The following is a 56,188-nucleotide window of genomic DNA, read 5'->3' as shown; positions in this document are numbered from 1 at the left end:
CGCCGGGATGACGGTGGTGGTCGTGGCGGCAGCGCGCGCGACGACGCAGGGGACAGAAGAGCCGTGGTCCTGAGCCTTGACGGTGTTCACGCTGAATCTAAGCCCGACCTGAATCCTTCCATATCCGCAACGGCTTGGCGGAATGGCTTAAATTCCGGATGGCAGTTGCCGGGCAGGCTGTGTATAAGGCGCGCGCTGCGGCGGGGACAAGCGCGCGGCCGTTCACGAGGGAGTAGATTGCCATGACCGAGCGCTGGAGCCCGGAGAGCTGGCGTTCCAAGCCGGTGCAGCAGGTGCCTGATTATCCCGACCACAAGGCGCTGGCCGAGGTCGAGGCGCAGCTCGCGACCTTTCCGCCGCTGGTGTTCGCCGGCGAGGCCCGCAACCTGAAGAAGTCGCTGGCGCGGGTGGCGGCCGGCGAGGCCTTCCTGCTGCAGGGCGGCGATTGCGCCGAGAGCTTTGCTGAGCACGGCGCCAACAACATCCGCGACTTCTTCCGCGTGCTGCTGCAGATGGCGGTGGTCATGACCTATGCCGGCGCGGTACCGGTGGTGAAGGTCGGCCGCATCGCCGGCCAGTTCGCCAAGCCGCGCTCGTCGCCGACCGAGAAGATCAACGGCGTCGAGCTGCCGAGCTATCGCGGCGACATCGTCAACGACACCGCCTTCACGCCGGAGGCGCGCATCCCCAATCCGCAGCGCCAGCTCGACGCCTACCGGCAGTCGGCGGCGACCCTGAACCTGCTGCGTGCGTTCGCCACCGGCGGCTTCGCCAATCTCGGCAGCGTGCATCAATGGATGCTCGGCTTCGTCAAGGATAGCCCGCAGTCGCGCCGCTACAAGGAGCTGGCCGACCGCATCTCCGAGGCGCTCAACTTCATGCGCGCCTGCGGCCTCGACCTCGAGAGCCATCCGGAGCTGCGCGCCACCGATTTCTACACCAGCCACGAGGCGCTGCTGCTCGGCTACGAGCAGGCCTTCACCCGCGTCGACTCGACGACGGGCGACTGGTACGCGACCTCGGGCCATTTCATCTGGATCGGCGACCGCACCCGCCAGCTCGATCACGGCCATGTCGAATATTTCCGCGGCATCAAGAACCCGATCGGCCTGAAATGCGGCCCGTCGCTGAAGCCGGACGAGCTGATCAAGCTGATCGACATCCTCAATCCCGACAACGAGCCGGGCCGGCTGACGCTGATCAACCGCTTCGGCGCCGACAAGCTCGGCGATCACCTGCCGGGACTGATCCGCGCGGTGCAGCGGGAAGGGCGCAAGGTGGTGTGGTCGTGCGATCCGATGCACGGCAACACCATCACCTCGACCTCGGGCTACAAGACGCGGCCGTTCGACCGCATCATCGCCGAGGTCAGGGCGTTCTTCGCGGTGCATGCCGCCGAGGGCACCCATGCCGGCGGCATCCATCTGGAGATGACCGGCAAGGACGTCACCGAATGCATCGGCGGCGCGCGCGCGATCACCGATGAGGATCTCAACGACCGCTATCACACGGTGTGCGATCCGCGTCTCAACGCCGAGCAGTCGATCGACATGGCGTTCCTGATCGCCGAGCTCCTCAAGCAGCAGCGTGGCGGCAAGTCCACTCCGATGCCGGCCGTCGCGGGCTTCTGATGCTGCGTCTGTGGCGCGCGACGGTCAACTCGCGCAACGGCCTCGCCTTTGCGCTCCGCTCCGAGCAGGCGGTGCGCGAGGAGATCATTGCGCTGCTGCTGGCGCTGCCGCTCGCCTACGTCATCGGCGCCACGCCGATGCGCCGCGTCGAGCTGGTCTGCGCCGTGATGCTGGTGCTGGTCGTCGAGCTGCTCAACACCGCGATCGAGAAGCTCGCCGACCGCGTGACCACCGAGCACGATCCGAAGATCGGGCAGGTCAAGGATCTCGGCTCGGCGGCCGTGGGCGTCGCGCTCGTGATGGCCGGCGGCTTCTGGCTGTTCGCACTCGCCGAGCGGCTCGGATTGTTATGAGTGTCCTGAGCGATGGCCGCTGACAGCTTCAAGATCACGCTGGCCCAGCTCAACCCGATCGTCGGCGACATCGCCGGCAATGCCGCGAAGGCGCGCCAGGCGCGGGCCAAGGCCGCGGCCGACGGCGCCGATCTGGTCGTGCTGCCGGAGCTGTTCATTGCCGGCTATCCGCCTGGCGATCTCGTGCTGCAGCCGGACTTTCAGGCCACCTGCCGCGCCGCGATCGAGGCGCTGGCGCGCGAGACGGCGGATGGCGGGCCGGCGGTGCTGATCGGCACGCCCTGGGGCGAGGACGGCAAGCTCTATAACGCTTGCGCGCTGCTCGACGCCGGGCGCATCGCCGCCACGCGCTTCAAGATCAATCTGCCGGATGACGACGCGTTCGATCAGAAGCACCTGTTCGCGCGCGGCCGCGCCGCGGGACCCTTGAGCGTGCGCGGTTGGCGGATCGGCGTGGCGATTGGCGAGGATATCGGCGCCGAAGAGGTCGCCGGCTACGAGAACGTGGTCGAGACGCTTGCGGAAACCGGTGCCGAGCTGATCGTTGTGCCGAGCGGCTCCCGCTTTGCACGCGGAAAAGGCGATGTCAGGCTGTCGCTCGCGGTTGCACGGGTCATCGAGAGCGACCTGCCGCTCGTCTATCTGAACCAGATCGGCGGCCACGACGATCTCGTGTTCGACGGTGCGTCCTTCGCGCTCAATGCCGACATGTCGCTCGCCGCGCAATGGCCGGCCTTCGCCGAGCAGATCACCACCTTGTCCATCGCGCGGGGCGATGACCGCTGGCGCGGCGGACCGGTCGCATCCTTGCCCGAGGGCGACGAGGCCGACTACGCGGCCCGCGTGCTCGGCCTGCGCGACCGCGTCGCCAAGAACGGCTTCACGGGTGTCGTGCTCGGTCTGACCGCTGATCTCGCGGCCATGCTGTCATTGGCGATCGCCGTCGATGCGCTGGGGCCGGCGAAGGTGCGCGGCGTGGTGCTGTCCGGATCGGACACTCAGCTTGCGGACGAGGTGATCGCGGCCGCGGCGCGGCTCGGAATCGTCGCCCAGGTGGTGCCGATCGCGGCTGCCGTCGCAGGCTTCGAAAGCGTTCTCCCAGGAAAGCTTTCAAGCGGCGCCCACCGCGACCTGCTGGCGCGCGTACGCGCGGCGTTGCTGAGTGCGTTGGCGAGCCTGTCCGGCGCGCTCGCCCTTCTTCCGAACGGCTCTGACGACGACATCCCGCCGGCGCAGGTGATTCGCCTCGCGGCGCTGCGCAACCACTGGCGGCCGGTCGGCGCGCTGGGGGCGTCAGGCGAGGTGATCCCGTCCGACATCATCGACCGGGGTTCGATCGATGCGTTCGATGGATAGGCGGATGCGAGACGGCTCAGCGCGGCGGGATGAAGGTCGGTCCGACCGTGCGGATCTGCTTGTCGGCGCCGGTCGTGGTGTCAGCGGTGGTGGTCGGCGGCGCCGCCTCAGCTGCGGGCGCAGCGCCCTTCTTGGCGCCCGCCGGCGGCTTGCCGGTCTGGCGCTGCTGCATCCGCTTGGCGCTCTCCTCGGTGACGATGATGTCGCCCTGTTCGGCGGCCGCGGCCCTGTCGTCGATCGACTTCAGCGCGTCGGCCCAGGTCTGGCCCGGCGCCTTGCACGAGCAGCTCGGGTTGAACTCGGTGCGATACTTAAAGGCGTTGGCGAGCGCGCTGTATTGCTGGCCGTTGATCGACACCGCCTGGTTCATGTCCTCGCCGGGATTGCGATAGGTGAACAGCGTCGCCTCGGCCGCCGGGCACTGCGCCTTGCAGGCGCGCTCGTCGTCGGCGAATCGTCCGGGAACGGTCGCGAACGAGATCGGGAAATAGGCGCCGTCGCAGCTGCGCACGCAGACCGTGCGATAGGTGCCCTGGGGCGCGGCGAGATCCGCGCTCGGCGGCGGCAGCGACGCTGCAGGGTTGTTGTCACCGCCACCGAACAGGTTGGTCAGGAAGTTGCCGCCGCCACCACCGCGGTTGGCATATTGCTGGTACTGCGGGCCGCAATTGTTCTGGCCGAGCGCCGCGAGCACCGACCGGCGCTGATTGTCTCGCTCGCCGCCGAACCCGCCGCCGCGCAGCCGCTCCAGATTGCTGGTGATCTGGTCCAGATTCGAGCGCATCTGCTGAATCTGGTTGTTCACCGGTTGGCATTCCGCCGCGCGGCCGTTGAAGATCGAGAAGAAACCGGGGCTGTCGCAGCCCATCCGCTTGGCCTGCGTATTGACGCGATCGAGCTCGCCCTGCTGCTTGGCGGCGGCGTCCTGATAGCGCCGGATCTGGTCCTCGCGCGCCGGATCCCCGCCGCCGGCGCCGCGATCGATCGAGGCGAGCTGGGCTTCGAGGCGCGGGCAGATCGGGTTCACGCCGGCCTGCGGCTGACCGGGGGCCATCTGCGCATAGGAATCGGAGCTGGATTGCGCCAGCGCGTGCGAGCCGGTCAGGGTCAGTCCGAGCAACGCAGTGTAGGCCAGCAGGCGCGGAGACAAGGAAGCGATCAAGATGCGGTATTCCGGTCCATGGGTGCTGCCGCGGAGCTAGCACAGAATTCGGAAAAATCGCGGCAGCGGCGGGCATCCCATAGCCGCTTTGTTCGGCAGCGTCACGTCGTTTCCGGGGCAGGGGGGTGGCGGAACCGCCGCCCGTGGCGCGGGTCAGCGCTGGCAGGTGATCGCGACGAACTCGCTGCAGGCGCCGTGGGTGCAGTTTGCACCGGCTTTCGGCACCGATCCGGTGATCTCTTCGGGGTCGACCCGACGGTAGGAGGAGGCCTGAGCAAAATCCCGTGATTGGCAGTAGGACCGCGCGGCGGAGGCGCCGCACTTGTCGCCTTTGGCGAGGCATTGGTCGACGCCGTAGCCATCGGATTCGTTGGCGATGATGAAGATGCGGCTCTCCGCTGATGCGATGATCGGAGCGGCGAGGAGGAGACAGCAGGCGAGCAGGCCCGAGAAGAATCGCATGGTGCACCGGTGGATGGTGGAGACAACCCACGGTTAGGTCAAAAAGGTTAAGAATGATTAACCATGAGGCAGCGTGGCAGCGTTTGGGTAGCGAAAACGGCCATTTTGCGGCTCTTGACGGCAACACCCTGCTGGATCATGGTGAACCCCATGAACGGTTTCCTCGCCATCGGCTGTATTTGCCGCGAGATTACGAGCTAGCGATTCGCTGGCTGAGGCCGTCTTTTCTCAACAGAGATGATCAGGACGCCCGGCCGGCAGGTCGCGAGCGCGATTTTTTGCCGTGGCTGCCCGCCTGCGGGCCGTCATCCGGCGTAGGAACCCGTTGCGCTTCGCCGTGAAGACAGGCGAAGCGGAGGCACTGGCATTTCGGGGACGGACCCATGGACTTGCGATTGTACGACACCGCCGCGCGGGAGAAGCGCCCCTTCGTGCCGCTCGATCGCAACAATGTCCGCATGTATGTCTGCGGACCGACGGTCTACGACTTCGCCCATATCGGCAATGCGCGGCCGGTGATCGTGTTCGACGTGCTGTTCCGGCTGCTGCGCCACGTCTACGGCGCGGACCACGTCACCTATGTCCGCAACATCACGGACGTCGACGACAAGATCAACGCACGCGCCGCGCGAGACTTTCCGGGCCTGCCGCTGAACGAGGCGATTCGCCGGGTCACCGAGGTGACGGCCAACCAGTTCCACAGCGACGCTGCGGCACTCGGCAGCCTGCCGCCGACCTTCGAGCCGCGCGCCACCGATTTCGTGTTGCCGCGTCCCGACGGCAAGGCGGACATGGTGACCCTGATCCGGCAGCTGATCGCGCGCGGCCATGCCTATGAGGCCGGCGGCGAGGTGCTGTTCGATACCCAGTCGATGCCGGACTATGGCGCACTGTCGGGCCGCAGGCTCGACGAGCAGCTCGCCGGCGCGCGCGTGGCCGTCGATGCCCACAAGAAGAACCCGGCCGACTTCGTGCTCTGGAAGCAATCGTCGGCGGACGAGCCGGGCTGGGACAGCCCGTGGGGACGCGGCCGTCCCGGCTGGCACATCGAATGCTCGGCGATGAGCGCCGCCTATCTCGGTGATGTCTTCGACATCCATGGCGGCGGGCTCGACCTGATCTTCCCGCATCATGAGAACGAGATCGCGCAGTCGCGCTGCGCCCACGGCACGTCCGTGATGGCGAACTACTGGCTGCACAACGAATTCGTTCAGGTCGAAGGTGCGAAGATGTCGAAGAGCCTCGGCAACTTCGTCACCATCCGCGACCTGTTGGCCGATTGGCCCGGCGAGGTGCTGCGGCTCAACATGCTCAAGATGCATTATCGCTCGCCGGCCGACTGGACGCTGAAGGGGCTCGAGGAGAGCGCCAAGACGCTCGACGACTGGTACCGCGTCGCCGCGGATGCGCCCGGCGAGCAGCCGGAGCCGGCGGTCGTTGCCGCGCTGCTCGACGACATCAACACGCCCTTGATGATCGCCGAACTGCATGCGTCGCGTGGACGAGCGGCAGCGGGGGGCGACGCCGAGCGCTCGGCTTTCGCCGGCTCGCTCCGCTACGTCGGCTTCCTGGCCGAAACCGCGGCGCAATGGGAAGCGCGCAAGCAGCAGGCCAAGGGGGTCGACGCCGCCAAGGTTGAGGGCTTGATCGCCGAGCGCACGGCCGCGCGCGCCCGCAAGGATTTCAAGGAATCCGACCGTCTCCGCGATGAGCTCGCGGCCATGGGCGTGGTGCTGAAGGACGGCAAGGGCGCCGACGGCCAGCCGGTCACGACCTGGGAGATCGCGCGATGAGCAAGCCCGACACGCCATTCCCCAAGCACTGGCTCTACTACATCGGACTGAAGCTGGTGCTGATCGCTGGGGCCGTCGCGCTGGTCACGAAGCTCTACGGCATGTGGTGAGGACATGGGGCAATCTCTTCCAAAGGCTGCGTTGCGGCCGTTCCTTCCCGTCGATACGCCGCTGCTGGCCGCGATCTTCGTCGCCAGCATCGAGCAACTGACCGGTGACGATTACAGCGAGGACCAGCAGGAGGCCTGGGCGGCGGCTGCCGAGGACGAGGCGAGCTTCGGCAAGAAGCTCGGCTCGGCGCTGACCCTGATTGCGACCCTGCAGGGCTCGCCGGTCGGCTTCGCGTCCCTGAAGGGCAACGACCACATCGACATGCTCTATGTGCATCCGAGCGTGGCGGGGCAGGGCGTCGGCGCGCTGCTGTGCGACGCGCTGGAAAAGCTCGCCGGCGCCCGAGGCACGACGGGATTGTCGGTCGATGCCAGCGACACCGCGGTCGATTTCTTCCGCAAGCGCGGCTACGTCGCGCAGCAGCGCAACAGCGTCTCGATGAACGGCGAGTGGCTCGCCAACACCACGATGAAGAAGGCGCTTAGCGCCGGAGCGCAGGCATGAGCAGAGAGCGACTTTATCTGTTCGACACCACGCTGCGCGACGGCGCGCAGACCAACGGCGTCGACTTCACGCTGACCGACAAGCAGGTCATCGCGCGCATGCTCGACGATCTCGGCATCGACTACGTCGAGGGCGGCTATCCCGGCGCCAATCCGCTCGATACCGAGTTCTTCGCCGAGCGGCCCAAGCTCGGCCATGCCCGCTTCACCGCCTTCGGCATGACGCGGCGGGCGGGCCGCTCGGTGTCTAACGATCCGGGCGTTGCAGCGCTGCTGGATTCGAAAGCGGATGCAATCTGCTTCGTCGCCAAATCGTCGGCCTATCAGGTGCGCGTGGCGCTCGAGACCACCAAAGACGAGAACCTCGCCTCGATCCGCGACAGCGTCACGGCGGCGAAGGCGGCGGGCCGCGAGGTGATGCTCGATTGCGAGCACTTCTTCGACGGCTACAAGGAGAACGCCGAATTCGCGCTCGCCTGCGCCCGCACCGCCTACGAGTCCGGGGCGCGCTGGGTCGTCTTGTGCGACACCAATGGCGGCACCATGCCGCACGAGATCGAGACCATCGTAAGCGAGGTGGTCAAGCATGTGCCCGGCGATCATCTCGGCATCCACGCGCATAACGACACCGAGCAGGCGGTGGCGAACTCGCTGGCGGCCGTGCGGGCCGGCGTGCGCCAGATCCAGGGCACCTTGAATGGCCTCGGCGAGCGCTGCGGCAATGCCAATCTGTGCTCGCTGATCCCGACCCTGAAGCTGAAGACGGAGTTCTCCGACAGTTTCGAGATCGGCGTCTCCGACCAGCAGCTCGCCGGGCTGATGAAGGTGTCACGCACGCTCGACGACATGCTCAACCGCGCGCCGAACCGGCACGCGCCCTATGTGGGCGAGAGCGCCTTCGTCACCAAGACCGGCATTCACGCCTCCGCCGTGCTCAAGGACCCGCAGACCTACGAGCACGTCTTGCCCGAGCGCATCGGCAACCACCGCAAGGTGCTGGTCTCGGACCAGGCCGGCCGGTCCAACGTGATTGCGGCGCTGGAGCGCGGCGGCATCCCGTTCAGCAAGAGCGACCCGAAGCTGACACGCCTCGTCGAGGAGCTGAAGGAGCGCGAGGCCATGGGCTATGCCTATGAGTCCGCCAACGCTTCGTTCGAGCTGTTGGCCCGGCGTACGCTCGGCTCGGTGCCGGAGTATTTCCGGGTCGAGCAGTTCGACGTCAATGTCGAGCAGCGCTACAACGCGCTCGGCGAGCGGGTCACTGTGGCGCTGGCCGTGGTCAAGGTCGACGTCGCGGGCGAGCGGCTGATCTCGGCGGCGGAAGGTAACGGCCCGGTCAACGCGCTCGACGTCGCGCTGCGCAAGGATCTCGGCAAGTACCAGGGCTTCATCGAGGGCCTCAAGCTGATCGACTACCGCGTCCGTATCCTCAACGGCGGCACCGAGGCGGTCACGCGCGTCCTGATCGAGAGCGAGGACGAGAAGGGCGAACGCTGGACCACGGTCGGCGTCTCGCCCAACATCATCGACGCCTCGTTCCAGGCGCTGATGGATTCGGTGTTCTACAAACTGGTGAAGTCGGGCGCGCCGGGGTGAGCGAAGGGGCCGTCATTGCGAGCGAAGCGAAGCAATCCAGAGTCCCGCACGCCACCCTGGATTGCTTCGTCGCTTCGCTCCTCGCAATGACGGAGGTGAGAGCGGGGGACGAAGCATGATCGACCACATCTCCGTCGGTGTCAGCGATCTCGCCCGCAGCGTGCGCTTCTATGAGCTGGCGCTGGCGCCGCTCGGCATGACCCGGCTGATTGAACGGCCCGCCAATGTCGGCTTCGGCAAAACCTATCCGGAGTTCTGGATCAACCTGCGTGCCGGCATGGCCCGCGTTTCGGCCGATACCGGCTCGCATCTTTGCTTCCGCGCGAAGACCACGTCCGAGGTCGACGCATTCCACGCGGCGGCAGTGGAGGCGGGAGGCATGTCGGACGGTGCGCCGGGGCTGCGGCCGCATGATCGTGTGCGCTATTATGCGGCCTTCGTGCTCGACCCGGACGGCAACCGGATCGAGGCCGTCACGTTTCCGCCGGAGTAGGGCTCAGAGGCGCTTGGCGATTTCCGGAGCCATCTCGGTCTCTTCCTTCGCGACCTTGGCGGCGGCCTCGCGCAGGCGCGGCAGGATGTCCTCGGCGCGGTCGGCCTTGAGGAGTTCGATCTGGAAGCCCGGGCGGATGAACTCGGTCTCGCGCATGTGGGCGAGAAGGGAAAAGAGCGGCTCCCAGAAGCCGTCGATATTGGCCATCAGCACCGGCTTGGCATGGCGGCCGAGCTGCTTCCAGGTCAACTGCTCGACCAACTCTTCCAGCGTGCCGATGCCGCCGGGCAGCGCCACGAATGCGTCTGAGTGCTCGAACATCAGCCGCTTGCGCTCGTGCATGTCGGGCGTGACGATGAGGTCCTTCAGCGGCATCATCACTTCCTTCTTCACCAGGAAGTCGGGAATGATGCCGGTGACGTCGCCGCCATGCTCGAGCACGGCCTTGGCGACCGCGCCCATCATGCCGATGGAGCCGCCGCCATAGACGAGCCTCACGCCGTTGTCGGCGAGCGCCTTGCCGAGGGTTTTCGCCGATTCGATGAAGCTGGGATTGGTGCCGGGGCCGGAGCCGCAATAGACACAGACGGTGCGGATTTCAGTCATGGGATGGGTGTGACACTGCCACTGAAAGGCGTCAAGACGAGGGCGGGTGGGCGGTTCGCGGAGTTCTACGGGGCAATTCGATCGATCTGAATCAACTTATGCAATTACTGCGCCGCCGCAACGGAATCTGTTGGCGTGCGGGTGCACTTGGTGGTCGAACACTCTATATGGGGCAGGTCACCCCGCGTCATAACTTGCCAAGATCCCCACTGTTCCAGATCACTTGATGCCCCCCGATTCATCCCCCCATCATGGCGGCGCCGAGACGCCCGCGTCCCTCGAGCAGGGGACGCTGGCCGGCACGCTGCGGCATCTCTGGCCGTTCATCTGGCCGAGCGACCGCGCCGATCTGAAGATGCGGGTGCTATGGTCGGTGGTACTGCTGCTCGTGGCCAAGGTCGCGACGCTGGTGCTGCCCTTCACCTTCAAATGGGCCACCGACGCGCTGACCGGCGCCAACACGGCACCCGTTGCCGCCGACAATTGGGCGTTCTGGCTGGTCGCCTCGCCGATCGTCATGACGGCGAGCTACGGCGCCATGCGCGTGCTGATGGCGGTGCTGACGCAATGGCGTGACGGCATTTTCGCCCGTGTCGCCATGCATGCGGTGCGCAAGCTCGCGACCATCACCTTCGTCCATATGCACGAATTGTCGTTGCGCTTCCATCTGGAGCGCAAGACCGGCGGCCTGACCCGCGTACTCGAGCGCGGCCGCAACGCGATCGAGACCATCGTGCGGATGGTGATCCTGCAGCTGATCCCGACCATCGTCGAGGTAACGCTGCTGACCGCCGTGCTGCTGTGGCAGTTCGACTGGCGCTACGTGCTGGTGACCCTGACCATGGTCGCGGCCTATCTCTACTACACCTATATCGCGACCGAGTGGCGCATCGAAATCCGGCGCCGCATGAACGATTCCGATACCGAAGCCAACACCAAGGCGATCGATTCGCTGCTCAACTACGAGACGGTGAAGTATTTCGGCGCCGAGGCGCGCGAGGCCGAGCGCTATGACCGCTCGATGGAGCGCTACGAACGCGCCAGCGTGAAGACCTACACGTCGCTTGCGGTGCTGAACGCCGGCCAGGCGGTGATCTTCACCCTCGGTCTGACCGCGGCGATGCTGATGTGCGCTCATGGCGTGCGCGACGGGCACAACACCGTCGGCGACTTCGTCATGATCAACAGCATGATGATCCAGCTCTACCAGCCGCTGAACTTCATGGGCATGGTCTATCGCGAGATCAAGCAGGCGATCATCGACATCGAGAAGATGTTCGGCGTGCTGACGCGCGATGCCGAGGTGAAGGATTCGCCTGGCGCCATGCCGCTGGTGGTGACGTCGGGCCATGTCCGCTTCGACGACGTCCGCTTCGCCTACGAGGCGGAGCGGCCGATCCTGCAGGGACTGAGCTTCGACGTGCCGGCCGGCAAGACCGTTGCGATCGTCGGTCCCTCGGGCGCCGGCAAGTCGACCATCTCGCGGCTGCTGTTCCGGCTCTACGACGTCTCCGGCGGCCGCATCCTGATCGACGGGCAGGACATCCGCGACGTCACACAGGTGTCCCTGCGCGCCCAGATCGGCATGGTGCCGCAGGATACGGTGCTGTTCAACGACACGATCCGCTACAACATCCGCTACGGCCGTTGGGACGCCGATGATGCCGCGGTCGAGGAGGCGGCACGGCTCGCCCAGATCGACTGCCTGATCCGCATGGCGCCCAAGGGCTACGAGACCCAGGTGGGTGAGCGTGGCCTCAAACTGTCCGGCGGCGAGAAGCAGCGCGTGGCGATCGCCCGGACCATCCTCAAGGGACCGCCGATCCTGGTGCTAGACGAGGCGACCTCGGCGCTGGACAGCCATACCGAGCACGAGATTCAGGAGGCGCTGGACGGGGTGTCCCGCAACCGCACCTCGCTGGTGATCGCGCACCGGCTCTCGACCATCGTGGCGGCCGACGAGATCATCGTGCTCGACCGCGGCCGCATTGCCGAGCGGGGCACCCATGCCGACCTGTTGGCGCAGGGCGGACTCTATGCCGGCATGTGGAACCGGCAGCGCGAGGCGGAGGAGGCGCGCGAAAAGCTGGCCCAGATCGGCGATGAGGCCGCCGCGCCGAACCGCAATCCGCCCGTGGCGTCCGATCCGGTGGCCACCGCTGCCGAATGAGCCCTCCGAACCGCCTTGATCCACAGTTAAGGAATCATTTTGACCTTCGCCGCGCAGCGACCTAGTCAAGGCGGCGGTCCGCTCTGACGTCAGAGGGACACCATCTCAACGAAGCAGGCCATGTCGATCAGCAATTCCATCCGTGCCCAGATCCCGCCGATCCATCCCGAGGGCTACCCGTTCATCGGCGCCTTCGCCCTGGTCAGCCTGATCCTGTTCTGGATCTTCACGCCGCTCGGCTGGATCGGCACCTTGCTCACCGTCTGGTGCGCGCTGTTCTTCCGCGATCCGATCCGCGTCACGCCGCAGCGGGAGGGGCTCGTGGTCGCGCCGGCCGACGGGCGCATCTCCATGATCACCCGCGCCTTGCCGCCGGCCGAGCTCGGCCTCGGCGACCGGCCGTTGCTGCGGGTGTCGATCTTCATGAGCGTGTTCAACGTGCACGTGAACCGCAGCCCGGTCGCCGGCCGGATCGAGAAGATCGCCTACCGTCCGGGCGCCTTCATCAACGCCGAGCTCGACAAGGCCAGCGAGGACAATGAGCGCAACTCGCTCGCGATCTCGACTCCGCATGGCAAGATCGGCGTGGTCCAGATCGCCGGCCTCGTTGCGCGGCGGATCGTGTCGTTCGTGCGCGAGGGCCAGACCATCGGGGCAGGCGAGCGCTTCGGGCTGATCCGGTTCGGTTCGCGCCTCGACGTCTATTTCCCTGATGGCACCGAGGTTCTGGTCTCCGAGGGCCAGACCGCCATCGCCGGTGAGACCATCCTGGCCGATTTCGACGTGGCCGTGCCCGGCCTGACGTTCCGGAGCCAATGAACCCTCACGGGCTCGGAATGACTCATTAACGGGGCCTTGGGTCGCACTCCGGCACAAGGTCAAGACCAGCCACTCTGCGGTGTGATCATGAGCTTCGATCCGACCTCTTCCGAACTGCGCCGTCGCCGCTTCCGCCCGATCCCGGTGCGGTTGCTGGTGCCGAACATGATCACCTTGCTGGCGATCTGCGCAGGCCTGACCGCGATCCGGCTGTCGACTGAGGGCCGCATGGAGCTCGCGGTCGGCGCCATCGTCTTTGCCGCCTTCCTGGATGGCATTGACGGACGCATCGCGCGCTTGATCAAGGGGCAGTCGAAATTCGGTGCCGAGCTCGACAGCCTTGCCGATTTCGTCAATTTCGGCGTCGCACCGGGCCTGATCCTGTATTTCTGGCAGCTCCACGAGCTGCGCGACGGCGGCTGGATCGCCGCCATGATGTACGCCATCAGCGGCGGCCTGCGGCTGGCCCGCTTCAACGCCAGCATCGACGATCCCAACAAGCCGCCGTTCGCCGCCAACTTCTTCACCGGCGTGCCGGCGCCGGCCGGCGCGATCACGGTGCTGCTGCCGGTCTATCTGGCTTTCCTGGGCGTACCGAAGCCGCCCGCGCTGCTGACGGCGTTCTACACCTTGCTGATCGCGTTTCTGATGGTCTCCCGTCTGCCGGTGTTCTCGGGCAAGACGACGCGGATGCGGGTGTCGCCCGAGCTGGTGCTGCCGGTGTTCGCATCGGTGGTGTTCTTCGTCGCGCTGCTCGTGGTCTATCCCTGGCAGATCCTGTCGGCGGGCTCGATCCTCTACATCCTCGGCCTGCCGTTCGGCTGGCGCATGTATCGCCAGCAGGCCGCCAAGCATGCAGCGGCGCTCGGCACTGCGGCGGCCGCGTCCCAGGCGCCCGCATCGTCGGGGACGCCGTTCACTCCGACCGCACCGGCGGCCGAGCAGGAGCAGCGTCCGCCCGAACGGCTGCACTGAACGCAGGGCCGGCAGACCCGCCGGCGCTTTGCCGGCCCGTGAGGCCTCGTCTATACCGGATGGCCAGGGACGGCCTTTGAATGCCGTCCGCATCATCCGGAGAAAACGCCAGTGACAAGTCCTGCCGCCGCGCCGCTCGCCCCCTCGGTCCTCGAGGCCCTCGCGCGCTACGATACGCCGACGATCTGCAATGCGATGGAGATCGTGGCCCCCGAGCGCCGCCTGATCGGCTACACGACCAAGCCGCTGGTCTGCCCATTCCCCGATCTGCCGCCGATGGTCGGCTATGCGCGCACCGCGACCATCCGCTCCGTCGTCAAATCGAGCCTTCCGGCCGATGAACAGGCCCGGCAGCGCATCGCCTATTACGAATATGTCGGCACCGGCCATGGTCCGCGAATCGTGGTGATCCAGGACGTCGACGGCCCCGACATCGGCTACGGCGCGTTCTGGGGCGAGGTGCAGAGCAATGTGCACAAGGCGCTCGGCTGCCTCGGCGTGATCACCGACGGCTCCGTCCGCGACGTCCCGCAATGGGCTCCGGGATTCCAGGCGCTGGCCGGCTCGATCGGGCCGTCGCATGCCTGGGTGCATGCCGAGAGCTTCGGCGGTCAGGTCCGTGTTGCCGGCATGACGGTGCGCTCCGATGATCTCATCCATTCCGATCGTCACGGCGCCATCGTGATCCCGGCCGACATCGCCGCCAAGCTGCCCGAGGCGGCCGAACTCTGCGGCCGCCGGGAGACGCCGATCCTGGAGATCGCGCGTTCGGCCGATTTCTCGCTTGAGAAGCTGAAGGACGCGCTCAAGCGGTCGGCCGAGATCCACTGATACCCTCGCTGCGCGAGGCGACGAGAATGCCCTCACGTTGAAGGTGAGGGCATTTTTGCAGGCAGGGCAGGAGATGAATGGCATGGCGATACGAAGCAGCCGGATGTTCTTCCGGTATGTCTGGCGCTTCAACGCGCTGGCGATTGCAATCGCCGCGCTCGTGTTTCTCGTCATTGGTGGCTATGCGATGTTGCGCATCCTCAAGGAGGAAACGCGCGATCGCCGCGTCACGAACGTGGTGAACGTCAGCGAGCAGGACAAGATCTCCGAGGATCTCGTCCTCGGCCGCCCGTCGATCATCGACGGCACCCCCTACGTCCAGATCCTCTCTACCGGAGTCAATCGTTCGGCGGGTCCGCCTACTACGACAAGACCAGCGACACGAACGTTGTCAATTATCTGTTCCTCGATCCGTCGGTCAGCCAGCCGCGGTGGCTGTTCCCAACCGGCGGCCAGCTGATCGTGTCGAGCCAGTTCCTGTTCCGCCAGATGCGGTCCGTGCCGGAGCAGCCGCGCCAAGCAGTCGGCATCATCTACGCGGTCGTCGAAAAGGACTCCAACGGCGACGGACGATTGACGAGCAAGGACGCCGTCTCGGTCGCGGTGAGCGACGTGCAGGGCGGCGGCTTCAGAAAGCTGCTCGATGGAGTGGGGCGTTTGGATGCCGTCCAGCAGATTGCCGACGACAAGGTGATGCTGCTCTACCAGAAAGATCAGGAGACGATCGTGGAGGTCTACGGCCTCCCATCCATGGAGCGGTTGAGCCAATCCAGCATTCCGAAGATCAGGCTGAAATAGCGCGGCCGCTTTCCCGATCGAAGCTCATCCGGATGATTACGGGGGCGTCGCAGTCGCGGTTACCAAATACCCATAATGCCGTCTCTCGGGCCCAAGGTTAAGCAGATCTCGCCCGTTGAGAAGATTTTATCCATCAAGCTTTACCTGATCGCTAGCCTGTCCCGGTACGCATGTCGCTCGAGGGCGAAGCACATGCGCAGGCTGATATCCAAATCGATGCCGTTGTTCGGCTGGATCGACCAGTCCGTCGACAAGATGGTCCGGTTGGTCGGTCATTTCGGCAGCGCCGTGATCGGCCTGTCGGCGATCGCGCTGGTATGGGGGGGCATCCTCTACACGATCTCCGAGGACTATTCGCGCACCGAGCAGTCGGCGCTGAAGAACGGCGCCAACCTTGCGCGCGTCTTCGAGGAGCAGATCATCCGTTCGATCCGTGCCGCGGATCAGACGCTGCTCTATGTCCGCGATTCCTATGCCAGGGATCCGCAAAATTTCGATATGTCGCTGTGGTGGAAGAACAGCCAGTTCCTCTCCGACGTCTCGTTCCAGGTGGTGGTGATCGGCAAGGACGGCATCATGCTGTCCAGCAACATCGATCCGAAGATGCGTGGCCTCGACCTCCACGATCGCGAGCATTTCCGCGTCCACGCCGACGGCAAGGATGATTTCCTCTTCATCAGCAAGCCGATCCTCGGCCGGGTCTCCAACAAATGGTCGATCCAGCTGACCCGCCGGATCATCCTGTCCGACGGCTCGTTCGGCGGAGTCGTGGTCGTTTCGCTCGACCCTGCATACTTGTCGAGCTTCTACAACTCGGTCGATCTCGGGAAGAAGGGCAACGTCACCCTCGTCGGCCTCGACGGCATCGTGCGCGCGCGCGCCTCCGCCGGTTCGGCCGGCGTCGGATCCTCGCTCGCGAACAGCCCGGTGATGACCGCGATCCAGCAAAAGAGCAGCGGCTCCTACACCATCAGCAGTCTGATCGATGGCGTCACCCGCATCTACTCCTTCCAGCAGATCAAGGGGCAGCCGCTGGTCGTGATTGTCGGCCAGGCGGCCGATGAAGTCTTCGCCAGCTTCAAGGTCAATCGCGATCGCGCTCTCCTGATCGGGGGGCTGCTGACGGTGGTCATCGGCATTATCACCATCCTGATCGCGCGCTATCAGGCCGGTCTCGCCGCCTCACGCGATGCAGCCGAGGCCGGTACACGGGCGCGGTCAGAATTCCTGGCGATGATGAGCCACGAGATCCGCACCCCGATGAACGGCGTCATCGGACTTGCCGACCTGCTGCTGTCGGCCGATCTGGTGCCGGAGCAGCGCAAGATCGCCACGACCTTGCGGGAGTCGGCGGACTACCTGCTGCAGCTCCTCAACGACGTGCTCGATTTCTCCAAACTCGATGCCGACCGGCTGGAGATCGAGCATATCGAGTTCGACCTCCGCCGCTCCGTCACCGCGACGGCCGAGCTTCTGGCCTCGCGCGCCAAGGAGAAGGGGCTCCAGCTGACGACGTCGATCGCGCCCGAAGTTCCGAACTACGTGGTCGGCGATCCCGCCCGGCTGCGCCAGGTGCTGTTCAATCTGGTCGGCAACGCGCTCAAGTTTACCGAGGCCGGCAGCGTGCATGTCGACGTGCGGGCCGAAAACCTCGCCGAACCGGACCTCACCCTGGTGATTTCGGTCGCCGACACCGGCGTCGGAATTCCGGCAGAAGCGGTCGGCCGCCTGTTCAAGCAGTTCTCCCAGGTCGACAACTCGATCTCGCGCCGCTTCGGCGGCACGGGCCTCGGACTCGCGATCTGCAAGCGCCTCGTCACCTGCATGGGCGGGGACATCAAGGTCCAGAGCAAGGTCGGCGAAGGCAGCACGTTCACGTTTACGATCCAGGTCCAGCCGCAACCGCAGCCGGAGGTGGAGCAGGTCGGCGCGCCCGAGGCGACCATCGTGCCTACCGGCGAGGCCGCCAAGGAGGAGCGTCCGGCCAGCGTCGAGCCGCTCAATATTCTCGTCGCGGAAGACAACCTGACGAATCAGTTCGTGATCAAGAAGCTGCTGGACAAGCTCGGCCATACTTATGAGCTCGTCGAGAACGGCACCCAGGCGGTCGCCGCCGTGCAGAAGCAGGCTTACGACCTCATCCTCATGGACATGATGATGCCGGAGATGGACGGCGTGACGGCAACACGGATGATCCGCTCGCTGCCGCCGCCCAGCCAGGACATCTACATCATCGCTCTGACGGCCAACGCCACCAGCCAGGATCACCTGGTCTGCACGGAGGCCGGCATGAACGACTTCGTGACCAAGCCGGTCACGCGCGATCGACTGAACGCCGCTCTGCTCCGCGCGGCCGCTGCCACACACAAGGAAAGGCTTGTCGCATGACCGACTTGGTGCAGTTTGACGAATCCGTCTACCAGATCCTGATTTCCGAGCTCGGCGAGGAGGACGCGCTGGAAGTGCTGCGGACGTTTCTCGACGATACGTCCAGCAAGTTCGGCAAGCTCGCGAGCAAATTCGAAGATCGCCTGGAGATGAAGCGCGAGGCGCATTCGATCAAGAGCTCGTCGGCGACGTTCGGGTTCTCGGCCCTGTCGCGGCTGTCTCGCGAGCTCGAGCTGGGCTCGGCGACGATGGAGCCGGCGCAGATGCTCGAGATCGTCAACAGGATGCAGAAGTCGTTCGAGCAGGCGGTTGATTTCGCCGAGGCAAACCTGCTCAAGCCCGGCGCGGCGGCAGCCTGAGTGCGACGGCCGCATGTAAGCTGCGCGGCCGTCGGCGGTTAACCTCTCATTATGCCTACCAAATTCAGTAACGCGTCCTTAATGGCGCAGACGTAATGTCGGGCTGCGCGGCAGCATTTGTGCCGGGGGTCCGTCCAGCACGGACGCTGGTTCGGTCAAGCGGGTGGAGTTGGCTCATGGATATTATGACGGGCGCCGGGCTGGTCGCCGGCTTCATCGTGATCGCGACGATGATGTTGCTCGGCGGCGACGTCGAGATGTTCGTCAGCGAGCACGCCATGATCATCATTTTCGGCGGCTCGATCGCGGCGACCATGATCCGCTTTCCGCTCGGTGCGATGCTGCACGGCCTGCCGCTCGGCGCCAAGTTCGCCTTCACGATGAGCCGGCTTTCAGCGCGCGACCTGGTCGACGAGCTCGCCCGCATTGCCGAGATCGCCCGCAAGCAGGGGCCCGTTGGGCTTGAAAAGGTCGAGACGGACGAGCCGTTCCTCGCCAAGGGCATCCGCTACGTGGCCGACGGCTACGACCTCGAATTCATCCGCGACAATCTCGAGCGCGACCGCGACAATTTCCTGATGCACCTCGACGAGGGCAGCAAGATCTACCGCGCCATCGGCGACTGCGCCCCGGCGTTCGGCATGATCGGCACGCTGATCGGCATGGTGCAGATGTTCGCCAACATGACCGACCCCTCGAAGCTCGGCCCGTTCATGGCGACCGCGCTGCTCGCGACGCTGTACGGCGCGCTGGTCGCGAACCTGTTCTGTCTGCCGATCGCCGACAAGCTGCACGGCAAGCTGCTCGACGAGGAGACCAATCGCACGTTGATCATCGACGGCATCCTGATGATCCGCGACTCCAAGAGCCCGGCGCTGGTCCGGGAGATGCTGCTGGCCTACCTGCCTGAGAAACATCGCCATGCCGAAGGGGAGCCGGTGCCGGCCTAGGCCGTCGTCGGGGTGGGGGCGTGCACCGGAGCTAGGGGATGGCCAAGAAGAAACGGGGCGACGCGCATGGCGGCGGACACGGCTGGTTCGTGACCTTCGCCGACCTGATGGGTCTCATGATGAGCTTCTTCGTGATGCTCGTCGCGTTCTCCACCATGGACAACAACAAGCTGAAGGTGGTCGCCGGCTCGATGCGCGAAGCCTTCGGCGTGCAGAACGAGTCGCGCTATTCCGGTATCGTCGAATCCGATGGCCTGCCGACCCGCCCGAAGCTGAAGAACGCCGCCCATATTTCGCCGGAGGAGACGGCGCGCGATCCGAGCCCCGAGCAGGAGGAGCGCCAGCATACCAACGGCGCCAAGCTCAAGACCGACCGGCAGTTCGCGCTAGCCTCCGCCTCGCTGCGTCAGGCCTTGCAGGACATGCCGGAGATGACCGAGATCTCCAAGCACATCATGTTCGAGGAGACCAAGCAGGGACTGAACCTCGAGATCGTCGACCAGGACGGACGCTCGATGTTCGCCGACGGGTCGAAGGTGCCTTATGATCGCACGCGGCGCCTGATCGAGAAGCTGGCCGGCCCGCTCAAGGCGACCCCGCTTCGGGTCCAGATCACCGGGCATACCGCTGCCGGCTTCGTTCCAGCCCGCAGCGACTATGGCGGCTTCGACCTGTCGGCGGATCGCGCCAACGCCGTGCGCCAGATTCTGGAGCGGGAAGGGCTGCCGCCGGGCCATATCTTCGCGGTTTCCGGCAAGGCGGATACCCAGCCGCTGTTTCCCGACGACCCCTCGCTGGCCGCCAACCGCCGCGTGACGATCACCCTGATGCGGGAAGATCCGCCCTTGCCTCCGGACCTGAAGCCATAGTCGTACCTCGTCCCGCTGCATCACATTGCCGCACGGACGATTTGCGAACAGAATCGACGTCGCTGCCAAGCCCTTGATTTGCGGGTGACCGTCCCAACATTCGCTGCTGCAAGCCTTTCGCCGCAGAGCGACCTCCTGCGGTGCGGCACGAGACATCTGTGCACGCCAGTCTGTTCGCTGACAGGCCGGGACCCAAGGTCTGCTATGGTAGAGACTTGACCTGCGGCCGGTCTGCGTTCACACGCGCCGGGCCAAACGGGAAAATGCGTTCCAAGCGACATGACGGCCACGGCGACATCGACCGAAGGACAGGAAACCGCGACGGCCTCAGGGTTCTGGGGGCTGACGCTTGGCAGCATCGGCGTCGTGTTCGGCGACATCGGTACCTCGCCCCTCTATGCCTTCCGCGAGGCCGCCACGGGCGCTGCCCAGGGACAGCCGGTGTCGCGGATCATCGTGCTGGGCGTGCTCTCCCTGATCCTCTGGTCGCTGTTCATCGTGGTGACCGCGAAATACGTGCTGCTGCTGCTGCGGGCGGACAACAACGGCGAGGGTGGAACGCTGTCGCTGATGGCGCTCGGCCAGCGCGCGCTGGGCCGCCGCAGCATGTTTCTGATGGCGCTGGGCGTCATCGGTGCCTCGATGTTCATCGGCGATTCGATGATCACGCCGGCGATCTCGGTGCTCTCGGCGGTGGAAGGCCTCAAGCTCGCGGCGCCTGCGCTCGAGCACTACGTGGTGCCGCTTACCGTGTTCATCCTGGTCGTGCTGTTTACCGTGCAGAGCAAGGGAACGGCGCGGGTTGCGACGGCGTTCGGGCCGGTGATGGTCGCCTGGTTCGCGAGCCTTGCCGTGATGGGGATTGTCCACATCAGCGACGACCCGTCCGTGCTCGCGGCGATCAATCCCTATTATGCGGTGCAGTTCCTGCTGTCGCATGGCACCATCGGCCTGGTCACCCTGGGAGCGGTGTTTCTCGCGGTCACCGGCGGCGAGGCGCTTTACGCCGACCTCGGTCATTTCGGCCGCAAGCCGATTCAGTCGGCGTGGCTGTTCTTCGTGCTTCCGTCGCTGCTGATCAATTATTTCGGGCAGGGCGCGCTGGTGCTGTCCGACCCGGCCGCGATCGAGAACTCGTTCTACCGGATGGTACCCGAACTGCTGCTGCTGCCGCTGGTGGTGCTGGCGACGGCCGCGACCGTGATCGCGAGCCAGGCCGTGATCACCGGTGCCTATTCGCTGGTCAGCCAGGCGGTGCAGCTCGGCCTGCTGCCGCGCTTCGAGGTCCGCTATACGTCGGAAAGCCACGCCGGCCAGATCTACCTGCCGCGCGTCAACCGGCTGCTGTTGATCGGTGTCATGCTGCTGGTGCTGCTGTTCAGAACCTCCAGCAACCTCGCGTCCGCTTACGGTATCGCGGTGTCGACCACCATGGTGGCCGACGGCATCATGGGCTTCGTGGTGATCTGGAAGCTCTGGAACCTGCGTGCCGCGGTGGCGGCTGCGATCATCGTTCCCTTCGTCGTCGTCGATATGACGTTCTTCGCCGCCAACCTGCTGAAGCTGTTCGAGGGCGCCTGGGTGCCGCTGCTGTTCGGCGCTGCCATGGCGGTCACGATCTGGACCTGGCGTCGCGGCTCGTCGATCCTGATGCTCAAGACTCGCAAGATCGAGGTGCCGCTGGACGACCTGATTGCGAGCTTGGAGAAGCGGCCGCCGCACATCGTGAAGGGGACTGCGGTGTTCCTCACCAGCGATCCGACCTCTGTGCCAACGGCGCTGCTGCATAACCTCAAGCACAACAAGGTGCTGCACGAGCACAACGTCATCCTGACCATCGAGACCGCGCAGACCCCGCGCGTCGACGTCTCGGAGCGGGTGCGCATGGAGAAGATCAGCGAGAAGTTCTCCAAGGTGCGGCTGCGCTTCGGCTTCATGGAGTCGCCCAACGTGCCGCGGGCCCTCGCAGTGGCGCGAAAACTCGGCTGGCAGTTCGACATCATGTCGACGTCGTTCTTCGTCTCGCGCCGCTCGCTGAAGCCGTCGTCCCAGTCGGGGATGCCGACCTGGCAGGATCACCTGTTCATCGGCCTCAGCCGGTCGGCCAACGATGCGACCGACTATTTCCAGATCCCGACGGGGCGGGTGGTCGAAGTCGGTACTCAGGTAACGATCTGATCGGGGCCTCCACCTCCGCTAAGCTTCAGCTATGTCAAACTGCGGTTCTGGCCTGCAATATCTGCGGGTCTTTATGAAACCCCTACAGCTATAAGCCGCGCGCTCTGCCATTTTGTGCAGTGAAGCATCAACGAGGCCTCGAAGGGCTACCCCCATGACAGCTGATGTCGCAGCCACGCCCGCGGAAACGCCGGCGGCCAACGGGCATGGCGATGCCCATTCCACGGCCAGCTTCGCTGCACTGACCCTGGGGAGCATCGGCGTCGTCTATGGCGACATCGGCACCAGCCCGCTCTATGCGCTGCGTGAAGCTGTCATGGCCGCCAGCAGCAGCGGCGAGGCAGCCCCCCACGCCGTCATGGGCGTGATCTCGCTGATCCTGTGGGCCTTGATCGTCGTGGTGACCCTGAAATACGTCGTCATCCTGCTGCGCGCCGACAACCACGGCGAAGGCGGCACCTTGGCGCTGATGGCGCTGGCTCAACGCGGGGTCACCCGCGGCGCCAGCATCATCGTCCTGCTCGGCATCATCTCGGGCGCGCTGTTCTATGGCGACGCGGTGATCACGCCGGCCTTGTCCGTGCTGTCGGCCATCGAGGGCATCAAGCTGGTGACGGCCGCGTTCGACCCCTATGTCGTGCCGCTCACGATCATCATCCTGGTCATGCTGTTCGCGGTCCAGGTCCGCGGCACCGCCAAAGTGGCTGCGTTCTTCGGCCCGATCATGTTGATCTGGTTTGCGGTGATCGGGATCGCGGCGCTGCCGCCGATCCTGCGCCATCCCGAGGTGCTGTGGGCGATCAACCCGCTCAACGCCGTGACCTTCATGCTGCATCACGGCATCATCGGCTTCGTCACGCTCGGCGCGGTGTTCCTGGCGGTGACGGGGGCCGAGGCGCTGTATGCCGACCTGGGTCATTTCGGCAAGCGGCCGATCCAGACCGCCTGGCTGTTCATCGTTCTGCCGTCGCTGGCCTTGAATTATCTCGGGCAGGGCGCGCTGGTCATTGCCGATGCCAAGGCAATCGAGAACCCGTTCTTCCTGATGTTCCCGGAGTGGGCGCTGATCCCGATGGTGGCGCTGGCCACCGTGGCGACCGTGATCGCCAGCCAGGCCGTCATCACCGGTGCCTATTCGCTGACCCGGCAGGCGATCCAGCTCGGCCTGCTGCCGCGCTTCGAGATCCGCCACACCTCCGAGTCGCATTCCGGCCAGATCTACATCCCGCGCATCACCAAGCTGCTGCTGCTCTCGGTGGTGCTGCTGGTGCTGCTGTTCAAATCCTCCAGCGCGCTGGCCTCCGCCTACGGCATCTCGGTGACCGGCACCATGGTGGTGACGGCGATGATGGGCTTCGTCGTGATCTGGAAGGTCTGGCGGTGGTCGCCATTCGCCGCCGCTGCGCTGATCGCGCCGTTCCTGTTCCTCGACCTGACCTTCCTGTCGGCGAACCTCCTGAAGGTGCTCGAAGGCGGCTGGGTGCCGCTGGCGCTGGGCGGCTTCGTCATGACGCTGATGTACACGTGGCGGCGCGGCAGCCGGCTGCTGTTCGACAAGTCGCGCAAACTGGAATTCCCGCTCGCGGACCTGGTCGCGATGCTCGAGAAGCGTCCGCCGCAGCGGGTGCCCGGCACCGCCGTGTTCCTGACCTCGGATCCCCTGAGCGCGCCGACCGCGCTGATGCACAGCCTCAAGCACTACAAGGTGCTGCACGAGAAGAACGTCATCCTGACCATCGAGACCGCGCCGACCCCGCGCATCGATCCGTCGGAGCGGGTGCGCCTGGAGCAGATCAGCCCGACCTTCTCCAAGGTCACCCTGCGCTTCGGCTTCATGGAATCGCCCAACGTGCCGCGGGCACTGGCGATCGCGCGCAAGCTCGGCTGGCAGTTCGACATCATGTCGACGTCGTTCTTCCTGTCGCGCCGTGCGCTCAAGCCGGCGGCGCATTCCGGCATGCCGCGCTGGCAGGACCACCTGTTCATCAGCATGAGCCGGTCCGCCAACGACGCGACCGACTATTTCCAGATCCCGAGCGGGCGTGTGGTCGAGGTCGGCACGCAGGTCACGATCTGACCTGCGTGGACGGCTGTCGAGAGCTTGCCGAAGCGCTTGATTTTCCCCGCGTCCGGGGCGAGTTTGGCGCCGGTTCGGGGCCTTATGCGGCTCCAGTGAAGGCTTGGAGGATGGGCGTGGCTGTTGTGCACGATTTGACCCCGCAGGACGTGGCCAAAGGAATCGCCGAGGGAAAGATTCTTCTGGTTGACGTGCGCGAGCCGAACGAAGTTGCTGCGGAAGCCTATCCGGACGGCATCGTCGTTCCCCTGTCGAGCTTCGACCCTAAGCTGATCCCTGACCCCAAAGGCAAGGACGTCGTGTTTGCCTGCCGTTCCGGCAAGCGCTCCGTCACCGCCTCGATGGCCGCGCAGGCGGCGGGTCTGCCGTATGACAAGCATCTGCAAGGCGGCATGCTCGGCTGGAAGGCGGCCGGCCTGCCGATCAAGTCCGGCGGCTGACAGGGCATCATGATCTCGCAGAACAAGGTCTTCGCCGATCTGCCCGTCACGATCTTCGAGCAGATGTCGCAGCTCGCGCGCGACAACAACGCCATCAATCTGGGGCAGGGCTTTCCCGACGATCCCGGCCCCGAGGACATCCGCCGCGCCGCCGCCGACGCGGTCCTGAACGGCTACAACCAGTATCCGTCGATGATGGGCTTGCCGGAGCTGCGCCAAGCCATCGCCGCGCACTACAAGCACTGGCACAAGCTCGATCTCGATCCGATGAGCGAGGTCATGGTCACTTCCGGCGGCACCGAGGCGCTGACCTCGGCGATCCTTTCGGTGGTTGAGCCGGGCGACGAGGTGATCTGCTTCCAGCCGGTCTATGATTCCTATTTGCCGATCATCCGCCAGGCCGGCGGCATCCCGAAGCTGGTGCGGCTCGAGCCGCCGCATTGGCGGCTGTCGGAGGAGATGCTGCGGCAGGCGTTCTCGCCGAAGACCAAGGCGGTGCTGTTCAACAATCCGCTGAACCCTGCGGCCGTGGTCTATCCGCGCGAGGACCTCGAGCTGCTGGCGCGCTTCTGCCAGGAGTTCGATTCGGTCGCGATCTGCGATGAGGTCTGGGAGCACGTGGTGTTCGACGGCCGCGAGCACATCCCGCTGATCACGATCCCGGGGATGCGTGACCGCACCATCAAGGTCGGCTCCGCGGGCAAGATCTTCTCGCTCACCGGCTGGAAGATCGGCTTCGTTTGCGCCGCGCCGCAGCTGCTGCGTGTCGCCGCCAAGGTGCACCAGTTCCTCACTTTCACGACGGCGCCGAACCTGCAGATGGCCGTCGCCTATGGGCTCGGCAAGTCCGACGACTATTTCGTCGACATGCGCGCCGAGCTGGCGCGCAGCCGCGACCGGCTCACGGCCGGGCTCGAACGTCTCGGCTTTCCCGTGCTGAAGGCGCAAGGAACCTATTTCCTCACCGTGGACCTGTCGCCGCTCGGGCTCAACGAGACCGACGAGCAGTTCTGCCGGCGCATCGTCCACGACTACAAGGTCGCGGCGATCCCGGTGTCGGCCTTCTATGAGAAGGACCCCGTGACCTCGGTGGTCCGGTTCTGCTTCGCCAAGAAGGACGCGACACTGGATACGGCGCTGGAGCGCCTGTCCGACGCCATTCATCGACGCTAGGAGACGGGCTTGATGACGCGCGGCTGCATTCGTTCGGCTCTGGCGCTGGCTGCCGCGGTGCTGGCCTTCTCGGTTTCGCTCGGCCGTGCCGAGGAGCGCGTCGTCAACTTCTACAACTGGTCGAACTACATGGCGCCCGGTGTCCTTGACGACTTCACCAAGGAAACCGGCATCAAGGTCGTCTACGACACCTTCGACGCCAACGAGACCCTGGAGACGCGGCTGCTCGCTGGCAAGTCCGGCTACGACGTCGTGGTACCCACTGCGTATTTCCTGCAGCGCCAGATCAAGGCCAAGATCTTCCAGCCGCTGGACAAGTCCAAGCTGCCGAACCTCGCCAATGCCTGGCCCGTCGTGACAGAGCGTCTGGCCATCTACGATCCCGGCAACCAGTTCGCCGCCAACTACATGTGGGGCACGACGGGCATCGGCTACAACGTCAAGGCGATCGAGAAGGTCCTGGGCGCTGGCGCGCGGATCGACAGCTGGGACATGGTGTTCAAGCCGGAGAACCTCGCCAAATTCAAGGATTGCGGCGTCCACATGCTGGACTCCGCCGACGACATCTTCCCAGCGGCGCTGAACTATCTCGGCCTCGATCCCAACTCGACCAAGCAGGCAGACCTGGAGAAGGCCGCCGAGGTGGTCGGCAAGGTCGCACCCTCCGTGCGCAAATTTCATTCGTCGGAATATCTGAGCGCGCTCGCCACCGGCGAGATCTGTCTCGTCGTCGGCTGGTCCGGCGACATCATGCAGGCGCGCAGCCGCGCCGAGGAAGCCAAGAACGGCATCGAGATTGGCTACGCGATCCCGAAAGAGGGCGCGCAGATGTTCTTCGACAATCTCGCCATACCCGCCGACGCGCCGCACGCAGCCGAGGCGTATGCGCTGATCAACTACCTCTATCGCCCCGAGGTCGCCGCCAAGAACTCCGACTTCCTGTCCTATGCCAACGGCAACCTGGCCAGCCAGAAGCTGATCGACCCGAAAATTCTCGGCGACAAGAACATTTACCCGGACGACGCGACCCTGAAGAAGCTGTTCGTCATCACCGCCCGCGAGTCTGCCACGCAGCGCGTGATCAACCGGCTCTGGACGAAGGTGAAGACGGGGCGGTAGTCGCCGCTGCCGTCATTGCGAGCGAAGCGAAGCAATCCAGGGCCGAGACCGCGATTCTGGATTGCTTCGTCGCGTTGCTCCTCGCAATGACGTCGGCGAGAGCTCAGCCCAGTCGGTGCATGGCACACAGCTTGTTGCCGTCGAGGTCGCGCAGGTAGGCGAGATACAGTTTGCCGGCCGAGCCTTCGCGGATGCCGGGCGGGTTCTCACAGGTCGTGCCGCCGGCTTCGAGGCCCGCCGCATGCCAGGCGTCGGCCTGTTCCGGAGAGGTGCAGGCGAAGCCGATCGTGCCGCCATTGGCGGGCGTCGCGGGCTGGCCGTTGATCGGCTTCGACACCGAGAAGATGCCGGTCGGCGTGATGTAGAAGATGCGGTGGCCGTCGACGCGGGCCGGCCTCACGCCGAGCGTGCCCAGCAGCTTGTCGTAGAAGGCCTTGGCCTTGTCGAGGTCGTTGGTGCCGATCATCACATGCGAAAACATTCGCGCTCATCCTCCCTGAAGCTTCCGAACAGCTTGTCGGATACGGCGCCAAGGTAGCGAGCGCCGGCAGAAGAGGTAAGTATTATCTTCGAATAGCCCGTGAGCGGGAAATGATGCTGCAGTGCTGCTTCCCTGTAGCGGAATTTGCTGCGCCGACTACCGCCAGCGCCGGTGCAGCCAGAGCCATTGCTCCGGATATTCGCGTACCCAGCCCTCGACGACGGAGGTGATGGCCTGGGTCATGCCCTGGATGTCGATCTGCCCATTGGCGTCGCGCACCGGCTTCACTTCCTCCGATACCTCGGCGCGAAAGCGATGGCCGGGGAGGCGGATGATGCGGACGCCGTGCACGGGGCATTCGACCTGCCGCAACAGGCGCGCCAGCATCGGGTTGGCGCGGGTCTTGCGGCCGAAGAAGGTGACCTCGACGCCACCGGTCAGGTACTGGTCGACCAGCATCGCGACGTGCTGCCCGCTCTTCAGTGCCTCGGCGAGCTTGATCGGTGCGCCGCGCCCCGCCGGCACCAGCGTGCCCATCTTGTCCTGCCGCATCTCGCGGATGATGCGGTCGGCGGCCGCTATGTTCGGTTTGCGATAGAGGATCGCGGTGTCGAGTTTGTGGGCGACGGCGGCGAGCGCCGGCATTTCCCAATTGGCGAGATGGCTGGCGAAGATCAGCGCCGGCTTGCCGTCGAGCCGCAGCTGATGGAAGAGCTCATAGGTGCGCGGCGGCAGCTCGATGCGGCTCAGTTCCGGATGCTCCTCGTCGTAGTCCCAGATCTTGTCGAGATGGGCGAACTCGGCGCCGAGGCGGCCGACATTGTCCCACACACCGGCCAGGATGGTCTCGATCTCCTCCGGCGACTTTTCCGGAAACGCCGCCGTCAGATTGTCGCGCGCAATGCGGTGCTCGCGCAGCCGCGGCCCGATCGCCCGGGTGATGCGGGCGAAGCTGTCGGCGGTCTTGATCGGATCGAAATAGCGCGTGGTCTTGAGCATGCCGACCGTCAGCGCGCCGACGGCCGAGGACCCGAGCGACTTCACCTTCTGGCGGATGACGAGCTTGGTCCGAAGGGGAATGAGACTCATCGAGGCGACAGGCGGATCAGGCCGGTTCGCGGGTCAGGATCAGCGAGGCATTCTGGCCGCCGAAGCCGAACGAGTTCGACATGACGGCGGTGACGCGGGCCTCGCGGGCCTTGTTGCCGACGACGTCGAACAGGATCGCAGGATCCGGAATGTCGTAGTTGATGGTCGGCGGGATCAGCTGATGCTCCAGCGTCAGCAACGAGATGATCGCCTCGACGGCGCCGGCTGCGGAGATGGTGTGGCCAACCATCGACTTGTTCGACGACACCGGAATCTTGCCGGTGTGCTCGCCGAACACGGCGGAGACACCGACATATTCCATCTTGTCGTTCTCGGGCGTCGCCGTGCCGTGGGCGTTGATGTGGTCGATCTGCTCCGGCGCCATGCCGGCGTCGGCCAGCGCCTTGCGGATGCAGCCGATGATCGGCTTGCCGTCGGGCGAAGAGCGGGTGCGGTGGAACGAGTCGGTCAGCTCGCCGCAGCCGGCGACGACGCCGAGGATTTTTGCGCCACGCGCCACGGCCGCGTCATAGCTCTCCAGCACCAGCGCGCCGGCGCCCTCGGCCATCACGAAGCCGTCGCGGTTCTTGGAGAACGGCTTGGAGGCGGCCTGCGGCGGATCGTTCTGCGTCGACAGCGCCGACAGCAGCGAGAAGCGCACGAGGCCTTCGGGATTGACCGAGCCTTCGGTGGCCGCGCACAGCGCGACGTCGGTCTCGCCGCGCCGGATCGCCTCGACGCCGAGCTGGATCGCGGTCGCGCCGGAGGCGCAGGCCGTCGACAGCGAGATCGGCGAACCCTTGGTGCCGAACGTGTCGGACAGCGAATCCGCGACCGAGCCGAACAGGAAGCGGTGGTGATAGTTGACGAACTTTCCGCCGCCGCAGACCCTCAGGAGATCATCATAGCTGAAGTTCGTCCCGCCGACCTCATGGGCGAGCTCGAGCCGCTGCGGCCACTCGATCTCGACCGGCGCGACGGCCAGGAACAGCGGGCCCGGGAAATCGCCCTTGGAGCCGATCCCGGCCTGCGCGATCGCTTCCTCGACGGCCATGTGGCCGAGCCGCTCGGACAGCCCCGTCGACGTGAACGGCGCCACGGGCACGAAGTCGACCGTGCCGGCCATCGTCGTCTTCAAGCCGTCGATCGGGAAGCGCGTAATGGTGCGGATGCCGGACTCGCCGGCCACCAGCTTGCTCCAATTGTCCGACTTGCCGGCCCCGAGCGAGGTGACGATGCCCATGCCCGTGACGACCACGACGGGACGTCCAAATTTGTCGCGTACACTCATGATGTCCCCCGTCGCGTCGTCTCTAGCCGCGCGCCGCGTTCACTTGACTGCTTCGACCAAGGCCATGCCTTCGCCGCGGTAATGGCCGGCGCCGACCACCACGATCTGGGTCGGAGCCTCCTTCATCTCGGTTTCGACGCCCGAGGAGTCACCCGGCGCGAACAGCGCGCCGCGCGAGATCGAGAGCGCGGCAAGTGCAAGATCGAGCGCGAAATGCGCCTCCATCGTATGACCGAAGCGGGTGCCGCTCGACCGGACGGCGAACGACTTGTGGTGATCGAGGAAGGCGCGCTCCTCCGACGTCACCGGCTCCGCGCCCGTGGCGCCGGTGATGATCGCGCCCGGCGCCTCGTGAACATCGAGTGCCGACCACAGCCGGTCCAGCGTCCCGGTCACGGCGCCAGCCTCCTTGCGGCGGGCGCGGTCGGCGACGACCTTGCTCAGCCGCGCCAGCGGCTTGGCGCCGCGCGCCTCCGCATGCGGCCTGGATTCCAGCACCAGAAACGCGCCGGCCGATCCCAGCGCGAAGCCTGGATGGTCCTGGCGCGCCCACACCGGCTTGAACTGGTTCTTCAGATTGTAGTCGCCGAACTCGTAGAGCACGAGCAGGTCCTTGCGCTCGCCATTGTGCGAGCCGCCGACCAGCGCAATGTCGCTCTGGCGGCCGGCGATGCGCGCCAGCGCGATCTTGAAAGCGTCGACGCCTGCGACCTCTTCGCCCATGAAGGTGCGCGACGTCCCGCAGACGCCGTGCGAGATCGCGATGTTGCCGGCGAGCAGGTTGGACAGCTGCGCCAGGAACAGCGTCGGGCGCAGGTCGCTCATCAGCCGGTCGTTGAGGAAGCCGGGCGTGCAGTTGCCCTGCGCCTCGGCGTTGAGAATGGCGGTGTCGACGGAGATGTCGCGCTCGCCACCGCCGGCGGCGACGATCATGTCCATCCGGGACAGGATGTCCTTGTTGCCCTTGAGGCCCGCGGAATCCAGCGCAAGCCCGGCGGCATAGGTGCCGATGCGCTGCCACGCCTCCATCTGGCGCTGTTCCTTCTTAGGAATTTGCGCTTCGAGGTTCACCTTTGCCCAGGGATGCACGATGTAGGGCGCGAACCCCGTCTCGTCGACGTTGATCTGGCCGGCGTTGAGGGCTTGCCAATTCGCATCGAGGCCTTCGCCGAGCGAGGTCGCAAGACCAATGCCGGTGATCCAGACTTCCACGGGCTCGGTCACGGCTGTGGTCTCACTCATCGCTGCAGCGCCTGTTGCGGAAAGCCGATGCGCTTGGCCTCGGCGTCCATGTGTCCGCGCAATTCCGGATTGGGGAAGGGGACGTGGCTGAAGGTCAGGCTCGCGTTCGAGCGCAGCTTGCCGGCGACCTTCACCCGCGCTTCCGTCATTGCGTAGCCGGACCCTTCGTGGATCACGTTGGCTTCCACCGTCAGCACCTCGCCAGGCGTCACGAAGCCGCGCATCTTGGCTTCCTTCACCGCGGCGAGAAACGGCATCCGCTCGAACTTCATCAGAGCCAGCAGGAGCCAGCCCGAGGTCTGCGCCATCGATTCGATCAGCAGCACGCCGGGCATGATCGGATGTCCCGGGAAATGCCCTTCGAAAATCGTGCTCTCTGTGGGAACCCTGGCTTCGACGGTGATTGTCTTCTCGTCCGCCTTGAGGTCGAGAATGCGGTCGATGAGCTTGAAGTATTCGATCTGCATGGCGGGCGCTCAGGCGCCCTTGGCGGCGACCAGCTCGTCGATGCGGGCGCACAGGTTCTTCAGCACGAAATACTGCTCGGTGCTGGCTTTGCCGTCGTTGACTTCCTGCGTCCACTTCTCGAGCGGCAGCTTGATCCCGAAGGCCTTGTCGATCGCAAACGCGATGTCGAGGAAATCGAGGCTGTCGATGCCCAGATCGTCGATGGCGTGGCTATCCGGCGTGATCGTGTCGCGCGGGATGTCGCAGGTTTCAGCGATGATCGTGGCGACCTGATCGAATGTTGAGGACATCACTAAGCCTTTGATATATTGGAGCTAATCCGGATAAGGGCAACGAGAGGACACCGCGCCCCCGAAAGGCGCTGATGCGAGCCCTTTTACCCCCGTCGCCCAGGAGTCGTGTGCCCGTATATCGGAGCGTCGCGGTGAGTTCAATGGAGCCGGGCACGCCGGTTGTGGCGGGATTGTGATGCGTCGTCGGCGGCGGCTCCGCCGTGTGGTGAGGGGTCAGGGGGTGTAGGTCTCGGTGATGATGCGGGCGCAATCGCGCCGTCCCGTGAGGAGGCAATCCTGGGTCTTGCGCAGATCCGCGATGCTCACCGCCAGCCAGATGCCGATGGCGGTGAGGGCGATGGTGAAGGCGATGGCGGCGATGTTGGCCAGGATGCGGTGACGGAAGTCGTCCGGCTGCTCGCGCGGCTGCTCGTAGCGGGACAGATCGAGCGCCGCCGGCGGGCGGCGATGCAGAGGCACCGGCGGACCCCCGCCTTCGGTCACGTGCCGCGCCGGACCACTGCGCGGCCGGAACGGCACCACGCGATGCTCCTCCTCCACTGCCATGGGGCGCTGGGTCTTCATGCCTCGACTCCAATGCTCCTTCTTAGCACGCGAGACCAGCCTCCCACAAAGAAACTTTGCCGCTGTTGAGCTGTACCAGACGAGCAGGTCGCCTTGCGGCTGTGTCGTAGCAGCCGCATTTGGTATATCGAGGGAACCCGCGCCGGCGCTAATCCAGCCGGGGATTGCCGCGAAATCCGTTGGAGCCAAACCCATGGCCAATACCCGCGAGCCGCTGCTGCATCCCGTGCCGATCCTGTCCCTGCGCCCGACGCAGATGACCGTCGGAATGCGCGAGGTGAAGGAGAAGCGCGAGCGCTGGCGCGCGCACAAAAAGACGAAACAGGCCGAGCTGCTCGGCAAGCACATGATCCCGGTCGTGCTCGGCCCGGACCAGCGGCACTACGTGGTGGACCACCATCACCTCGCCCGTGCGCTTCACGACGAGGGCGTCAAGGACGTGCTCGTCAGCGTGATCGGCGACCTCACGATGGTCGATCGCGAGGCGTTCTGGGGCGTGATGGACAACAAGCGCTGGGTCTATCCTTACGATGCCAAGGGCGAGCGGCGGCATTTCAAGGACCTGCCGAATACGGTCGCGGATCTGAAGGACGATCCGTTCCGCAGCCTGGCCGGCGAGCTTCGCCGCGCCGGCGGCTTCGCCAAGGACACCACGCCGTTCAGCGAATTCCTGTGGGCCGATTTCCTTCGCCGCAAGGTTAAGCGTAAGACGGTCGAGGATCGCTTTGGCGTCGCCATGGAGCATGCGCTGGCGCTCGCCAAGAGCCACGACGCGGTCTATCTGCCCGGCTGGTGCGGGCCGGCGTCGGACGACTGATCCGCTTACTTCGCCTTCGGCAGCCGTCCCATCAGGTAGAACTCGTCATTGGGACGCATGCCGGTGACATTGGCCATTCGGTTCGACAGCGCGAAGAAGGCGGCGATGGCGGCGATATCCCAGATGTCGTCGTCGCTGAAACCGTGGCCGGCCAGCGCCTTGAAATCGGCGTCGCCGACGGTCTGCGCCTCCAGCGCCACCTTCATCGCGAAGTCGAGCATCGCGCGCTGTCTCGGCGTGATGTCGGCCTTGCGGTAGTTGATCGCGATCTGGTCGGCAATCAGCGGGTTCTTGGCGCGGATGCGCAGGATCGCGCCATGCGCGATCACGCAATACTGGCACTGGTTGGCGCTGGACGTCGCCACCACGATCATCTCGCGCTCGGCCTTGGTCAGCCCGCCGTCCTTGTCCATCAGCGCGTCGTGGTAGGCGAAGAAGGCGCGGAACTCGTCCGGGCGGTGCGCCAGGGTCAGGAACACGTTGGGCACGAAGCCGCTCTTTTCCTGCACACCGAGCAGGCGCGTGCGAATGTCGTCCGGCAGCGTGTCGATGGCGGGGACGGGAAAGCGGCTGATGGCGGGCTGGGTCATGGCAACGGTCCGGCTGGCGTCTGGGGACGCGAACCTTAGTCGATCGCAGAGGTCGTGCAACCTGTCAGGCGCAGTTTGACATTCAGCGCGGCGGACCGCCCGCCACGAGGTCGAAGCGCCGGCAGACGGAGCTGCTCAGCGCAGCGGCTTCTTCAGCAGCGAGAAGCGGTCGGGGTCGAGACCCAGCGACGGCTGCAGCATGGGCGCATCCAGCGAGGCGGAGAGGCTCGGACGATCGCCGAGGCTGGGACGGTCGCCGAGGCTGCTGACGCCACCGTCGCCGCCCGAGTTGTCCCGGCTCGAGGTGGCACCGCGCCAGCGTTCCAGCACCGCGCTGACGAAATGCATGTCGTGTCCGGCATTGACCGAGCGCACGGTGGCGATCGTGGCCTCGCTGCGCGGCAGCTGATGCAGCGGCACCTCCTTGAAGCGCAGCCGGGTCGGCAGCGCGACGCCTTCGCCGAATGCCAGCACCTCGCGGGTGCCGAGCGAGGGGACGAAGGAGAGCAGGTTGGCGGCGGCGTCTGAGACCGCCGAGCGCAGCAGTGACTGGTCGCGCTCGTTGGCGAGGCGCATCGTGAACAGCGTGTTGCACTGGGAAATGATGGTGGCGTCGAGCTCGGCCGGCCGCTGTGTGACGAGGCCGAGATAGACGCCGTATTTGCGGCCTTCCTTGGCGATGCGCGAGATCGCCTTGCGGGTCGGGCCGAAGCCGATCGAGCGGTCGGCGGAGGCGTAGCGGTGCGCTTCCTCGCAGACGAACAGCAGCGGCGAGACGCCATCGCTCCACAGGCCGAAATCGAACGCCATGCGGCAGACCACCGACACGACGGAATCGACCACCTCGGCCGGGAAGCCGGCGAGCTGCATCACCGTCATCGGCCGGCCGTTGGCGGGCAGGCGGAACAGATGGCTGATGACCTCGGCCATGGTGTCGCCGCCGACATTGGCGTTGTCGAACATGAAGGCGTAGCGCGGGTCGTTGCGCACGGTCTCGATGCGCGAGATCAGCTTGTGATAGATGATGCGCGAGGAGCGGTTCTCGAGCTTGCCCATGCGCTCGTCGATCAGGTTGATCAGGTCGACGAGGCGATAGGGGACGGGCGTATCGACGGTGTAGCCGACGGTTTTGGGATCGATGCGCTTGAGGCCGATGCGGTCGGAGTTCTGGTACTGGGTGTAGATGCCCTTCGCCAGCGGGATCACCTCGGCGAGGATGTCGAGCTCCTCCGGCACGCCAGGACGGCCGCCGAACAGGACGTCGACGATCTCCTCGAAATTGAACAGCCAGAACGGCAGCTTCAGATTGCGCGGGTTCAAGACCAGCGCCTTCTCGCCGAAGCAGCGGCCATATTCGTTGTGGACGTCGAGCAGGAAGATGCGCAGGTTCGGCCGCGCCTTCAGGATCTCGTTGAGCAGCAGCGACACGCCGGTCGATTTGCCGACGCCGGTCGAGCCGAGCACCGCGAAATGCTTGGACAGCATCTCCTCGACATTGACGCAGGCGCGCACGGACGTGTCCTGTTGCAGCGCGCCGATGTCGATGTGGTCGCCGGCGGTCGGCGTGTAGATCGTGCGCAGCTCCTGGCTGGTGATCATGTCGACGGCGTCGCCGATGGTCGGATAGTGGGTGACGCCGCGCTGGAACTTGGGCCGCTCGGCCGGACCGAGGATCTCGCCGAGCAGATCGACCGACGCGGTCGCAACGTATTCCTTGGCCTGGGAGAGGTCTTCGCTGGTGACCTCGGTGATGATCGCGATGATCGTGGCGCTGGGGCAGCGGATGCTGATGAAGCGGCCGACTGTCGCGCGGATGTCGGAGACGGTCATCTGCCTGGTCGGCAGAATGCCGACGCGGGCTTGTGAGCCTCGCACCGAGATCACGCGTCCGAAGGATGTCACGGTCATGAAACCTGTGGTGAATTGTTGAGCTGACACCTTCGCCCGAGGGACTGGAGAATCTGTTAAACGGTTCACAATTGTCGGCGCGCTCTGGCCGCTTTGCGCACGCCGGAGGCTGTTCGGGACGTTCTATGCACGCTTTCTGAAATAGGCGTAACGCATTGGCGTATAAAGCTTTCTGCATTCTCGCCTAATGCGTTGCGCGAGCCGCTGCAGGTAACGTCCGGTTTACCATTTCAAGCGCCCGTTCAGCTTTGCGCGCGCATCGAACGAGTGCGGCGTCGACGACGAGCGCGCGGCGATGCGGTCCGTGCGTCCGCTTCAGGATTTGATCGCGATCAATATGGAACGCGAGTGCCGCCGGTATATTTCTCGCCTCAAGCGCGAGGGAGCGGAGCCCGGCCGATCTCGTCAAGCGCGATCGCCGCGCCATCCCGCTGCACAGCCGATCCTCGCGTCAAGCAGGAGGATGATGTCATGGCTGAACCCACCAAACTGCCCGTCAACACCGACAAGGCGAATGCCCCTTCCGTGCAAGGATGGCGGCCGTTTGAAAACCTGCGACGCGAGATCGATCGCGTCTTCGAAGACTTCCACGGCGGGATCTGGCGGACGCCGTCGCTGTTCGACCAGTTGCCGAGCCTGGCGCGGGCGCGGTCCTTCGCCGCGGCACCGGCCGTCGACGTCGCCGAGCACGACAATGCCTACGAGATCTCGGCGGAGCTGCCGGGTCTCGATGAGAAGGCCGTCGAGGTGAAGGTCGCGGGCGGCGTGCTGTCGATCAAGGGCGAGAAGCAGGAGGACAAGGAAGAAAAGGGCAAGGACTACCATGTCCGTGAGCGCAGCTTCGGCGCGTTCGAGCGCTCCTTCCAGATCCCGGATGGCGTCGACACCGACAAGATCGGGGCCGTGTTCAAGCAGGGTGTGCTCAAGGTAACCCTGCCGAAGAAGCCCGAGGTCCAGAAGGCCGCCAAGACGATCGACATCAAGGCGGCGTGATCGCGCTTGCTGTCCCATGATCATGTGACAGCGGCGGCTTCGATCGGCAAAAGGGCCGCGGTGGCGGCCCTTTTTTTCGTGGGGCTGCCCGGCTAATCTGATGGTCAAGCAAGCGGTCGGCGATGCCGGACCGGGGGAACGACGGGAAGGGAGACGAGGTAATGGGCAAGCTCGCATTGGCGGCCAAGATCACGCATGTGCCCTCGATGTATCTCAGCGAGCTCGATGGGCCGGCCAAGGGCAAGCGCCAGTCGGCGATCGACGGTCACCTCGAGATCGGGCGGCGCTGCCGCGAGGCCGGTGTCGACACCATCGTCGTGTTCGATACGCATTGGCTGGTCAACGCCGGATACCACATCAATTGCGCGCCGCATTTCCAGGGGCTCTACACCTCGAACGAGCTGCCGCATTTTATCGCCAACATGACCTACGAATACGATGGCAACCCGGAGCTCGGTCACATCCTGGCTGAAGGCGCCAACGCCCATGGCGTGGCCACCATGGCCCATGACGCCACGTCGCTGGCGCTCGAATACGGCACCCTGGTGCCGATGCGCTACATGAATGCCGACCGCCACTTCAAGGTGGTCTCGGTCTCGGCGCTGTGCACCTCGCATTATCTTGCCGACAGCGCCAAGCTCGGCTGGGCGTTCCGCCGCGCCGTCGAGGATCACTATGACGGCACGGTGGCGTTTTTCGCCTCGGGCTCCCTCAGCCATCGCTTCGCACAGAACGGCACCGCCGACGACTATCGCGATAAGATGTTCAGCCCGTTCCTCGAGCGGCTCGACCACGAAGTTATCCAGATGTGGGAGCAGGGCGAGTGGCCCGACTTCTGCGACATGCTGCCGGAATACGCCAGCAAGGGTCACGGCGAGGGCTTCATGCACGACACCGCCATGCTGCTCGGCGCGCTCGGCTGGAACCATTATGACCGCGGCGTCGAGGTCGTGACGCCATTCTTCCCGTCGTCCGGCACCGGACAGATCAACGCGATCTTTCCGGTCTCGCCGATGCCCAGCGCCATCAACGACATCGGCCGGCCGCGCGCTGCTGCGCTCGCGGGAGGGCGGCTGTAGCACGCCGCTGGCTTCACCAGGCGCCCACGCGCCTGAGCAGCTCGACGATGTCTTCGGGAAAGACCTGTTCGGTCGTCGCCATGAGTTCCGTCGGCTGCCACCAGTGCTGGGCCGCGATCGCGGCCCGTTCCAGTTCGGTCCAATGCGTCGACGCAATGTCGGCGCTCGACACCCTGACGAGGAAGTAGCGCTCGTCCGAGCTGACTTGCTCGCCATCGACCATGGTGAAGGTCACCAACCGGCGCGCGATCTGGGATCCGGGATTCTCGATCCGGATGCCGGTTTCCTCGAACATCTCGCGGCAGGCCGCCGCCTCGTAGCTCTCGCCGGGATCGAGCCCGCCGCCCGGCGTCGCCCAGAACTGCTGCCCCTGCAGCGCGCCCGCGATGTGCACGAACTTGAACAACAGCAACCGGTCCTCGGGATCGAGCACCAGCAGGCGGGAGGAGGGGCGTTCACGCATCCGACGAGACTTTCCGGGAAAACCGCCACGCACGTTGTCGGATCGTGCCGCGCCTCGCAACGCCTAGGAGCCATCGCATCCCGCACTCCGCATCCGCGACGATCGCGAAGCGCCTCATGACGAGCACGGGCGCGCGAGAAGATGAATGCGATTTGCCCGGCGGCGCAAGGGCTGTTCCACGATCACCAGCCCGACGGGCAGACATCGACGAGAAGAGGCGCGGCGGCACATCGAAGCGAAGCGCGTTGGTCGTCGCATCAGCGTGCGCTGGCAACGCTGCGTCCGATCGGCCGGGCACGGCCTCCGCCGTCAGTCCATCCAACGCCTGAGCCTGATCCGCCTGGGCGCGCCCCGAGTTTGGCGTTTTGGACGCTTCGCGGGTGGCATGCCGGCCTTCCGCCCGTTGAACTTCGAAGCCGCAGCGGCGACCAATTCGAACCTTGGCCGGGATTGAACGCTGTGATGATGCACAAGATGGTCTGTTTGCTCGCCGCGCTGCTCGCGGTCCCCAGCTACGCCTCGGCTCAAGGGGCGGTGCGTGAGGCGTGCAACGTCGCTGTCGACATCACCGACCAGGATCCGCACGGCACCAATGTGCGGGCCGCTCCCGGCGGCAGCATCGTCGCGGCGCTGAAGAACCCGACCAGCAATGGCTGGATCGTCGTGCATCTGACGGCGCAGCAGGACGATTGGTTCGAGATCGATCGGGCGACGCTGATCGATGTCGACCAGGACCGGGAGAGCGTGATCTTTCAGGGGCGGGGCTTCGTGCACCGAAGCGTCGTCGGTGCGAGCGGACTGCAGAATGGCGCGGTCATCTACCGCGACCATGACACGGCGAGCCCGAAGCTCGATCCCCATGCGAGCGGCGATCAGGCCGTCGAACTGCTCGGCTGCTCCGGCGCGTTCGCCAAGGTCCGCGTCAAGAAGGGGATCGGCTGGACCAGGCAGCTGTGCACCAACATGGTCACAACCTGCTCCTGACCGCACATTGCGATCGGCTCCGCTGCGCGATGGTTGCACGCGTGATCAGGCCGCACAGCGCGGGCGATGCGACAGCCGCTCGAATTCGCGCCGGCACTCGGCGGCGAACTGGCGCAGCCGCTCGATGGTGAGTATGTCGGTGATGCTCCGCTCGAGCCGCTCGGCTCGCATGATCTGGTCTTCGAGATCCTGCAGCTTGCTCATGTGCCGTCTCCTCGTCCGAACAAGTTGATACAAATTGCATCGTTCCCGCGGGCTCAGGATCGTGGTGAATGCCGGGTTAAAACCGTGACCGGTCGCACACCGCGGCGCCGGGAGCGACGAACGCGGAATGCGGCCGCGGGGCAATGCCCACAGACGTTTCGGCCGGCTGCGCTTCGGCGCCGTGAACGCTCAAGTCCTGATCGTCACCTTCGCAAGATAGTCGTGCCAGAACGTGCGGTAGGCCTGTTCGACATGCTGCGTGTAGAGCGCGCCGTCGCCGGCGGCCGAGTTCAGGATTCTGCTCGGCAACTCGGCGCGCAGCGCGGCGAGCTCGCTGGGCCGGGAACAGAAATTCAGCGCCGTTGCCAGATAGCCGTCATCGTCGTCGGCGACCCAGTCGTCGAGGCCGATCGCCTTGAGAATCGCGCCGCCGGCGCGCGCGGCGGGGCCGCTGCCGAGCTTGGTGACGACGGGCACGCCCATCTGCAGCGACTCCCAGGTCGAGATGCCGCCATTTTGCGGGAACGGATCGAGCGAGATGTCGATCTCGGCGAACATCGCAAGATGCTCCTGGCGCGTCGTCTTTCCTTCACAACGGACACGGTCCGCGGAAATGCCGTGAGCGACGAAGCGCGCAATCAATCGGTCGCGCTGCAGGGCATCGCTCAGCGAGTGGTTCTTGACGACGATGACCGAGCCGGGAGTCGCCGCCAGCAGCTGCGACCAGAGCGCGAGGCAAGGCTCGGACAGCTTGTCGATACGGTTGAACGCGCCGAAGGTGACGTGGCCGTTGCGAAGCATCGGCAGCGGCGATGGCGGAATCGGCGGCGGCGGCTCGATCGTGATCAGCGATGGCAGGTCGTAGATCGTCTCGGCAAACAGATGCCGGACCTCGGCCGGGATCGTCACCGGATCGGCCAGCAGATAATCCATCACGGGCAGGCCCGTGCCGGTGACGCTGCCGACGGCGGAGACCTGGATCGGCGCAGGCTTGCGCGCAAACATCGTGAGCCGGTGGCCGGCGGAATGCCCCGAGAGGTCGACGAGAATGTCGACCTTGTCGTCCCTAATCTGATCGGCGAGCCTGTCGTCGCCCCACAGCGAGGCGTCGACGAAGCGATCGACCAGCGAGCGGCAGAGCTCGGTCTTGGCGTCCTTCATCGGCGAACAGGAATAGGCCAGGATCTCGAACTTCGCGCGGTCGTGGTGGCGCAGAATGGGCAGGAAGGCAAAGGCCGCCGAATGGTCGCGGAAGTCGGATGAGACGTAGCCGACGACGAGCCGCCGGTCCGGGTCGAAGTTTCGCACGCCGAGCGCGCGGCGTTCCAGTCGCGACCCGATCGCCTCCCACCAATATTTCCGCGCAGCCTGGAGACGTTCCACCCCGGTGTCGGGCAGGAAATCCAGTGCAAAGATCTTCTTGGTGATCGCGTCCTCATGGTTCGGCCGGATCGCGAGCGCGCGGTCGTAATGGTCGATCGCCGTGGCGGTGTCGCCCTGCGCCGCGGCGCAGACGCCGAGCAGGGTCCAGGCGATCTCCGAGTTCGGGTTCTGTGCCAGCACCTTGTTGGTGACCGAGATCGCCAGCGCGATGTTGCCGTTGACCAGGGTCATCTCGGCCTTGCCGCACAGTGCGGCTTCCAGCAGCGGTTCGAGGGCGAGCGCGGCGTCGAAATCGGCTTCCGCCTGGTCGAACTTGCCCAACTCCTGATAAGCCCGCCCGCGCTGGGCGAGCACGGCGGCCGCCTTCGGATTGATCGCCAGCGCTGCATTCAGCGCGGTCAGCGCAGCGTCGAAATCCCGCAGGTTCATGCTGGCCACGGCCTTGCCGAACAGGGCCGACAGCAACCGCGGCTGCAGCGACAGCGCGCGATCGAAATTCTGGCCGGCCTCGGCGTTGCGGCTCGTGAACATCAGCGCCATGCCGCGATTGGCGTAGGCCTCGGCATGGTCCGGCTTCAGCGCGATTGCGCGGTCATGCGCTGCTATCGCCTCGTCGAAACGGAACAGGCTCATCAACGCATTGCCGAGATGGGTGAGCGCGCTCGGGAAGTTCGGCTTGAGCGCGATGGCGCGCTCGAAGCGGGCGCGCGCGTCGTCGTGGCGGCCGAGCCGGGACAGCGACACGCCGAGATCGGACTGGGCGTCGGCCGAGCGCGGGTCGGTCTCGACCGCGCGCGTCAGGAAGAGCACGGCCTGATCAAACCGGCCGCACTCCCGTTCGGACACGCCGAGCAGATGCAGGGCGCTGAAATGCTCCGGCAGCTCCTGCAGGATCTGCCGGCATAGCGCCTGCGCCTCCGGATGCCGGCCCTCGCGATAGGCCTTGATCGCGGCCGGCAGCAGCACCTCGGCCTGCTTCTTGGCGCGCTTCTGGTGACGTGCGTTCTGAAAGGCCCGCGAGCCGACGCTGCTTTGCAAGTGCCGTCCTCCTCAGACGCGGTCCGACGCTCGGAATGGTTGTTCCGTTCTCGCCGATTCGCAATGCGCAGAGGTTAACGAGCGCCGAACAGGCGGGAGCACCAGCGGGGTGATGCGGAGGCCCGCGGTCAGGCGGGCGTGCCAGACCTGCCGGGATCGAACGAGGTCACGAGGATGAGGGGCGGGCTGTCGCGCCGAGATCAAGCTGGCTGGGGAACCTGGATTCGAACCAAGACAAACAGAGTCAGAGTCTGTTGTGCTACCGTTACACCATTCCCCAACGGATTGCCGTGCAGTTTCAATCGATTGCTGAACTGTCTGGCACCGTCTTGCGAGCCGCCCACGACACAGCGCGGCGGCGACGACGCGTCCTTCTACCCGCATGTCCAAGGCTTTGGCAAGCCGCTGGATGACGGATTTCCAACCTGTTTGGCGGCGGCTGAGACGGGCTTCCGGGCCGGTTAGGGCGGCTGAGCGGGTCGGCTGACCCCAGACCGTCTCGCTATCGCTTGCGACCCGCCCGCGGCCGGGTCGGAGGGCCGGCGTTGAGCAGCAGCAGCAGGCATTCGCCGAGCCTGTCCGCGATCTCGTCATCGTCGATCGACAGCGGGCCGGGATCGTTGAGGATGGCGTTGACCAGCGTGCCGAGCACCACCTGGACGCCGAAGGCGACCGTGCGCCGCTCGTCGGTCGTCCCCGAGCGCCGGCGCTTTGGCGCCTCGCCGTGCACCACGGCGAGCAGGACCGTGGTCGTGCGCGCCGACAGCGCCTGCGCGAGGTCCTTGAACCCGGTCCAGTTGTTGGCCCCGTGCTCGCTCCGCACCAGGGCGGCGCGCAGCACGCCCTTGTGCCGGCGCATCCACAGCACGATGGCGCGAACCAGGAGCCGGCACTGCTCGCCGGAATCGCGTCCGGATGCCGCATCGGCCTGCGGCAGCTTCAGCAACTGCTCGCGGCCGTCGCTCAGGGTCAGCGCGAGCAGGGCGTTGAAATAGGCCTCCTTGCTCTCGAACCGGCTGTAGAAGGCGCCGACCGTGGCGCCGACATGGGCGCAGAGATCGCTGATCGAGAGCTCCGCCAGGCTGCGCGTGCACAACAGCTCGGCGCCGGCTGTGAACAGCGCCTTCGTCATCTCACGGCTACGCTGCTGCCGCGACGGCGTGACGCCGGGCAGGTCGACCTGTGCGCTGCGCTGGGCCATGGCGCGCTCTCCCTCTGGAACCATAATCATAATTATGATTATCATTCGGAGCAAGCGCGCCGGCCCGTCCGGCATGACGCTGCGACCCGATGCAGAGCGAAACAGACGAGCGCCGGCCGCGATGCGGCGAGGACGCGAGCGACAGGGAGGAAGAGCCATGAGTGAGCCAGCCTTCGGCGGCACGATCGGCAGGACGATCGCGAACTCCAAGCCGTGGTGGCCGGCGCCGCCGCAGCCGCCCAAGGGCGCGCCGAACATCCTGGTGGTGCTGTTCGACGACGTCGGCTTCTCCGATTTCGGCTGTTACGGCTCGCCGATCCGCACGCCGGCGATCGACGCGCTGGCCGCGCAAGGCCTGCGCTATTCCGGCTTCCACACGACAGCAATGTGCTCGACCACGCGCGCGGCGCTGCTGACCGGTCGCAACCATCATTCCGTCGGCGTCGGTTGCCTCGCCAATTTCGACTCGGGCTATCCCGGTTATCGCGGCAAGATCGCGCGCGAGGCGGGGACCTTGGCCGAGATGCTGCGCGCCCATGCCTATCGCAACTACATGGTCGGCAAGTGGCACGTGACGCCGCTGACCGAGAGCGGCGCGACCGGGCCGTTCGACGGCTGGCCGCTCGGCCGCGGCTTCGACCGCTTCTATGGCTTCCTCGATGCCGAGACCGATCAATATGCGCCGGAGCTCGTGCTCGACAACACGCATGTCCCACCGCCCGGCAGCTACGCCGACGGCTATCACCTGACCGCCGATCTCGTCGACCAGGCGATCCGCTTCATCGCCGATCATGGCGCCGACCGGCCCGAACTGCCGTGGCTGACCTGGCTTGCGCTTGGCGCCTGCCACGCTCCGCATCAGGCGCCGCGCGACATCATCGAGAGCTACGATCCTGTCTTCGCGCACGGCTGGGACGCCGAGCGCGAGCAGCGGCTGGCGCGGCAGAAGGCGATGGGACTGGTGCCCGCTTCGACCGATTTGCCGCCGCGCAATGACGGCGTGAAGGCCTGGGACGCGCATTCCGACGACGAGCGCCGCGTCTTCACCCGGCTGCAATCGGCCTTCGCCGGCATGCTCGATCATGCCGACCAGCATCTGGCGCGGCTGCTTGCGTTCCTCGACAAGACCGGCCAGCGCGACAACACGCTGGTCATCGTGATGTCCGACAATGGCGCGAGCCAGGAGGGCGGGCCGCTCGGCTTCGTCAACGCGATGGGGCCGTTCAACTTCAAGCCGGAGCCAATCGCCGAGAAGCTCGCGCGCATCGACGACATCGGTGGCCCGGATACGCATTCGAACTTTCCGCATGGCTGGGCGATGGCGTCGAACACGCCGCTCAGGCGCTACAAGCAGAACACCCATGGCGGCGGCATCCGTGATCCCTTCATCCTGTCATGGCCGCGGGCGATCGCCGCGCGCGGCGAGCTGCGTCATCAGTTCGTCCATGCCTGCGACCTCGTGCCGACCTTGCTCGACCTGATCGGCATCGAAGCCCCCGCTACTCTCGCAGGCGTGCCGCAGATGCCGCTCGAAGGCGTGAGTTTCGCGGCCTCGATCACCGATGCGGCTGCGCCGTCGAAGCCAGCAGCGCAATATTTCGAGATGTTCGGCCATCGCGGCCTCTGGCACGACGGCTGGAAGGCGGTGGCGTTTCATCCGACCGGCACGCCGTTCGACAACGACAAATGGGAGCTGTTCCACCTCGCCCAGGATTTCTCCGAGACGCATGATCTCGCGGCCACCGAGCCGGAGCGGCTCGCCGCGCTGGTCAAGCTGTGGTGGGAACAGGCGGAGGCGCACCAGGTGCTGCCGCTCGACGACCGCTTCGGTCCGCGCTTTGCCGAGAACGCTGCGCGCTTCCACGGCGCGCGCACGCGCTTCACGTTCCACGCCGGCATGGGCCATGTGCCGACCGACGTCGCGCCCGACGTGCGCAGCCGCGACTATCTGATCGAGGCCCATGTCGAGATCGATGACGGCGTGAGCGGTGTGCTCATCGCCCATGGCGACGCGACGTCGGGCTACAGCCTCTACGTCAAGGACGGCCATCTCGTGCACGATCTCAACATCGGCGGCCGCCACGAGATCGTGCGCTCGACGCGTCCGGTGCCGGCGGGCGCGCATCGCCTCGGCCTGCGCGTCGAGCGTCTCCGGCGGCAGACCGAGCCGGCCAAGGGCGCGCGCACCGGCATGAGCCAGTACACCTTGCTGATCGACGGCGAGGAGGCCGGCGCGCTGACGACGCAACTCGCCTTCCACACGCTGATCTCCTGGTCGGGACTCGACATCGGCCACGACCGCGGCAGCCCGGTGTCGGACTACGCGGCGCCGTTCGCCTTCACCGGACGGCTGTCGCACGTCACGGTGACGATGCAGAACGAGCAGAGCCTGGACGGTGACAGCGTGGGCAACGCCGAGATGGCGCGGCAGTAACCGGCAGGTCGGAGCGGCGGATTACTCCGCCGCTTCCTTGACCGGGCCTGCGGCCGCTGTGTCGGGCTCGTGGTCGATATGGGCGCGGCCCCAGCGTGCGAAGGCGTTGTTGACGCGGTCGAGATAGAGATAGACCACCGGCGTCGTGAACAAGGTCAGCATCTGGCTGAAGATCAGTCCACCGACCATCGCGTAGCCGAGCGGCTGGCGGATCTCCGAGCCGGTGCCGTTGCCGAGCATCAGCGGCACGCCGCCGAGCAGCGCGGCCATGGTGGTCATCATGATCGGGCGGAAGCGGAGCAGGGCGGCCTGGCGGATGGACTGTTCCGGCGCCAGGTGCTGGTCGCGCTCGGCGGCGATGGCGAAGTCGACCATCATGATGCCGTTCTTCTTCACGATGCCGATCAGCAGGATCACGCCGATCAGCGCAATCAGGCTGAACTCGTAGCCGAACGCCATCAGGATCGCGAGCGCGCCGACGCCAGCCGACGGCAGGGTCGAGAGAATCGTGATCGGGTGGATGTAGCTCTCGTAGAGAATGCCGAGGATCAGGTAGACCACGACGAGTGCCGCGAGGATCAGCAGCGGCACGGTCGACAGCGACTGCTGGAAAGCCTGCGCGGTGCCCTGGAAGCTCGAGTTCAAGGTCGAGGGCGCGTTCATCTCCACCATCGCCTGCTTCACCGCATCGGTCGCCTGTCCGAGCGCGACGCCCTGCGCGAGATTGAAGCTGATCGTGATCGACGGGAACTGGCCCTGGTGGCTGATCGACAGTGGCTTGACAGGCGCCGTGGTCCAGTCGGCGAAGGTTGACAGCGGCACCTGGTCGCCTGTGGTCGGCGACTTCACATAGAGCTTGTTGAGCGTGTCGAGATTGCCCTGCAGCTCGGGCAGGATCTCCAGGATCACGCGATACGAGTTCAGCTGGGTGAAGTACTGCGCGACCTGGCGCTGGCCGAACGCGTCATACAGCGTATCGTCGATCAGCTGCGGCGTGATGCCGTAGCGCGCGGCCGTGTCGCGGTTGATGGCGAGCTGCACGGTGGTGCCGTCGGCCTGCTGGTCGGTGGCGACGTCGCGCAGCTGCGGCAGCGAGCGCATCTTCTCCAGGATCTTCGGCGCCCATTCGTTGAGCTCGGCCGTGTTGGGATCCTGCAGCGTGAACTCGAACTGGGTGCGGGACGGCCGGCCGCCGAGCCGGATGTCCTGCGCCGCCTGCATGTACAGTCGCGCGCCCTCGACCCTCTCGAGCTGCGGCCGCAGGCGGGCGATGATCTGCTGTGCGGTTGCCTCGCGCTCCTCGCGCGGCTTCAGCGTGATGAACATGTTGCCGTTGTTGCCGGCGCGGCCGGAGCCGCCGATGTTCATCGCGATGCTGGCGACGTCGTGATCGGCCAGCACGATCTTGGCGAGCGCCTCCTGGCGCGACTGCATCGCCTTGAACGAGATGTCCTGCGAAGCTTCCGAGGTCGCGGTGATCAGGCCGACGTCCTGCTGCGGGAAGAAGCCCTTGGGGATCAGGATGAACAGGTAGACCGAAAGTCCCAGCGTGGCGAAGAACACCATCAGCGTGGTGAAGCGCCAGCGCAAGGCGAGGTCGAGACCCTTCTCGTAGGCGCGCAGCAACCCGTCGAACGCGGCTTCGCTCCACTTGTAGAACCTGCCATGCTGGACGGCGTGCTCGTTGCGCAGGAAGCGCGACGCCATCATCGGCGTCAGCGTCAGCGACACGACCATCGAGACGAAGATGGTCATCGCCAGCACGACCGCAAACTCGCGGAACAGACGGCCGATGATGCCGCCCATCAAGAGCAGCGGGATCAGCACCGCGACCAGCGAGATCGAGATCGAGACGATGGTGAAGCCGATCTCCTTGGCGCCCTTGTAGGCGGCGGCCATCGGCGCTTCGCCTTCCTCGACATAGCGCGAGATGTTCTCGAGCATGACGATGGCGTCGTCGACCACGAAGCCGACCGCGATCGTCAGCGCCATCAGCGACAGATTGTCGAGCGTGTAGCCGACCCCCCACATCATGGCGCAGGCGCCGAGCAGCGCCAGCGGCACCGTGATCGTCGGAATCACCGTCGCCCAGAAGCTGCGCAGGAAGACGAAGATCACCATGACGACCAGGAAGATGGTCAGGATCAGCGTGAACTGGACGTCCTCGACGGCGGCGCGGATGGTCGTGGTGCGGTCGGAGATCAGGTCGATTTTGATCGAGGGCGGGATCGCCGCGACCAGCCGCGGCAGCAGCCCCTTGATGCGGTCCACCGTCTCGATAACGTTGGCGCCGGGCTGCTTGAAGATCACCAGGAACACGCCGCGTTTGCCGTTGGCCCAGGCCGCCTGCTTGGCGTCCTCGGCACCGGTCACGGCCCGGCCGATGTCACGGATGCGCAATGGCCCGCCATTGCGGTAGGCGATGATGACGTCGTTCCAGTCCTTCGAGTCGGTGAGCTGGTCGTTGGCATAGATGGTGTAGGCGCGCCGCTCGCCGTCGATGTTGCCCTTGGGGGCGTCGACCGTGGTGATCGCGATCTGGCTGCGCACATCCTCCATCGACAGGCCCTTGGCGACGAGCTTGGCGGGATCGATCTGGATGCGGATGGACGGCTTCTGCTGCCCGCCGATGATCACCTGCGCGACGCCCGAAATCTGGCTGATCTGTTGGGCGAGGCCGGCGTCGACGGCGTCGCTGACGGAGGTCAGCGGCAGCGTCTCGGAGGTCGCCGACAGCAGCAGGATCGGGGAATCGGCCGGGTTGACCTTGCGGTAGGTCGGGGGCGACGGCAGGTTCTTCGGCAGCTGGCCGGAGGCGGCGTTGATCGCGCCCTGGACGTCGTTGGCGGCGCCGTCGATATTGCGGTTGAGGTCGAACTGGATCGTGATCGCGGCGGTGCCCAGGTAGCTCGTCGAGGTCATCTGGGCGATGCCTGGGATCTGGGCGAATTGCCGCTCCAGCGGCTGGGCGACCGACGTCGCCATCGTCTCCGGGCTGGCACCCGGCAGGTTGGCCGTCACCTGGACCGTCGGAAAGTCGACCTGCGGCAGCGGCGCGACCGGCAGCAACGGGTAGGCGACCAAGCCGATGAAGAGGATGCCCGCCATCAGCAGCGAGGTGCCGATGGGATATTTGATGAAAGGTGCCGAGATGCCGCCGCCGTTCATTCCTGTCGGACCTTAGCTGGCGCCTGGTCCGAGCTGGCCACTGCGGTGGTCACGACGGAGCCTGGCTGCACTTTGAATTGACCGCCCGTGATCACCTGCTGGCCCGGGGCGAGACCCTCCTCGACGACCGTGCGGCCGTCGATCGAGGCGCCCACCTTCACCTTGCGCAGCTCGGCCTTGCTGTCCTGGCTCACCGTGTAGGCATAGAGGCCACTGGTCGAGTGCTGGACCGCATCGTCCGGGACCACCGTTGCGTCCTTCAAGGTCCGCACCAGCAGGCGGGTCGACACCGACTGGCCCGGCCACAGCACGTGGTCCTTATTGTCGAACACCGCCTTCAGCCGGATTGTTCCACTGCTCGTGTCGACCTGGTTGTTCACCACCATCAGCTTGCCTTCGGCGAGCTGCTTCTTGCCGTCGGTGGTGAACGCGATCACTTTCAGCTGCTCGGCCTTCTGCGCCTCGTTGATGTAGGGCAGCTGCTCCTCGGGCGCGGTGAAGATCACCGCGATCGGCTCGATCTGGGCGATCGAGACGATGCCGGTCTGGCTCGCGGCGGTGACGATGTTGCCGATGTCGACCTGGCGCAGGCCGGCGACGCCGGAGATCGGCGACTTGATCTGGGTGTAGCCGAGCTGGGTCTGGGCGTTGGAGATGGCGGCGACGTCGGCGGCGACCTGGGCCGTCAACTGCTCGACGGTCGCACGCTGGGTGTCTTCCTGCTTCCGGGTCGCGAACTCGCCGAGCTTGGTGTAGCGCTGCAGGTCGAGCGTGGCGTTGTTGAGGTTGGCCTCGTCCTGCGCCCGCTTCGCCTTGGCCTGGTCGAGTGCCGCCTGATAGGGCCGCGGATCGATCTCGACCAGAAGGTCGCCTTCATTCACCAGCTGTCCTTCGGTGAAGGCGATCCGGTTGATCTGACCGTCGACGCGGCTGCGCACCTGCACGGTATTGAAGCCCTGCACGGTGCCGAGACCGGTCAGGAACACCGGGAAATCCGTCTTCTCGACCGGCGCGGTCGATACCCGAACGGCGGGCGGCCGCCCCGATTTTTGTGCGGCGGTCTTCTTCGCTGCGTCTGCGTCCTGATAACGCTGCCAGCCGTAATAGCCGGCGCCGCCGAGAGCCGCGACCAGCAGGATCCATGTGATGGTTCGAGATGTTTTCATGCTGGCCCGTATGCTGAGACGAACAGGATAACCGGTCTTTAAAACCATTCCCAGCCGCCCAGATATAGTACGCACGCAATTAATGTGTAAACACACGAGGGCGTGGACGAACCTAAACAATTCGCAAGCTTCGAGGACCCCGAGGACTGCACGGCCATGTCGCTGGATCAACGACGGCAGCTCGTCACGCAGCTTGTCGAAAGCTCGCGCATTCTGCGCAACTATATCGATCATCGTGCCAAACAACGTGGCACGACGCGCGCGCAATGGGTGGTGCTGTTTCGGCTTCGCGCGCAGGAGGGGCTGTCACAGGTCGATCTCGCGGAAGTGCTGGAATTGCAGCCGATTTCGCTGGTTCGCCTGTTGGACCGGCTGGTGGAGCAGGGCCTCCTCGAGCGCCGGCATGATCCCCGGGATCGGCGCGCGAATCGCGTCTACCTCACGGAGGCGGGCCGCAAGCTCGTCGACGATCTCGACGAGCTGCGTGATGCCATTGCTGGCGACGTTCTGCAGGGCATTCCGGACGACGTGGTTGCAACCAGCCTTGCCACGCTGCGCGAGCTCAAGGAGCGCATCAAGGCGCTGTCGGACGCCGACACCGGCGTGCCGGCCAAATAGCCGAGCTGGCGCCGCGTTGGCCACGCACGCTGATCTTTGGTTGCCATTGAGTTAAACAACATCCTTTGTGCGAGGTGGGCGCTTTTGCGGCCGGGTCCGCGCCGGGCTCGATGCCAGCTTCGCTGGCGACGCGCGCGCTCCAGTCCGATGCACAACCTGGGAGACGCGATGCTCTCGCAGGCGATCATCGCTGCTCCATTCCGTCACCAGGCGATGCTTCGACCTATTGTCGCCGTCTTGTCGCGGCCGATGAGAGCTGATTAGAAGCGGATGACTCCGGCGGCCGTGACGGCGCGTCGGCAATCGGCAAAATTCAACCGAGCACAGCTGCATCGTCCGACACGCGGATGATTGGGCGTGCGATGGCAACGAGACGTGGAGCGGACGATGGAAGAGTTGAATGGAAAGATGCTCGCGTGCCAGATCCTGGTGACAGGATTGATCGCGCGCGTCGCCAACGAGCAGCGTGATCCGCTGCGGTTCCTGACCGATTTCCGCGACGAGATCAGGGCCGTGGTGAAGGGCGTGCGGATTGCCGGCATCGATGATTCCGATCGCGTGCGTCAGATCGCCGTGCAGACCGTCGATGAGCTGTTCTCGCTGATGAAGCCGCCGAGCAGCGATGATGCGGCCGATGCGTCGAAGTGATGCGGTTGCGCGACGATGAGCGATTGTTCGGCAGCGCGAGTCGGCTCGCGCTGTTTAGAACGATTTCAAGTTCCGCCTGTTGTTAGTTGATCGAATTTAGAATTGTTTTGATCTGGAACTATTCAAGGCCAAATTAGGGCTCCTCAAATTGCACTCCTGAAACACGCCCGATACCAACGACGCATCGTTGCGACGCGAATGATCCGCGTTCGCGATGTGGAATGAAAAATCTGGGGCGTGTGGAATTCGATGGGACAGGTGAGAGCACCGCGTTCGCTGCGCGAGGGCGCAGCGATGAAGGTCGTTGACGGACGAGGAGAAGGGGCCCTCGTCACCAAAGTATCGGCAGTCGCCGGCCTGATGGCCGTGGCCTCGGTGTCGTCTGCGGAAGCGCAGCCCGCATCCGACCTGCCGCCGGTCAACGTCGATGCGCCGATCGCGCGCGCCAAGCCGACGTCCTCCAAGCCGACCGCCGATCAGGTCCGGGCCCGCAATGCTTTGCGCCGCGCGGCACGCCAGCAGGGCGCACAGCAGGCTGCCGTGGCCTTCCCGAACGCGGGCGGGCTCGCGGCTCCCGATGCCAACCCCTATGCCGACGCCGCCGAGCCGTACAAGGTCAACCGTGTCCAGGCGTCCGGCAAGTTTCCCGAGCCGCTCTTGAACACGCCGAAGACGATCACGGTGATGAGCAAGGAGGTGCTTGCCGACAAGCACGTCACGGCGCTGAAGGAGATTGGCCGCTCGACCGCCGGCGTCACGCTGGGCTCGGGCGAGGGCGGCAACGCCTTCGGCGACCGCTTCTTCATCCGCGGCTTCGATGCCCGCAACGACGTGTTCATCGACGGCATCCGCGATCCCGCCGTGTCGATCCGCGAGAACTTCTTCACCGAGCAGATCGAGATCCTGCGCGGTCCGGCCTCGTCCTACGCCGGCCGCGGCACCGCCGGCGGCGCCATCAATATCGTCACCAAGCAGGCCGGCGACACCAACTTCAAGCGCATGGACACTGAGTTCGGCACCGACCAGCAGAAGCGCGTGACGCTCGATGTCAACCAGACGATCTCGCCGACCTTCGCCGTGCGCACCGGCGGCCTATTCCAGGACTCCAACGTCGCCGGGCGCAACTTCGTCACCGACGACCGCTGGGGCGCCTTCCTGTCGACCAAGTGGACGCCGATCGAGGATCTCAAGATCACGACGAACTATGTCCATACCGATCTCTCCGGCTATCCCGATTTCGGCGTGCCCTACTACAAGCAGGGCAACGTGCCGGTGACGTCGGCGGGCATTCCGCGCGGCACCTGGTACGGCTTCCTCAACCGCGACTTCCAGGCCGCGCGGCAGGATTTCGGCACGGCCACGGCCGAGTATAAGGTCAACGAGGCGATCACGCTCACCAGCAAGTTTCGTGGCGAGCATTCGGAGCTGAACTATATCGGCACGTTGCCGCAGAACCCAAACACGACGAGCTCCAATCCACTGCTCTGGACCACGACGGCGAGCACGCAGAGCCGCTTTCAGACCGTCGACGTGTGGGCCAACCAGAACGACGCCACCTTCAAGCTCGATACGTGGGGCATGAAGCACACCGCGGTGGTCGGCACCGAGTTTTCCAACGAGAACATCTCGATCGACCGTTACACCGGTCTGGCGGCGGAGCTATTCGGCGCCGGCTCGACGAGTACCTCCGCTGTCACCGGCGTCAATCTCTATTCGCCGCAGTACACCTACAGACAGTACACGACGCTACCCTCGCTGACGGGCAACCCGACGCGCTACGGCGTCAACACCAACAGTGTCTATGTGATGGATACCGCCAACTGGCGGGATACGATCATCGTCAACGGCGGCGTGCGTTACGACGGCTACAACATGGGCTCGTCGAACAACACGAGCTATCTGAAGATGAACGCCGACCTGGTGAACTACAATGTCGGCGTGGTCTACAAGCCGATGCCGATCGGCAGCATCTACGCGGCCTATGCAACCTCGGCCAATCCGTTCGGCTCGGAGCTCGACGCCACCGGCACCGATTACGGCGGCGTGCCCGCCAACAGCCTCATCCTGCTCGGGCCGGAGCGCAACAAGGCGGCCGAGCTCGGCACCAAATGGGAGCTGGTCGACCGCCATTTGCTGGTCTCGGCCGCGCTGTTCCAGACCACCAAGGAGAATGCGCGCGAGACGGTCTCAGGCCTGCTCACCTCCGGCGCGGCCTACCGCATCCAGGGCATCGACATCGAGGCGGAAGGCAAGCTGACCGACCGCTGGAGCATCTTCGGCGGCCTGGTGCTGATGCAGTCCAAGGTGACGCAGAGCGGCATTGCCTCCAACATCGGCCTGCAGCTCGCCAACATCGCCCACCAGTCCTTCAGCATGCTGTCGAAGTACAAGCTCGACAATGGCTGGGAGATCGGCGGCACGGCGGTGTACCGCTCCAAGGTCTATGGCGGCACCTTCGCGGCCAACACCGGCAACGAACTGCCGAGCTACTGGCGGTTCGACGCCTTCGTCGAGAAGCAGATCGACAAGAACTGGACGATGAAGCTCTACGCGCAGAACCTGACCAACAAGCTCTATTACGACACCCTGTATCGGAGCGCGGTGCCGTTCGTCGCCGTGGCCCCGGGCCGCGCCTTCTACATCATCACCACTGCGAAGTTCTGATCATGCTGATCTGCATCCCGGACGTGCTGTCCAAGGACGAAGTCGCCGAATTCCGCCGCATCATGGATGCGGCGGAATGGGAGGATGGCCGTTCGACGGCCGGCGCGCAATCGGCCATGGTCAAGCGCAACGAGCAGTTGCCGCCGGACGGCGAGGCGGCGCGGATGCTGGGCCAGAGCATCATCAGCGCGCTGACCAAGAACCCGCGCTTTCTCTCCGCGGCGATCCCGCTGCAGATCTTTCCGCCGCTGTTCAACCGCTACACCGCCTCGCGCGGCGATCATTTCGGCATCCATGTCGACAACGCCGTGCGGGGCGACCCGCGCACGGGCCTGCGCATCCGCACCGACATCTCGATGACGCTGTTCCTGGCCGAGCCGGACACCTATGACGGTGGCGAGCTTGTGATCGAGGACACCTACGGCTCACACGAAGTCAAGTTGCCGGCGGGGCATGCGGTGCTGTACCCGTCGTCGAGCCTTCACATGGTCACGCCGGTGACCAGGGGCGCCCGGGTCGCCTCTTTTTTCTGGATGCAGAGCATGGTACGTGATGCCCATATCCGGAGCATGATCTTCGATCTGGACACGGCGATCCAGAGTCTGACGGACCGTCTCGGGAGGGATGATCCCGATGCTGTCAAGCTGACCGGCATCTATCACAATCTGATCCGGCAATGGGCCGAGGTATAGTGGGCCGAGATATGGACATGACATCGTTCCTCGTTCGGCTCATCGTCCTGTCGTATCTGGCGGCATCGACCGTGGCGCCCGCAGCCGCCCAGCAGGTGGCGCAGCCGGGCCCGGCAGTTTCGACCGACCTCTCCGTGCAGGCACCGGGCGATGCCAAGGCGGCCCCCGCAAATCAGAGTGTCGCGACGGCATCGCAATCGGGGGTGGAGAATGTGGCTCGCACCGGCAAGTCGATTGCCACCGGGCTCGACGAGCTGTCGCCGCTCGGCATGTTTCTCAAGGCCGACATTATCGTCAAAGCCGTCATGATCGCGCTGGCGCTGGCCTCAGTGGCGAGCTGGACGATCCTGATCGCCAAGAGCATCGAATTCTCGGTCTTGCGCCGCAAGCTCGGCGGCGCGCTGCGCAAGCTGACGGCCGCGAAATCGCTGGCCGAAGCGCAGGTCGCGCTCGGGCAGGGCAAGAAACAATCCGGCAACGTCGCGGCCGTGCTGTTGCAGGCTGCGATTGCCGAAGCGCGGCTGTCGGCAGGGCTCGCCAGCGACGAGGGCATCAAGGAGCGCGCGGCATCAAGCTTCAGCGAAATCGTCCGCGCCGAGGCGCGCCGCGTCCGCGTCGGCATGGGCCTGCTGGCGACCGTCGGCGCGATCTCGCCCTTCGTCGGACTGTTCGGCACCGTCTGGGGCATCATGAACAGCTTCATCGGCATTTCGAAATCGCAGACCACCAACCTCGCGGTGGTCGCGCCGGGCATTGCCGAAGCGCTGCTGGCGACCGCGATCGGACTGGCTGCCGCGATCCCGGCGGTCATCATCTACAATCACTTCTCGCGCGTCACGAAGGGCTATCTCGAGCAGGTCAACCGCGCCTCTGGCGCGGCCGGCCGGCTGCTGTCGCGCGATCTCGACCGCAGCCACGGCAGCGTTCACGCGCGCGCGGCGGAGTAGCAGGCAATGGCCGTCTCGCTCTCGGAAGCCGATCTCGACGATGATTTCGACGAGACCCACGACATCAACGTGACGCCGTTCATCGACGTCATCCTGGTGCTGCTGATCATCTTCATGGTGGCGGCGCCGCTGTCGACCGTGGACCTGCCGATCGATCTGCCGTCCTCCAGCGCCACGCCGCAGAAGAAGCCGGACAAGCCGACCTACGTGTCGATCAAGCCGGACCTCACGCTCGCGATCGGCGAGACGCCGGTGAAGCGGGTCGATCTGCTGGCGGAGCTGAACAAGGCGATGGCTGACCATGCCGCCGACGATCGCACGGTGTTCCTGCGCGGCGATCGCGCCGCGCCCTATGGCGAGGTGATGGAGGTGCTGGAGCTGCTGCGCGGGGCGGGCTACAAGTTCAAGCTGGTGGCGCTGGAACGTGTGCCGGGCACCACCGGCGACGCCGCTCCGGCGGCACAACCCTGATATCACCGAATTCGATGTACCCGGGATGAGCGACCTCGACCAATCACCAACCACGTCGCGCGCGGCCTGGCTGATCGCAG

At 65.5% G+C, this 56,188-nt stretch carries 53 protein-coding genes and 1 tRNA gene (1 of these 54 only partly in view); 35 read left to right on the top strand and 19 right to left on the bottom strand.

Annotated features, from left to right (window positions below):
• The first annotated feature begins 242 nt into the window (after positions 1-242).
• The 3 genes from ACQR1I_RS10640 to ACQR1I_RS10630 are packed head-to-tail and all read left to right on the top strand — an operon-like array spanning position 243 to position 3,340.
• Positions 243-1,631 carry a class II 3-deoxy-7-phosphoheptulonate synthase gene (locus ACQR1I_RS10640; RefSeq protein ID WP_434864565.1) on the top strand — a complete coding sequence of 463 codons (1,389 nt, stop codon included), beginning with the start codon at positions 243-245 and terminating at the stop codon, positions 1,629-1,631.
• On the top strand, positions 1,631-1,984 hold the full coding sequence (locus ACQR1I_RS10635; RefSeq protein ID WP_434864564.1) for a diacylglycerol kinase: 354 nt from the start codon (positions 1,631-1,633) through the stop codon (positions 1,982-1,984). Before ACQR1I_RS10640 ends, ACQR1I_RS10635 begins: the two co-directional genes overlap by 1 nt.
• A 12-nt stretch (positions 1,985-1,996) precedes the next feature.
• On the top strand, positions 1,997-3,340 hold the full coding sequence (locus ACQR1I_RS10630) for a nitrilase-related carbon-nitrogen hydrolase (RefSeq protein ID WP_434864563.1): 1,344 nt from the start codon (positions 1,997-1,999) through the stop codon (positions 3,338-3,340).
• A 16-nt stretch (positions 3,341-3,356) separates the two neighbouring features.
• On the opposite strand, the gene ACQR1I_RS10625 is transcribed toward ACQR1I_RS10630, so the two are convergent.
• Together ACQR1I_RS10625 and ACQR1I_RS10620 are read right to left on the bottom strand one after the other, a co-directional pair.
• Entirely contained in the window at positions 3,357-4,502 is a 1,146-nt protein-coding gene (locus ACQR1I_RS10625) for a DUF2865 domain-containing protein (RefSeq protein WP_434864562.1), read from the bottom strand.
• Positions 4,503-4,655: 153 nt separating this feature from the next.
• Positions 4,656-4,964 (bottom strand): hypothetical protein, encoded by a 309-nt coding sequence (locus tag ACQR1I_RS10620; RefSeq protein WP_434864561.1) that lies wholly within the window; start codon positions 4,962-4,964, stop codon positions 4,656-4,658.
• 383 nt (positions 4,965-5,347) lie between these two features.
• On the opposite strand from ACQR1I_RS10620, the gene cysS reads away from it, so the two are divergent.
• The 4 genes from cysS (at position 5,348) to ACQR1I_RS10600 (ending at position 9,460) form a co-directional block, all read left to right on the top strand.
• Positions 5,348-6,757 carry a cysteine--tRNA ligase gene (cysS, locus tag ACQR1I_RS10615; RefSeq protein ID WP_434864560.1) on the top strand — a complete coding sequence of 470 codons (1,410 nt, stop codon included), beginning with the start codon at positions 5,348-5,350 and terminating at the stop codon, positions 6,755-6,757.
• A 114-nt stretch (positions 6,758-6,871) separates the two neighbouring features.
• Positions 6,872-7,372 carry a GNAT family N-acetyltransferase gene (locus tag ACQR1I_RS10610; RefSeq protein ID WP_434864559.1) on the top strand — a complete coding sequence of 167 codons (501 nt, stop codon included), beginning with the start codon at positions 6,872-6,874 and terminating at the stop codon, positions 7,370-7,372.
• Complete coding sequence (gene cimA, locus ACQR1I_RS10605) at positions 7,369-8,967, top strand: citramalate synthase (protein WP_434864558.1); 1,599 nt, start codon at positions 7,369-7,371, stop codon at positions 8,965-8,967. The genes ACQR1I_RS10610 and cimA overlap by 4 nt, the downstream gene beginning before the upstream one ends.
• Before the next feature lie 115 nt (positions 8,968-9,082).
• Positions 9,083-9,460, top strand: coding sequence for a VOC family protein (locus ACQR1I_RS10600; protein ID WP_434864557.1), 378 nt, complete (start codon positions 9,083-9,085; stop codon positions 9,458-9,460).
• 3 nt (positions 9,461-9,463) lie between these two features.
• Here the strand turns inward: ACQR1I_RS10600 and ACQR1I_RS10595 are convergent, their stop codons facing one another.
• Positions 9,464-10,066, bottom strand: coding sequence for a TIGR00730 family Rossman fold protein (locus ACQR1I_RS10595; protein ID WP_434864556.1), 603 nt, complete (start codon positions 10,064-10,066; stop codon positions 9,464-9,466).
• 226 nt (positions 10,067-10,292) lie between these two features.
• Here ACQR1I_RS10595 and ACQR1I_RS10590 point away from each other — a divergent pair, with 226 nt between their 5' ends.
• The 15 genes from ACQR1I_RS10590 (at position 10,293) to ACQR1I_RS10520 (ending at position 27,212) form a co-directional block, all read left to right on the top strand.
• The gene (locus ACQR1I_RS10590) at positions 10,293-12,236 is read left to right on the top strand and encodes an ABCB family ABC transporter ATP-binding protein/permease (protein ID WP_434864555.1); all 1,944 of its coding nucleotides are present in this window, start codon (positions 10,293-10,295) and stop codon (positions 12,234-12,236) included.
• Between the two features lie 102 nt (positions 12,237-12,338).
• Positions 12,339-13,055, top strand: coding sequence for a phosphatidylserine decarboxylase (locus ACQR1I_RS10585; protein ID WP_434865119.1), 717 nt, complete (start codon positions 12,339-12,341; stop codon positions 13,053-13,055).
• 87 nt (positions 13,056-13,142) lie between these two features.
• The gene (pssA, locus tag ACQR1I_RS10580) at positions 13,143-14,030 is read left to right on the top strand and encodes a CDP-diacylglycerol--serine O-phosphatidyltransferase (RefSeq protein ID WP_434864554.1); all 888 of its coding nucleotides are present in this window, start codon (positions 13,143-13,145) and stop codon (positions 14,028-14,030) included.
• Positions 14,031-14,141: 111 nt separating this feature from the next.
• Positions 14,142-14,861, top strand: a complete 720-nt coding sequence (locus tag ACQR1I_RS10575) for an RraA family protein (protein WP_434864553.1) — start codon at positions 14,142-14,144, stop codon at positions 14,859-14,861.
• Positions 14,862-14,943: 82 nt separating this feature from the next.
• Entirely contained in the window at positions 14,944-15,321 is a 378-nt protein-coding gene (locus ACQR1I_RS10570) for a hypothetical protein (RefSeq protein ID WP_434864552.1), read from the top strand.
• Positions 15,322-15,359: 38 nt separating this feature from the next.
• Positions 15,360-15,659 (top strand): hypothetical protein, encoded by a 300-nt coding sequence (locus ACQR1I_RS10565; protein WP_434864551.1) that lies wholly within the window; start codon positions 15,360-15,362, stop codon positions 15,657-15,659.
• A 192-nt stretch (positions 15,660-15,851) separates the two neighbouring features.
• Positions 15,852-18,047, top strand: coding sequence for an ATP-binding protein (locus ACQR1I_RS10560; RefSeq protein ID WP_434864550.1), 2,196 nt, complete (start codon positions 15,852-15,854; stop codon positions 18,045-18,047).
• A complete protein-coding gene (locus ACQR1I_RS10555; protein ID WP_434864549.1) occupies positions 18,044-18,406 on the top strand; it encodes an Hpt domain-containing protein in 363 nt (120 codons plus the stop codon). The genes ACQR1I_RS10560 and ACQR1I_RS10555 overlap by 4 nt, the downstream gene beginning before the upstream one ends.
• 176 nt (positions 18,407-18,582) lie before the next feature.
• Complete coding sequence (locus ACQR1I_RS10550; RefSeq protein WP_434864548.1) at positions 18,583-19,356, top strand: motility protein A; 774 nt, start codon at positions 18,583-18,585, stop codon at positions 19,354-19,356.
• A gap of 38 nt (positions 19,357-19,394) precedes the next feature.
• Positions 19,395-20,225 (top strand): flagellar motor protein MotB, encoded by an 831-nt coding sequence (locus tag ACQR1I_RS10545; protein ID WP_434864547.1) that lies wholly within the window; start codon positions 19,395-19,397, stop codon positions 20,223-20,225.
• Positions 20,226-20,504: 279 nt separating this feature from the next.
• The gene (locus ACQR1I_RS10540; protein WP_434864546.1) at positions 20,505-22,403 is read left to right on the top strand and encodes a potassium transporter Kup; all 1,899 of its coding nucleotides are present in this window, start codon (positions 20,505-20,507) and stop codon (positions 22,401-22,403) included.
• A gap of 154 nt (positions 22,404-22,557) precedes the next feature.
• Positions 22,558-24,480, top strand: coding sequence for a potassium transporter Kup (locus tag ACQR1I_RS10535; RefSeq protein ID WP_434864545.1), 1,923 nt, complete (start codon positions 22,558-22,560; stop codon positions 24,478-24,480).
• Positions 24,481-24,590: 110 nt separating this feature from the next.
• The gene (locus ACQR1I_RS10530; protein ID WP_434864544.1) at positions 24,591-24,920 is read left to right on the top strand and encodes a rhodanese-like domain-containing protein; all 330 of its coding nucleotides are present in this window, start codon (positions 24,591-24,593) and stop codon (positions 24,918-24,920) included.
• Positions 24,921-24,929: 9 nt separating this feature from the next.
• Entirely contained in the window at positions 24,930-26,093 is a 1,164-nt protein-coding gene (locus ACQR1I_RS10525) for an aminotransferase (RefSeq protein WP_434864543.1), read from the top strand.
• A 12-nt stretch (positions 26,094-26,105) separates the two neighbouring features.
• Entirely contained in the window at positions 26,106-27,212 is a 1,107-nt protein-coding gene (locus ACQR1I_RS10520) for a polyamine ABC transporter substrate-binding protein (protein WP_434864542.1), read from the top strand.
• Between the two features lie 103 nt (positions 27,213-27,315).
• On the opposite strand, the gene ACQR1I_RS10515 is transcribed toward ACQR1I_RS10520, so the two are convergent.
• From ACQR1I_RS10515 to ACQR1I_RS10485, 7 genes are all read right to left on the bottom strand, one after another.
• Positions 27,316-27,693: a VOC family protein gene (locus ACQR1I_RS10515; RefSeq protein ID WP_434864541.1), complete on the bottom strand. Its 378-nt coding sequence runs from the start codon at positions 27,691-27,693 to the stop codon at positions 27,316-27,318.
• Between the two features lie 156 nt (positions 27,694-27,849).
• A complete protein-coding gene (locus tag ACQR1I_RS10510; RefSeq protein WP_434864540.1) occupies positions 27,850-28,782 on the bottom strand; it encodes a lipid A biosynthesis lauroyl acyltransferase in 933 nt (310 codons plus the stop codon).
• 16 nt (positions 28,783-28,798) lie between these two features.
• Complete coding sequence (locus ACQR1I_RS10505) at positions 28,799-30,073, bottom strand: beta-ketoacyl-ACP synthase (RefSeq protein ID WP_434864539.1); 1,275 nt, start codon at positions 30,071-30,073, stop codon at positions 28,799-28,801.
• 39 nt (positions 30,074-30,112) lie between these two features.
• Positions 30,113-31,315, bottom strand: coding sequence for a beta-ketoacyl-ACP synthase (locus ACQR1I_RS10500; RefSeq protein ID WP_434864538.1), 1,203 nt, complete (start codon positions 31,313-31,315; stop codon positions 30,113-30,115).
• A complete protein-coding gene (locus ACQR1I_RS10495; protein ID WP_434864537.1) occupies positions 31,312-31,782 on the bottom strand; it encodes a 3-hydroxyacyl-ACP dehydratase FabZ family protein in 471 nt (156 codons plus the stop codon). The genes ACQR1I_RS10500 and ACQR1I_RS10495 overlap by 4 nt, the downstream gene beginning before the upstream one ends.
• A gap of 9 nt (positions 31,783-31,791) precedes the next feature.
• Positions 31,792-32,073 (bottom strand): acyl carrier protein, encoded by a 282-nt coding sequence (locus ACQR1I_RS10490; RefSeq protein ID WP_006609130.1) that lies wholly within the window; start codon positions 32,071-32,073, stop codon positions 31,792-31,794.
• Positions 32,074-32,289: 216 nt separating this feature from the next.
• The gene (locus tag ACQR1I_RS10485) at positions 32,290-32,640 is read right to left on the bottom strand and encodes a hypothetical protein (RefSeq protein WP_434864536.1); all 351 of its coding nucleotides are present in this window, start codon (positions 32,638-32,640) and stop codon (positions 32,290-32,292) included.
• Positions 32,641-32,833: 193 nt separating this feature from the next.
• Between ACQR1I_RS10485 and ACQR1I_RS10480 the strand changes: the two genes are divergently transcribed.
• Entirely contained in the window at positions 32,834-33,457 is a 624-nt protein-coding gene (locus ACQR1I_RS10480) for a ParB-like protein (RefSeq protein ID WP_434864535.1), read from the top strand.
• Between the two features lie 5 nt (positions 33,458-33,462).
• Here the strand turns inward: ACQR1I_RS10480 and ACQR1I_RS10475 are convergent, their stop codons facing one another.
• Together ACQR1I_RS10475 and ACQR1I_RS10470 are read right to left on the bottom strand one after the other, a co-directional pair.
• A complete protein-coding gene (locus ACQR1I_RS10475; protein WP_434864534.1) occupies positions 33,463-34,047 on the bottom strand; it encodes a peroxidase-related enzyme in 585 nt (194 codons plus the stop codon).
• 135 nt (positions 34,048-34,182) lie between these two features.
• A complete protein-coding gene (locus tag ACQR1I_RS10470) occupies positions 34,183-35,955 on the bottom strand; it encodes an ATP-binding protein (protein WP_434864533.1) in 1,773 nt (590 codons plus the stop codon).
• A 471-nt stretch (positions 35,956-36,426) separates the two neighbouring features.
• Here ACQR1I_RS10470 and ACQR1I_RS10465 point away from each other — a divergent pair, with 471 nt between their 5' ends.
• Together ACQR1I_RS10465 and hpaD are read left to right on the top strand one after the other, a co-directional pair.
• Positions 36,427-36,948, top strand: a complete 522-nt coding sequence (locus tag ACQR1I_RS10465) for an Hsp20/alpha crystallin family protein (protein ID WP_434864532.1) — start codon at positions 36,427-36,429, stop codon at positions 36,946-36,948.
• Positions 36,949-37,109: 161 nt separating this feature from the next.
• On the top strand, positions 37,110-38,027 hold the full coding sequence (hpaD, locus tag ACQR1I_RS10460; RefSeq protein WP_434864531.1) for a 3,4-dihydroxyphenylacetate 2,3-dioxygenase: 918 nt from the start codon (positions 37,110-37,112) through the stop codon (positions 38,025-38,027).
• A 13-nt stretch (positions 38,028-38,040) separates the two neighbouring features.
• On the opposite strand, the gene ACQR1I_RS10455 is transcribed toward hpaD, so the two are convergent.
• Positions 38,041-38,490, bottom strand: coding sequence for an NUDIX hydrolase (locus ACQR1I_RS10455; protein ID WP_434865118.1), 450 nt, complete (start codon positions 38,488-38,490; stop codon positions 38,041-38,043).
• Positions 38,491-38,635: 145 nt separating this feature from the next.
• On the opposite strand from ACQR1I_RS10455, the gene ACQR1I_RS10450 reads away from it, so the two are divergent.
• Both ACQR1I_RS10450 and ACQR1I_RS10445 read left to right on the top strand, forming a co-directional pair.
• Complete coding sequence (locus ACQR1I_RS10450) at positions 38,636-38,944, top strand: hypothetical protein (protein WP_434864530.1); 309 nt, start codon at positions 38,636-38,638, stop codon at positions 38,942-38,944.
• Positions 38,945-38,952: 8 nt separating this feature from the next.
• Complete coding sequence (locus ACQR1I_RS10445) at positions 38,953-39,474, top strand: hypothetical protein (RefSeq protein WP_434864529.1); 522 nt, start codon at positions 38,953-38,955, stop codon at positions 39,472-39,474.
• Between the two features lie 45 nt (positions 39,475-39,519).
• Here ACQR1I_RS10445 and ACQR1I_RS10440 read toward each other — a convergent pair whose 3' ends face one another.
• The 4 genes from ACQR1I_RS10440 to ACQR1I_RS10425 all read right to left on the bottom strand — a co-directional run bounded on the left by ACQR1I_RS10440 (position 39,520) and on the right by ACQR1I_RS10425 (position 43,300).
• Entirely contained in the window at positions 39,520-39,678 is a 159-nt protein-coding gene (locus ACQR1I_RS10440) for a hypothetical protein (protein WP_434864528.1), read from the bottom strand.
• Between the two features lie 189 nt (positions 39,679-39,867).
• On the bottom strand, positions 39,868-42,099 hold the full coding sequence (locus tag ACQR1I_RS10435; protein WP_434864527.1) for a tetratricopeptide repeat protein: 2,232 nt from the start codon (positions 42,097-42,099) through the stop codon (positions 39,868-39,870).
• Positions 42,100-42,305: 206 nt separating this feature from the next.
• Positions 42,306-42,379 (bottom strand) — tRNA-Gln (locus ACQR1I_RS10430).
• A gap of 222 nt (positions 42,380-42,601) precedes the next feature.
• On the bottom strand, positions 42,602-43,300 hold the full coding sequence (locus ACQR1I_RS10425; protein WP_434864526.1) for a TetR/AcrR family transcriptional regulator: 699 nt from the start codon (positions 43,298-43,300) through the stop codon (positions 42,602-42,604).
• 157 nt (positions 43,301-43,457) lie between these two features.
• Here ACQR1I_RS10425 and ACQR1I_RS10420 point away from each other — a divergent pair, with 157 nt between their 5' ends.
• Positions 43,458-45,734: an arylsulfatase gene (locus tag ACQR1I_RS10420; RefSeq protein ID WP_434864525.1), complete on the top strand. Its 2,277-nt coding sequence runs from the start codon at positions 43,458-43,460 to the stop codon at positions 45,732-45,734.
• 21 nt (positions 45,735-45,755) lie between these two features.
• Here the strand turns inward: ACQR1I_RS10420 and ACQR1I_RS10415 are convergent, their stop codons facing one another.
• A complete protein-coding gene (locus ACQR1I_RS10415; RefSeq protein ID WP_434864524.1) occupies positions 45,756-48,902 on the bottom strand; it encodes an efflux RND transporter permease subunit in 3,147 nt (1,048 codons plus the stop codon).
• Positions 48,899-50,068, bottom strand: a complete 1,170-nt coding sequence (locus tag ACQR1I_RS10410; protein WP_434864523.1) for an efflux RND transporter periplasmic adaptor subunit — start codon at positions 50,066-50,068, stop codon at positions 48,899-48,901. The genes ACQR1I_RS10415 and ACQR1I_RS10410 overlap by 4 nt, the downstream gene beginning before the upstream one ends.
• Positions 50,069-50,224: 156 nt before the next feature.
• On the opposite strand from ACQR1I_RS10410, the gene ACQR1I_RS10405 reads away from it, so the two are divergent.
• From ACQR1I_RS10405 to ACQR1I_RS10375, 7 genes are all read left to right on the top strand, one after another.
• Positions 50,225-50,686 carry a MarR family winged helix-turn-helix transcriptional regulator gene (locus tag ACQR1I_RS10405; RefSeq protein ID WP_434864522.1) on the top strand — a complete coding sequence of 154 codons (462 nt, stop codon included), beginning with the start codon at positions 50,225-50,227 and terminating at the stop codon, positions 50,684-50,686.
• A gap of 387 nt (positions 50,687-51,073) precedes the next feature.
• Positions 51,074-51,334 (top strand): hypothetical protein, encoded by a 261-nt coding sequence (locus ACQR1I_RS10400; RefSeq protein WP_434864521.1) that lies wholly within the window; start codon positions 51,074-51,076, stop codon positions 51,332-51,334.
• Between the two features lie 249 nt (positions 51,335-51,583).
• The gene (locus ACQR1I_RS10395) at positions 51,584-53,998 is read left to right on the top strand and encodes a TonB-dependent receptor (RefSeq protein WP_434864520.1); all 2,415 of its coding nucleotides are present in this window, start codon (positions 51,584-51,586) and stop codon (positions 53,996-53,998) included.
• Positions 53,999-54,000: 2 nt separating this feature from the next.
• Entirely contained in the window at positions 54,001-54,690 is a 690-nt protein-coding gene (locus ACQR1I_RS10390; RefSeq protein WP_434864519.1) for a Fe2+-dependent dioxygenase, read from the top strand.
• Between the two features lie 11 nt (positions 54,691-54,701).
• Complete coding sequence (exbB, locus tag ACQR1I_RS10385) at positions 54,702-55,637, top strand: tonB-system energizer ExbB (protein ID WP_434864518.1); 936 nt, start codon at positions 54,702-54,704, stop codon at positions 55,635-55,637.
• Between the two features lie 6 nt (positions 55,638-55,643).
• Positions 55,644-56,108 carry a biopolymer transporter ExbD gene (locus tag ACQR1I_RS10380; protein ID WP_434864517.1) on the top strand — a complete coding sequence of 155 codons (465 nt, stop codon included), beginning with the start codon at positions 55,644-55,646 and terminating at the stop codon, positions 56,106-56,108.
• A gap of 25 nt (positions 56,109-56,133) precedes the next feature.
• A protein-coding gene (locus ACQR1I_RS10375; RefSeq protein WP_434864516.1) for a TonB family protein crosses the window boundary here: on the top strand, positions 56,134-56,188 show its 5' portion. Its footprint extends 740 nt past the window's final position; only the first 55 of its 795 coding nucleotides appear in the window; it begins with the start codon at positions 56,134-56,136; its stop codon lies off the right edge, out of view.

The organism is Bradyrhizobium sp. HKCCYLS2038 (assembly GCF_051167655.1).
Taxonomy (GTDB): Bacteria; Pseudomonadota; Alphaproteobacteria; order Rhizobiales; family Xanthobacteraceae; genus Bradyrhizobium.
The sequence above is the reverse complement of the archived record's forward strand: the minus strand, read 5'-3'. Positions and strand labels throughout refer to the sequence as shown.

Bases quoted from the DNA above. Each gene is read 5' to 3' on its own strand.
- ACQR1I_RS10590 (WP_434864555.1), top strand. From the start codon at position 10,293: ATGCCCCCCGATTCATCCCCCCATCATGGCGGCGCCGAGACGCCCGCG.
- ACQR1I_RS10570 (WP_434864552.1), top strand. From the start codon at position 14,944: ATGGCGATACGAAGCAGCCGGATGTTCTTCCGGTATGTCTGGCGCTTC.
- ACQR1I_RS10475 (WP_434864534.1), bottom strand. From the start codon at position 34,047: ATGACCCAGCCCGCCATCAGCCGCTTTCCCGTCCCCGCCATCGACACG.
- ACQR1I_RS10635 (WP_434864564.1), top strand. From the start codon at position 1,631: ATGCTGCGTCTGTGGCGCGCGACGGTCAACTCGCGCAACGGCCTCGCC.
- ACQR1I_RS10505 (WP_434864539.1), bottom strand. From the start codon at position 30,073: ATGAGTGTACGCGACAAATTTGGACGTCCCGTCGTGGTCGTCACGGGC.
- ACQR1I_RS10470 (WP_434864533.1), bottom strand. From the start codon at position 35,955: ATGACCGTGACATCCTTCGGACGCGTGATCTCGGTGCGAGGCTCACAA.
- ACQR1I_RS10610 (WP_434864559.1), top strand. From the start codon at position 6,872: ATGGGGCAATCTCTTCCAAAGGCTGCGTTGCGGCCGTTCCTTCCCGTC.
- ACQR1I_RS10420 (WP_434864525.1), top strand. From the start codon at position 43,458: ATGAGTGAGCCAGCCTTCGGCGGCACGATCGGCAGGACGATCGCGAAC.
- ACQR1I_RS10440 (WP_434864528.1), bottom strand. From the start codon at position 39,678: ATGAGCAAGCTGCAGGATCTCGAAGACCAGATCATGCGAGCCGAGCGG.
- ACQR1I_RS10425 (WP_434864526.1), bottom strand. From the start codon at position 43,300: ATGGCCCAGCGCAGCGCACAGGTCGACCTGCCCGGCGTCACGCCGTCG.
- ACQR1I_RS10560 (WP_434864550.1), top strand. From the start codon at position 15,852: ATGCGCAGGCTGATATCCAAATCGATGCCGTTGTTCGGCTGGATCGAC.
- ACQR1I_RS10640 (WP_434864565.1), top strand. From the start codon at position 243: ATGACCGAGCGCTGGAGCCCGGAGAGCTGGCGTTCCAAGCCGGTGCAG.
- cysS (WP_434864560.1), top strand. From the start codon at position 5,348: ATGGACTTGCGATTGTACGACACCGCCGCGCGGGAGAAGCGCCCCTTC.
- ACQR1I_RS10455 (WP_434865118.1), bottom strand. From the start codon at position 38,490: ATGCGTGAACGCCCCTCCTCCCGCCTGCTGGTGCTCGATCCCGAGGAC.
- ACQR1I_RS10395 (WP_434864520.1), top strand. From the start codon at position 51,584: ATGGGACAGGTGAGAGCACCGCGTTCGCTGCGCGAGGGCGCAGCGATG.
- ACQR1I_RS10445 (WP_434864529.1), top strand. From the start codon at position 38,953: ATGATGCACAAGATGGTCTGTTTGCTCGCCGCGCTGCTCGCGGTCCCC.
- ACQR1I_RS10405 (WP_434864522.1), top strand. From the start codon at position 50,225: ATGTCGCTGGATCAACGACGGCAGCTCGTCACGCAGCTTGTCGAAAGC.
- ACQR1I_RS10540 (WP_434864546.1), top strand. From the start codon at position 20,505: ATGACGGCCACGGCGACATCGACCGAAGGACAGGAAACCGCGACGGCC.
- ACQR1I_RS10510 (WP_434864540.1), bottom strand. From the start codon at position 28,782: ATGAGTCTCATTCCCCTTCGGACCAAGCTCGTCATCCGCCAGAAGGTG.
- ACQR1I_RS10450 (WP_434864530.1), top strand. From the start codon at position 38,636: ATGCGATTTGCCCGGCGGCGCAAGGGCTGTTCCACGATCACCAGCCCG.
- ACQR1I_RS10530 (WP_434864544.1), top strand. From the start codon at position 24,591: ATGGGCGTGGCTGTTGTGCACGATTTGACCCCGCAGGACGTGGCCAAA.
- ACQR1I_RS10400 (WP_434864521.1), top strand. From the start codon at position 51,074: ATGGAAGAGTTGAATGGAAAGATGCTCGCGTGCCAGATCCTGGTGACA.
- ACQR1I_RS10545 (WP_434864547.1), top strand. From the start codon at position 19,395: ATGGCCAAGAAGAAACGGGGCGACGCGCATGGCGGCGGACACGGCTGG.
- hpaD (WP_434864531.1), top strand. From the start codon at position 37,110: ATGGGCAAGCTCGCATTGGCGGCCAAGATCACGCATGTGCCCTCGATG.
- ACQR1I_RS10620 (WP_434864561.1), bottom strand. From the start codon at position 4,964: ATGCGATTCTTCTCGGGCCTGCTCGCCTGCTGTCTCCTCCTCGCCGCT.
- ACQR1I_RS10630 (WP_434864563.1), top strand. From the start codon at position 1,997: ATGGCCGCTGACAGCTTCAAGATCACGCTGGCCCAGCTCAACCCGATC.
- ACQR1I_RS10390 (WP_434864519.1), top strand. From the start codon at position 54,001: ATGCTGATCTGCATCCCGGACGTGCTGTCCAAGGACGAAGTCGCCGAA.
- ACQR1I_RS10480 (WP_434864535.1), top strand. From the start codon at position 32,834: ATGGCCAATACCCGCGAGCCGCTGCTGCATCCCGTGCCGATCCTGTCC.
- ACQR1I_RS10595 (WP_434864556.1), bottom strand. From the start codon at position 10,066: ATGACTGAAATCCGCACCGTCTGTGTCTATTGCGGCTCCGGCCCCGGC.
- ACQR1I_RS10485 (WP_434864536.1), bottom strand. From the start codon at position 32,640: ATGAAGACCCAGCGCCCCATGGCAGTGGAGGAGGAGCATCGCGTGGTG.
- pssA (WP_434864554.1), top strand. From the start codon at position 13,143: ATGAGCTTCGATCCGACCTCTTCCGAACTGCGCCGTCGCCGCTTCCGC.
- ACQR1I_RS10380 (WP_434864517.1), top strand. From the start codon at position 55,644: ATGGCCGTCTCGCTCTCGGAAGCCGATCTCGACGATGATTTCGACGAG.
- exbB (WP_434864518.1), top strand. From the start codon at position 54,702: ATGGACATGACATCGTTCCTCGTTCGGCTCATCGTCCTGTCGTATCTG.
- ACQR1I_RS10495 (WP_434864537.1), bottom strand. From the start codon at position 31,782: ATGCAGATCGAATACTTCAAGCTCATCGACCGCATTCTCGACCTCAAG.
- ACQR1I_RS10550 (WP_434864548.1), top strand. From the start codon at position 18,583: ATGGATATTATGACGGGCGCCGGGCTGGTCGCCGGCTTCATCGTGATC.
- ACQR1I_RS10415 (WP_434864524.1), bottom strand. From the start codon at position 48,902: ATGAACGGCGGCGGCATCTCGGCACCTTTCATCAAATATCCCATCGGC.
- ACQR1I_RS10555 (WP_434864549.1), top strand. From the start codon at position 18,044: ATGACCGACTTGGTGCAGTTTGACGAATCCGTCTACCAGATCCTGATT.
- ACQR1I_RS10515 (WP_434864541.1), bottom strand. From the start codon at position 27,693: ATGTTTTCGCATGTGATGATCGGCACCAACGACCTCGACAAGGCCAAG.
- ACQR1I_RS10600 (WP_434864557.1), top strand. From the start codon at position 9,083: ATGATCGACCACATCTCCGTCGGTGTCAGCGATCTCGCCCGCAGCGTG.
- ACQR1I_RS10410 (WP_434864523.1), bottom strand. From the start codon at position 50,068: ATGAAAACATCTCGAACCATCACATGGATCCTGCTGGTCGCGGCTCTC.
- ACQR1I_RS10525 (WP_434864543.1), top strand. From the start codon at position 24,930: ATGATCTCGCAGAACAAGGTCTTCGCCGATCTGCCCGTCACGATCTTC.
- cimA (WP_434864558.1), top strand. From the start codon at position 7,369: ATGAGCAGAGAGCGACTTTATCTGTTCGACACCACGCTGCGCGACGGC.
- ACQR1I_RS10465 (WP_434864532.1), top strand. From the start codon at position 36,427: ATGGCTGAACCCACCAAACTGCCCGTCAACACCGACAAGGCGAATGCC.
- ACQR1I_RS10520 (WP_434864542.1), top strand. From the start codon at position 26,106: ATGACGCGCGGCTGCATTCGTTCGGCTCTGGCGCTGGCTGCCGCGGTG.
- ACQR1I_RS10535 (WP_434864545.1), top strand. From the start codon at position 22,558: ATGACAGCTGATGTCGCAGCCACGCCCGCGGAAACGCCGGCGGCCAAC.
- ACQR1I_RS10500 (WP_434864538.1), bottom strand. From the start codon at position 31,315: ATGAGTGAGACCACAGCCGTGACCGAGCCCGTGGAAGTCTGGATCACC.
- ACQR1I_RS10490 (WP_006609130.1), bottom strand. From the start codon at position 32,073: ATGTCCTCAACATTCGATCAGGTCGCCACGATCATCGCTGAAACCTGC.